Here is a 55,945-nt window from a genome sequence, read left to right on the forward strand (position 1 = left end):
CCCTTGGCCAGGCTCATCACATCGGGCTGGATGCCGGCCCACTGGTGGGCAAACCACTTGCCGGTACGGCCCAGGCCGCACTGGATCTCGTCGAGCATCAGCAGCCAGTCGCGTTCGTCGCACAGGGCGCGCAACTGCTGCAGGAAGTCGGCGTGGTATTCGTGGATGCCGCCTTCGCCCTGGATCGGCTCGAGCAGCACGGCGGTGATGTTGGGGTTGCCGTCGGTGGCGCGGCGCAGCGCCTCCATGTCATTGCGCGGCACGCGGATGAAGCCGGGCACCAGCGGCTCGAAGCCGGCGTGGATCTTGGGGTTGCCGGTGGCACTCAGGGTAGCGATGGAGCGGCCGTGGAAGGCGTTCTCGAACACCACCACTTCGGCCTTGGCGATGCCCTTGTCATGGCCGAACTTGCGCGCGATCTTGAGCGCGGCCTCGTTGGCTTCCAGACCGGAGTTGCAGAAGAACACGTTCTGCATGCCGGTGATCTCGACCAGCTTGGCAGCCAGCACTTCCTGGCCGGGCACGTGGTAGTAGTTGGAGCAGTGGATCATCTGGCCCACCTGTTCCTGCAGGGCGGCGACCAGCTTGGGGTGCGCGTGGCCCAGGGTGTTGACGGCAATGCCGCCCAGACCGTCCAGGTACTCCTTGCCGTTCACGTCCCACACGCGGCTGCCTCGGCCATGCGACATCGCGATCGGCAGGCGGCCGTAAGTGTTCATGACGTGGGGGGATGCGGCGGCAATCGGTGCAGACATGCTGGGCTCCAGAAACAGAAAGCCCTCCGCACCCGCGTGCAGAAGGCAGGAAGCAGGGCGGCTACCGCGCCGCCCCAAAAAAACATTGTAGAACAGCCAGAACGCCGTGCATGCGAAATTCCCTATTTGCTGCAGCACAACATGGCCGCGTGTCCTGCGCTCCATGCGACGCCGTTGACCGTGGCCGCTTGGGGTTAATCACACTGTGGAAAAAGACCCCATGGGGTAAAATCGCACTTTTGACAATTTCGTGACAACAGGGCGATCCCCTGCTGTGTGCGGTACCTGCTTTCACTTGCCATGGCATCCACCAATTCGCAAGAAGTGTTCATCATCGGCCAGACCTCGGAAGGGCGCCGTTTTCGTCCGAGCGACTGGGCCGAGCGCCTGGCCGGCGTGATGAGCCAGTTCCGGCCGGATGGCGATCCGCCGCGCCTGGGTGGACACCTGCGTTACTCGCCCTGGTGCACGCCCAACAACGTGGCCGGCGTCAAATGCGTGATCGTGCACCGCGACATGCAGGAAGCCGAACCGCAGGCCTGGGATTTCGTGATGAACTTTGCCCGCGACAACGACCTTCAGATTGTCGATGCCTGCCTGATGCCAGACGCCAAGCCGCTTTCCTGAGCGGTTTTTTAACGCCCATGAAAAAACCGCCCGAAGGCGGTTCTTTTTTGCTTGCTGACAGCGCACCCAGACAAACGGCGGAGCAGCGGGGGCCGCTCCGTGCTTGCTGCTGTTTCTTAGGCGGCAGCGGCCAGGGCCTTGACCTTGGCGGACAGGCGGCTCTTGTCGCGAGCAGCCTTGTTCTTGTGGAAGATGCCCTTGTCGGCAACGGTATCCACCACGGATTGCATCTTGGCGAACAGGTCCTTGGCCTTCTCGGTATCACCGGCGAGGACAGCCTTCTCGACGTTCTTCACCGCGGTGCGGTACTTGGAACGCAGGGACGTGTTGGCAGCGTTGATCTTGACGTTTTGACGTGCGCGCTTGCGGCCGGAGGCCAGGCGCGGGTTCTTTTTCTTGGGTTTTCCAGAAGCCATTTTCAGTATTCCTTGTGTTGAAGGATGTTGTCAGCAAAACGCGAAATTATAGCGATGTGTGACAGAGCTGTCACGAACCCCCGCTTTTTATTGCACTGCAACAGGTGCCGGACTGCCCAATGCGTGTGCAGGGCGCTACACTTCAGGTTCCTCTTGCAAGCGGTGGTGGCTCAAGGCTTTCACCGCATGATCGCGCCCGTGGGGCGCTTTTTTGTGGCGATGATCCTCCCATCGCTGCGCCGCACCTGCCCGTTCCATCGTGAGCCTGTTCAAGTCTGCCTCCACCGTCTCGTTGCTGACGCTGGCCTCCCGCATCACCGGCCTGATCCGCGAACTGCTGATCGCCTCGGCCTTTGGTGCCAGCGCCTTCACCGATGCCTTCAACGTGGCATTCCGCATTCCCAACCTGTTCCGCCGGCTGTTTGCCGAGGGTGCGTTCAGCCAGGCCTTCGTGCCGGTGCTGGCCGCCGCGCGCGAGCAGGAGGGGGACGCTGCCACCCACTGCATGATCGACCGTGTGGCCACGGTGCTGTTCTGGGTGCTGGTGGTGTTCTGCGTGCTGGGCGTGCTGTTTGCGCCGCTGCTGGTGTGGCTGATGGCCAGCGGCCTGCAGAAGAACCCGGAAGGTTTCGAGGCCGCCGTGGTGATGACGCGCTGGATCTTCCCCTATATCGGCTTCATGTCGCTGGTGGCGCTGGCTGCCGGAGTGCTGAATACCTGGAAGCGTTACGCGGTGCCGGCGGCGACGCCGGTGCTGCTCAACATTGCGATGATCGCCGCAGCCTGGCTGGGCGGACCCTGGTTCGGCCGCATGGGCATCCATCCCGTCTACGCACTGTGCATGGGCGTGATGGTGGGTGGCGTGCTGCAGCTGGGCACGCAGCTGTGGGCGCTGCACCGGCTGGGCATGTTCCCGCGCATCGGCATGAGTGTGTCTGCCATGCGTGAGGCGCTGGCCGATCCGCATACGCGCCGCATTGCCAAGCTGATGCTGCCGGCCATTCTGGGCGTGAGCGTGGCGCAGATCTCGCTGCTGATCAACACGCAGATCGCCTCGCACCTGGCGGCGGGTAGCGTGAGCTGGCTGAGCTATGCGGATCGCCTGATGGAGTTTCCGACCGCCATGCTGGGTGTGGCGCTGGGGGTGGTGCTGATGCCGCAACTGGCGCGTGCCAAGGCCTCGGGCGATGCGCAGGCGTATTCGTCGATGCTGGACTGGGGGCTGCGCTTGGTGGTGTTGCTGGCCGTGCCGTGTGCGGTGGCGCTGCTGGCGTTTTCCAAGCCGCTGGTGAGCGTGCTGTACCACTATGGTGCGTTCCGCAGTGCGGATGTGGAGCAGACCACGCTGGCGCTGATGGGCTACGGCGCCGGTCTGGTGGGGCTGGTGGCGATCAAGGTGCTGGCGCCGGCCTACTATGCACGTCAGGACATCAAGACGCCGGTGAAGATTGCCATTGGCGTGCTGATCGCCACGCAGCTGATGAACCTGGTGTTTGTGCCGCGACTGGCGGTGGGCGGCCTGTCGCTGTCGATCGCGCTGGCGGCCATGGTGAATGCCGGCATGCTGCTGGCGGGACTGCTGCGCCGGGGCAGCTACCGTCCGGAGCCGGGTTGGGCGAAGTTTGCCCTGCAGGTGCTGGCAGCCACGCTGCTGATGTTTGCCTTCCTGCTGTGGGCGGATGGGCTGGAGTGGGTGGAAGTGTCCAGCAAGCTGTGGCGCATCGGGCAGTTTGTGGCGGTGGTGGCCGGGGCTGGCGTGCTGTACTTCGGTGCGCTGGCGCTCGGTGGATTCAAGCTGCGGCAGTTGCTGCGGCGATGAATGGCTGCGGCAGTCTCAACTGCCAGCCGCCGAGGTCACCCGAGGAGGATGACCCAGGGAAAACGGGCTGCCATGTGACTGGCAGCCCGTTCTTTTTTCTCTCCTCGCACGATGGCAAGGCTGGCTCAACCAGCGGGCAATGAACCGGCATTGCCCGCCAGTCTTGGGCGTTACGGCATCTTGAAGAACTGCGTGCTGTACAGCTCCAGCGGCAGCTTGCGGATCACCGAGCGGCCGTTGGCATCCTTTTCCGGAATGCGGTCGATCCAGGTCTGGAACACGTCCGCATCCAGCACGCCGATGTCCAGACGGCGCTCCTTGGGAATGCTGGCCAGGGTGGTGTAGCCGTCACCGCCAGTGGCGTTGAAGCTCAGCACGAACAGCTTGTAGGTCTTGTTCGCGTCCAGCGGTCCCCATGCCTTGCTGGCCTGGTCGAACACCTGCAGATTGCTGGCGCGGTTGCCCTTGCTGGCGAACTGGTCGACGTCAAAGCGCAGACCGGCCGTGTAGGGGTAGGGGCCGGTGGAGCCACCTGCCTTGAAGGTGGCATCCAGACCGTCCTCGATCATGGCCTTGGCTTCAGCGCCGGTGATCTCCAGGCGCCACAGCATGTTGCCGAAGGGCAGTACCTCGATCACGTTGGCAGCCGTCACATCGCCCTTGAGCGGGATGCGCACGCCGCCGCCGCTTTGCAGCGTCATGTCGGCGCCGCCGTAGTCCTGGTTGGCCACATCCAGATAGGACTGGGCCACCAGCTGCTGGATGTCGCCACCATGCAGGCTGACATCGCCGATGGCGTTGCATTCGGCGCTGGAGCGGGAGTAGTCTGCGCTGTCCACGCCGCCGGGCACGCGGCGGGAGCAGATTTCCTGCGGGGCCGTGGCCACGATCTGGGCCTTGAAGGTATCGACCTTGTCCTTGAAGGGCTGCAGCACCTGCAGTGCCTGCGCATCCGGCTCGATCTGGCGCAGGAAGCCGGCCGCTGTCAGGTCCTGGTTGAAGCTGGCGATGTCCTCGGCGGTGGCGGTGCGCCAGGTCTTGTTGTTCTTGCCATCGAGCACCGGCTTGCCCGCGTCGTCCACGACCAGCACGCGCTTGTAGTTGGGGGAAACGGTCACGTGCGGCGTGCCGGAGCAGGCAGTCACGTCGCCCGCTGCGTCAAAGCTGACCTTGAGTTCGCCCACCACCTTGGTGTATTCGTTGGCCTGGACCAGACAGGCGTTCTTGCCGTCCTTGTTCGGCAGCAGCACGGGGTAGTCGCCAGCGGGCGTGCCGGCCTTGTAGGTTGTCATGCTGGCCGGGCCAGTGAGGGTGTGCGAATCGCCGCCTACCACCACGTCCACGCCGCTCAGCTGGGCGATCAGCGCCTTGTCGGCTTCGTAGCCGATGTGCGAGAGCACCACGATCTTGTTCACGCCCTTCTGCTTGAGTTCGTCAATGGCGCGCTGGGCGGCCACGGCTTCGTTCTCGAAGGTGGTCTCGGGATCGGGGTTGGAGGATTCCTTGGTCTTGCCGGCAACGGTCAGGCCGACCACGCCAATCTTGTGGCCGCCGCGATTGAGGATGGTGGAGGGCAGGACATAGTTCCTGGTGCCGGGTTGCGCGAGGGCAGAGCTGGCGCCGAACTTCACGTTGGCCGAGAGCACGGGTGTCTTGCACTGGCCGGCATGGAGCAGGTCGATGAAGGTCTTGAGGCCGCTGTCGCCCTTGTCGAACTCGTGGTTGCCGAGGGTGAAGGCATCAAAGCAGACCGTGTTCATCAGGGCAGCATCGGCTTCACCAGGGCTGCCTGCGCGGTTGAAGTACAGCGTGCCGGTGAGGGCATCGCCGGCGTGCAGGGCGATCACGTTGTCATTGCTGGCACGGATGGCCTTGATGGCGGCAGTGACGCGCGGGAAGCCGCCGGCATCGACTTCGACATCGGTGCGCACCCCGTTGGGCTGCAACAGCGACAGCGTGCGCGTGCTGCTGTCGAGGTTGGAGTGGCTGTCGTTGATGTGGGCGATGGTCAGGTCCATCGGCTGCGGGCGCGCAGCGGGGGCAGGGCCGGGGCCGCTGTCACCGCCACAGCCGGCCAGGGCCAGCGCGCACAGCGCCGCGCCGCCCAGCAGGCGCATCGGGGGAAGGGTAGCGTACATGGAAATGATCTCCGTGAAAGGCAACAAGGGGGCTGATCAGCCGATCACCGGCGTGGTGCTGCCGGCGGCGAGGGTGATACGCGTGGTTTGCAGCAGCGGACTGGCCGGTGCCTGGCCGCCTTCCAGCGAGCGCACCTTGTGGAAGTGCACCTGCATCTGGCTGGCGGTGATGGTAGCGGTGGCATAGCCCTGGGCGTGGTGGTCGCCGTACAGCATGTCGGGGTTGTTGCCCGGGGCGCCCTGCGGGAAGGTGGGGTGGACGCCAGCCGGAATGCCATGCCACATGAAGGCTTCGAAGGTGGGCTGGTCGGCCACCAGCGGCTGCAGTGCCGGCATGGCTTGTGCTGCGCTTTGCAGGTAGCTGAAGAAGGAGTTGCTACTGATGCCGGCTGCCACGAAGTCGACCATGGCGGGCTGGCCGGCTGGTGGGTTCACCGGGGCGTCGGGCTGGCGCGGGTCATAACCGATCTGGTCGCGCACGATGCCGCACTGGAAGGCGTGCAGGTCACCGGTGATGGCCACCACGTTGCGGATGTTGTTCTGCGTCAGGTGCTGCATCAGCTCGGTGCGGTGGGCCGGATAGCCGTCCCAGCAGTCGGCGTTGATGGCGAACACCTGCTTCAGTTCGGGCGTGGTGACGGCAGGGTGGTTGCGCAGGTCGGCCCACATGCGCGACAGGGACAGTTCGTTGCCCCACACCTTCCAGGTGGATGTGCTCTGGCGCATGGTGTCCTTCCACCACTGGGTTTGCGTCTTGCCCAGGATGGAGGGGGCGGACGTGCGCGGCTGCTGGGTCATCAGGTTGACGGACTGGCCCAGCAGCAGCATGGGCAGCGGCGTGAAGTAGCGGGCGCCGACGGCGGTATCCATCTGCATGGCCTGCTCCAGCGTTGCGCCCTGCGCCATCGGCACCAGTGCTTCGGGGATGGCGTGGTCGTCGCGGTACAGGCGCTGGTCGGTCATGACCAGGTGCATCAGCGGGCCGAACTGGAAGTCGCGGTAGATGCGGATGTTGTCGTAGCGCTGGTCGTTCAGGTCGAAGGAGACATCACCCATGTCCACCGGGATGTACTCGAACCAGGCCTGGTTGGCGGCACGGCGGCGGCCGGTCTGCTGCTGGTTGGCGTTGTTGTAGGTCTGGTGGTCCTGCCAGCAGTCGTCGCTGAACTCGTGGTCGTCCCAGATGGCGATGAAGGGGAACTTGCGATGCACTTCCTGCAGGCGCTTGTCGCTGCGGTAGGTGCGGTACAGGGTGCGGTAGTCGTCCAGCGTGAGGGCGGCAACCGAGCCATCAGCCAGCGGCATGCCGTTCGGCAGCTTGATCGGCGCGTGCGCCGGTTCCACCTGGCCGGCCTGGAAGGCGGCGCCCACGGTTTCGTAGATGTAGTCGCCCACGTGCACGGTGAAGTCGAGATCGTCTTCGGCCGCCAGCAGATCGAGCGCACCCCAGTGGTTGACGCTCCAGTCCTGGCAGGTGAACCACGCAAAGCGCAGCTGTTCGCGCGTGGAACTGGCAGCGGGAGCGGTCTTGGTGAGGCCGATGGCGCTGATGTCCCGGCCGGCGACAAAGCGGTAGTGGTAGCGCGTGTCGGGCTGCAGGCCGGTGATCTTGGCGCGCACCGTGTGGTCATAGACCTGGGTGGCGACCAGGTTCTGGTTGACCAGCAGGGTGTCGAAATCGGCACTGGTGGAGACTTGCAGGCGCAGCGGAATGTCGCCGTTGTTGCCGGGGTTGCTGCGTTCCACGCGCGTCCACAGGACGACGCTGTCGGCGCGCGGATCACCGCTGGCAACGCCGAGACTGAAGACATGCGTGCCCAGTGGCGGGCCGCTGTCGCCGGAGCCGGGAGGCTGCGGAACGTTGCCGTTGCCGCCACCACAGGCGGTGATCAGCGGACCAGCCGCGATGACACTGAAAAACGCTGCGCCACGGCGCAGCAACTGTCTTCTTTGCATGGGAAACTCCCTGGGTGGTCTGTGCAGACCGCATGACACCGGTGACGAAAGGTGTCTGGGAGTTTAGGAAGGCAACATGACAGAAATGTTGCCCGTGCATGTTGCATGCAAAAGAGCGCCGAAGCGCCCCTTGTGCTTATACGATAGGTGGCGTCAGGCCACGGTGACCGGTGCGTTGCCGTCTGCGGCTGCGATCTGGCCGATGACGTACACGGTCTCGCCTTCCACGCGCAGGGTTTCGGCCACGCAGTCGGCGTCAGCCGCATCCACCACCACGACCATGCCGATGCCGTTGTTGAAGGTGCGGTTCATCTCGATGTCGTCAATGCCGGCCGTCTGCTGCAGCCAGGCGAACAGCTCGCTTTGCGGCCAGCTGCCCTTGGTGAGGCGTGCGGTGGTGCCTTCGGGCAGCACGCGCGGGATGTTCTCGAGCAGGCCGCCGCCGGTGATGTGGGCCAGCGCCTTGACCGGGTACTTGGCCAGCGTGGCCAGCACCGGCTTCACGTACAGGCGGGTGGGGCGCATGATGGCTTCCCTGAACGGCATGCCGTCCAGCGTGGCGGGCAGGTTGCCGGCTGCGCGGTCGATGCACTTGCGCACCAGCGAGAAGCCGTTGCTGTGCACGCCGTGGCTGGCCAGGCCCAGCACTACGTCGCCGGGTTTGACGTTCTGGCCCGTGAGGATCTTGCTCTTTTCGACCACGCCGACGGCAAAGCCGGCCAGGTCGTATTCGCCATCGGGGTACATGCCGGGCATTTCGGCGGTTTCGCCGCCGATCAGCGCGCAGCCGCTTTGTTCGCAACCGGCTGCAATGCCGCCGACCACCGCTGCGGCGGTGTCCACGTCGAGCTTGCCGCAGGCGAAGTAGTCGAGGAAGAACAGCGGCTCGGCGCCTTGCACCAGCACGTCGTTCACGCTCATGGCGACCAGGTCGATGCCGACGGTGTCATGCATGTTCCACTCGAAGGCCAGCTTGAGCTTGGTACCCACGCCGTCGGTGCCGCTGACTAGCACGGGCTCCCGATAGTTCTTGGGCACTTCGAACAAGGCGCCGAAGCCGCCGATGCTGGCCATCACGCCTTCGCGCATGGTTTTCTTGGCCAGGGGCTTGATGCGTTCGACCAGCGCGTCGCCAGCATCGATGTCCACGCCGGCGTCTTTGTAGGAAATGGGAGTTTGCATGTGCGAAAAGAATACAAATGGTGAGCGCGTGCGTGCGCGGGCATGCGTAGCGTAGACTACAGACGACGCGGTGCTGACACTGCGTCTGGGCGTCTGCCGGTCTGGCAATGCCCTCTATTGTAATAACCTTGCTCTCCTGCGCACGCCCATGGAATTTACCGCCTACCAGAAACGCACCGCGGCATGGACCGGCATTGCCGTACTGACGGGCATCTTCGTGTGGCTGCTGGCCCCGGTGCTGACGCCATTCCTGGTGGCCGCCGTGCTGGCCTATGCGCTCAACCCGCTGGTCAACCGGGTGCATGCCTGGTTCCGCGGCAAGACGCCGCGCTGGCTGGCGGTGACGCTGGTGATGATCATCTTCATGCTCACGGTGACCGGGGTGGTGATGCTCATCGTGCCGGTGGTGGTGAAGGAAATGCCGGTGCTGCAGAGCCAGATTCCGGTGCTGCTGGACCGTGGCAGCCACTGGCTGCAGGGCATCTTCGACCGTTTCGGCATTCCCCTGCAGGTGAACGTGGGCACGCTCAAGGAACTGCTGCGCGACTATTTCAGCAGCAAGCCGGACGGAGGCGGGCCATCCGGGATCGAATCGGTGCTGTCCTCGCTGAAGATCGGCGGCAGTGTGGCCTTTGCCGTACTGGGCAACCTGATGCTGATTCCCATGGTGCTGTTCTACCTGCTGGTGGACTGGGAACGCATCATTGCCAACCTGTTCCGTCTGGTGCCGCGCCGCATGCGCGAGGCCGTGCACAGCTTTGCCACCGAGGCGGACGAGGTGCTGGGCCAGTATCTGCGCGGGCAGCTGACGGTGATGCTGATTCTGGCGGTGTACTACAGCGTGGCGCTGTCGCTGTTCGGATTCGATCTGGCGCTGCCGATCGGCATCTTCACCGGTCTGGCGATTTTCGTGCCGTATCTGGGCTATGGCGTGGGGCTGGTGCTGGCGGCGCTGTTTGGCATCCTGCAATTGGGGGTGGTGAAGGCGCTGGTCATGGTGGGTGTGGTGTACGGCATTGCGCAGGTGGTGGAGAGTTTCTACCTGACGCCGCGCCTGGTGGGTGAGCGCATGGGTCTGCATCCGCTGGTGGTGATCTTTGCCTTGCTGGCGTTTGGCCAGCTGTTCGGTTTTGTCGGGGTGCTGCTGGCGCTGCCGATCAGCGCGGTGCTGCTGGTGGCGGGGCGGCGCTTGCGGGCGCAGTATCTGCAGAGCGATCTGTACAACGCCTGAGGAGGCTGTTCACGGACCGGATCGCTGTGGCCGGCGGACGGGGAGGCTCGTTCGGCATCGAGGGGGGCTGTACAAGGGTTCGCAGCGGTGAAAATGCGCGATCGCCGCGACGATGGCCCCCTGTTGCTGCGCTGCACATAAAATAGCAGACTGTGCCTGCCTTCATGAAACAGATCCCGCTCGATATCGGCCTGACTCCGCGCCCGCGCCTGCATACGCTGGTGGAGGGGGAGAATGGCCGCCTGCTCACCCATGTGCGCGAGGCGCTGCAACAGCGCCAGCCGCAGACCGTACCCACCTACGTGTGGGGACCGGGTGGCAGCGGCAAGACGCATCTGCTGCAGGCGGTGATGCAGGAACTGCACGAGCAGGGCCTGTCTGCCGGCTGGCTGGATGCGTCCACGCCATGCGGCGGCTACCCGCGCGAATTCGATCCGCGCTGGAGTGCGGTGCTGCTGGATGAGGTGGAGCTGTATTCGCCCGAACAGCAGCACACGGCCTTCAACTGGTTCATCAATGCCATGACACCGCAGCAGGGCGAGCCGCGCTGGGTGCTGGCTGCAGGCAGCCTGCCGGTGGCCGATTTGCCGCTGCGCGAGGACCTGCGCACGCGCCTGGGCTGGGGCCAGGTCCACGCACTGCAGCCACTGGGCGACGAGGATGTGCGCAAGGCGCTGCAGCAGGGCGCGGCCGAGCGCGGCCTGGAACTTGGTGACGAGGTGGTCAACTACATGCTCAGCCGCTTCTCGCGCGACCTGGGCAGTCTCAACGAATTACTGGGCATGCTCGATGGCTATGCCCTTGAACAGCGGCGCGCGCTGACCGTGCCGCTGCTCAAACAGATGCTGAACGAAACATGAATATTGCGCTTTTTGACCTGGACCACACGCTGCTGCCGATCGATTCGGACTTCACCTGGGCCCTGTTCACCAACAGCATCGGCTGGACCGATGCCGACGAATCGCTGAAGCAGAACGACATCTTCTACCAGCAGTATGTGGACGGCGTGCTGGACATGAACGAATACGTGCGCTTCGTGACCCGCGCCATCCGCGCGCATACGCCGGAGGAGGCCAGGGCCGCGCACAACCGCTATCTGGCCGAGTTCATCGAGCCGCAGGTGCGGGCCGAGGCGCTGGATCTGCTGCGCAGCCACCAGCAGGCGGGTGACACACTGGTGCTGATCACGGCCACCAACCGCTTCATTGCAGGCCCCATCGGCGAGCGCCTGGGCTTTGCCGACGAGAACATCATCGCCACCGAACTGGAATTGGATGACACGGGCTGGATCACCGGCAACATCGACGGCGTGGCCAACCTGCGCGAGGGCAAGGTGCACAATCTGCAGCAGTGGCTGGCGGCGCGCGGGCTGGATTGGGAGAAAGTGCACATCACTTTCTACTCCGACTCCTACAATGATGTACCGCTGATGGAAAAATCGGCGGTGCCGGTGGCCACCAACCCGGACGAACGCCTGCGCGCGCTAGCGCAAGAGCGCGGCTGGCGCATTCTCGACCTGTTTCCGACGGAATGACATGATCAAGCGCTTCATCAACAAACTGCTGGGCAAGCCTGCAGCAGGCGTGCGTCCGTCGTTCGGCAAACGCGTCGAGGTGCCGGCCTCGGTGCACAAGATCAATCCCAAGCTGGTGGACGAACGCGCCGTCAACGTGGTGCTCACGCTGAAGAAGGCGGGCTTCGAGGCCTATATTGTCGGCGGCGCGGTGCGCGACCTGATTCTGGGACTCAAGCCCAAAGATTTCGACGTGGCCACCACCGCCACGCCCGAGCAGGTGAAGAGCCTGTTCCGTCGCGCCTTCATCATCGGGCGCCGTTTCCGCATTGTGCATGTGGTGTACGGGCGCGGGCGCGAGCACGAGGTGATCGAGGTGTCGACCTTCCGTGCCTATCTGGATGCTTCGGCAGCCGAGCAGGTGAACGGCAACGAAAAGACCAGCCGCCGCGCGCTCGAGGGCGTGCAGCATGCGGTGGATGCCAGCGGGCGCGTATTGCGCGACAACGTCTGGGGCCCGCAGGAAGAGGATGCGGCGCGGCGCGATTTCACGCTCAACGCCATGTATTACGACCCTGAACGCGAGATCGTGGTCGACTACCACAAGGGCATGCAGGATGCGCAGAAGCGCACCATCCGCATGATTGGCGATGCGGCTGCGCGCTACCGCGAGGATCCGGTGCGCATCATCCGCGCCGTGCGTTTTGCGGCCAAGCTGAACAAGCTCGAATTCAAGCTCGACAAGGCGACGGCCAGCCCGCTGCAGGAATGTCTGCCGCTACTGGCCGATGTGCCGCAGAGCCGCCTGTTCGACGAAATGCTCAAGCTGCTGCAGACGGGGCACGCCGTGGCCACCATCGACCAGTTGCGTGCGCTGGGGCTGAACAAGGGCATCTACCCGCTGCTGACGCTCGCGGTGGAGCGCGCGGACGATCCCTTTGTGCGCAGTTCGCTGCAGGATACCGACCGCCGCGTGGGCGAGGGCAAGCCGGTGGCGCCGAGCTTTCTGCTGGCCTCGCTGCTGTGGCAGGACGTGCGCGATACCTGGGCGCGCAAGACGGCCAAGGGCAAGCCGCCGTTCGTGGGGCTGCAGGAATCCATCGACGAGGTGTTCGAGGCGCGCATTGGCGATGTGTCCGGCCGCGGCAAGCTGGCGGCGGACATGCGCGAGATCTGGATGATGCAGCCGCGTTTCGAGAAGCGCACCGGCAACAGCCCGTTCAGCCTGATTGCGCAGCTGCGTTTCCGCGCCGGTTTCGATTTTCTGCGTCTGCGCGCGGCCAATGGGGAGATCGACGAGGCACTGGCCGAGTGGTGGCAGGCCTTCAGTACCGCGCCGGATTACGAGCGTGATGACCTGATTGCCCAGGCCAGGGAACAGCAGCGCGAGGCGCAGCGTGCGCAGCAGCGCAAGGGTGCGCCCACCAAGCCGACGGGGCGCGTGCATCGTGTGCCGTCTGCGGCTTCGCAGGTGGCCGAGGCCGATGAGGCCTTGGTGGATGAGGTGTCTGCGGCCGAGGGCGGAGCAGCACCGGCCAAGAAGCGCCGTCGTCGTCGCAAGCCCAAGAGCGCGGGGGCGGGTGAGGCAGCCCTGTTGACGGGTGCGCAGGACGGCGCGCTCGTGGGTGACGGTGAGATCGAGTCCGCCAGTCCGGTTCGTGCGCGCAAGGCCGGTTCTTCCGTGAATGAGCATGCTGACTCCACGCAGAGTGGGGCCGAGTCGGCTGATGAGGGCGAGGCTCCTGCCAAGCGCCGCCGTCCGCGTCGCCGCAAGCCGGCTGGCGAAGCTGCTTCCGATACCGGCGCTGCCGACGAGTGAGTTCTTCCGTGGCAGTCGTCGTGGGTGCCTATGTCGCCCTGGGCGCCAATCTGGGCGACGCCCAGGGGACAGTGCGCGCGGCCATGGATCAGGTCGCACGGCTGCCGCAGACGCAGCTGGTGGCCGCTTCGTCGCTGTATCGCACGGCACCGGTGGATTCCAGCGGGCCTGATTACATCAATGCCGTCGTGGCAGTGGATACCGGCCTGACGGCCACAGAGTTGCTGCAGGCCATGCAGCAGATCGAACTACAGGCGGGGCGCGAGCGCCCGTACCGCAATGCCCCGCGTACGCTGGATCTCGACCTGCTGATGTACGGCGAGCTGGTGCAGGAAGATGCAGCGCTGACGCTGCCGCATCCGCGCATGTTTCAGCGTGCCTTTGTGCTGGTGCCCCTGCATGAGATTGCGCCGGAGCGGGTCACTGCCGAGCAGCTCGAGGCTGTGGCCGATCAGGGCATTGTGCGTATCGACGAGGCGCGGTAATCCTTCTGGAGGGCAAGACCATGACCACGGTACAGTCCCTCGCTTCCCATTTCTCGATTCAGGATCAGCGCCGCACCTGCCATGTGGGGCAATTGCGTGTCGCTGGTCCATCCTTGTTTCCTCATGGCATATCCGCAGGAGTTGCGGTGTGCCCCACCTTGCCGAGGTGAAGCTGCATGGAAATCCTGCACAAGACCCGCAAACTGGGCGACCGGCTGGGTGCCGGGCTGATCACCGGAGCGGCTGACGACGACCCCAGCGGCATCGCCACCTATTCGCAGGGGGGCGCGCAATTTGGCGGTGGCCTGTTGTGGACGCTGGTTCTGACCACGCCGCTGATGATCGGTATCCAGATGGTCAGCGCGCGTCTGGGCTGGATCACCGGCAAAGGGCTGGCAGCGAACATCCAGCAGGTGATGCCGCGCTGGGTTGGGATTGTGCTGGTCGCCTTGCTGGTGTTTGCCAACACGCTGAACATCGCTGCCGACATTGCCGCCATGGGCGAGGCCCTGCAGCTGATCGTGGGCGGCGGCGAGCATGGCCATGCCCTGGTCTTCGGCGTGATTTGCGCCGTGCTGCCGCTGTGGCTGAACTTCGATGCCATGGTGCGCGTGCTCAAGTGGCTGACGCTGGCGCTGTTTGCGTATGTGGCGGTGGCGCTGATGATGCAGGTGGACTGGCACACGGTGGGTGTCGAATCGGTGTCTGCCCTGCGCACCGGGGGAGGGGATTACTGGATGATGGTGGTGGCGGTGCTGGGAACCACCATCAGTCCGTATTTGTTCTTCTGGCAGGCGGCGCAGGAAGCGGAAATGCGCCAGAGAAATGCCGATTCCGAAGAGGTGGTGAACAGTCCGCTGTTCACGCGGGAGCACCTGTTCCGGATCAAGCTGGATACCGTGATCGGCATGGGGTTTTCGAATGTGATTGCGTTCTGCATCATGCTGGCTGCAGCCATGGCGTTTCACCAGCATGGCATTACCGATATCCAGACCAGCAGGCAGGCAGCGCTGGCGCTGGAGCCGATTGCCGGGCATTTTGCCTTTCTGTTGTTTGCACTGGGCGTGATCGGGACCGGCATGCTGGCGGTGCCGGTGCTGGCAGGTTCTGCAGCCTATGCCGTGGCGGAGGTGCTGAACTGGAAGGCCGGACTGGACCATCACTACACCGAGGCCAAAGGCTTTTATTCGGTGCTGGTGGCTGCCACCGTGATCGGCACGCTGATGGATTTCACCAACCTCGATCCGATCAGGGCGCTGGTGTGGAGTGCGGTGGTCAACGGCGTGATCGCGGTGCCCATCATGGTGGTGATGATGCTGCTGGGATCGAACCGTGCGGTGCTGGGCGATGCCGTGTTGACGCCACGTCACCGCTTGCTGGGTTGGGCAGCGGTGGGGGTGATGGCGGTGGCTGTTGTGGCCATGGTGCTGGGATGAGCGCTGTCGTTTGAGGCTACTGCAGGACGTCGCAGACTGGTTCTGGTGCGCCGACCATGACCATGCATCGGGTAGCAGCGGCCTGGCGGGTTTCTAGGCTGAGCCGCAGTCTGATTCTGAGCGATCGCGGCGCATGTGCTGCACGGCCAGCGTGGCAGCGGCACCTGCCAGTGCACCTCCTACCCAAGGCAGCGTGGTGGAGAGCGTGTCGTCTTTGCAGTCACGCGCCAGGGCTTCCCATTCCTCTTCTGTCAGATCGCCTCTGTCCTTGCGCAATGCCTTGCGGCGGGCGGACAGCTTGTGGGCCACGGTGGGCTGCTCGGAGGGGAGCTTGCCTTCCACGATATCTTCGCTGGCCGGGGCGATGGGCGTGTGTTGCACGTTGATGGCGTCGTCACGCGCTTCAACGGCATCCAGCCGGGCCTCGCGCTCGCGCTGCTTCTGCTTGTGGGCTTCGACATAGGCCGGTGAACCGGGTAGCTCGCCCTTGGGCGTGATGTGCAGCACCCAGGCAAATTCCGCACCCATGAGCAGGATCTGCGAGGAGTAGAACACCCACGCCATCAGGGCGACCAGCGATCCGGCCGCGCCATAGACCGAGGTGGTGGAGGTGGAGCCGATGTAGATGCCGATCAGGCTCTTGCCCACGGTGAACAGCAGCGAGGACAGGATGGCGCCCGGCAGCACCTGGCGCCAGCCCAGCCGCTGCGAAGGCAGGCCCATCAGCAGGATGGTGAAGAAAAAGGTGAGGATGGCGAAGGAGAGCAGGGGGTTCAGGATCTTCGCCAGCACCAGCATGCCGGATGTGTGCGAGGTGACCCATTCGTCCAGCGCGGCCAGATAGGCGGAGACGATCAGCGACATGATCATCAGGAAGCCGATGGCGAACAGGATGCCGAAGGTGAGCAGGCGCGTGCGGATCAGACGCCAGACGGTGAGGATGAAGCGCTCGTTCTTCGGGATGGCGGGCTTGGCCTGCCAGATGTTGTCCAGCGCTTCGCGCAATTCCACCAGCACCCCGGTGGCACCGACGATCAGGATGGCGGCGGCAATCAGGGAAGCAAACCCGCCTTCGCCGGGCTTGTTGGCGGCCTGCAGCAGCGAGTCGATCAGCTGGCCGGCGCGGGCACCTGCGAGCTGGGTGACTTCCTGCACCAGCTGCTGGTGCGCCACTCCTTCGCCGTAGAACAGGCCGACCAGTCCGACCAGGATCACCAGCAGTGGGGCCAGGCTGAAGACGGTGTAGTAGGAGAGCGATGCGCCGTAGCGCGGGCAGTCGTCGTTGATCCATTCGTTGGCGCTGGTCCAGACCAGATACCAGACGTAGAGGAAGGGGTGGGTCAGGCGCTTGGCGAGGGAACGCGGTTGTGCTGCGGCGGCAGTCTGCGCGGCTTTGGCGCTGGTGTCGGCTTCGGCAAGGGCTGCTTGCTGGGGCTGCGCGGAATGGCTGGCCGCTTCTGTGGTGGGTTCAGGGGGACGGTTGACGCCGGGCGGAGGGGTGGAGAGGGTGGTGTCCATGGCGAACGCTGCGAAGTTCGTACGGCAACCACTCTAGGACGCCGGGCAGGCGCTGGATGTCAGAGTGCGCCGCGACTTTGCGCCCGCTGCAGACGTTTTGCGGTGGTTGGCGCAGCGAAAAGCTGATTCCAGGAAGGGGGATGGCAAGGCCACCGCATCCCAGGAGGCAGACAGACGCAGCCTGGTTCCAGAACGGGGGGATGGCAACGGTACCGTCTTGCAATGCGTGGGAATCACGCCTGGTCCCAGCGGACGGGCGTGGATTCAAGCACCAGATCACTGCAGGCGCTGGCCACGCAGGGCAGGATCCAGCCTTCACGTTTCTCGTCCGGGCTCAGGCCGGGCCAGTCGATGCGCCAGCGGATGTCTCCCTGCACCAGCCGGCACAGGCAGGTGCGGCAGCTGCCATTGCGGCAGGAGCTGGGCAGGGCGATGCCCGCCTGCTCGGCCGCCAGCAGCAGCGGTACATCGGCATCGGCCTGGAATTGCTCGCCCGAGGGCAGCAAGGTAACGCGGTGGGACATGGGGAACAAAGGTGGTAGATTGGGAACAAGGGGCGGCTATGTGCGGCCGCCTGCCTTGCCTCTTGCCGGGTCCGGGTATTGTCGATGAAACCTGTTGCCACTCCGCCATTGCAGAACGCCGAGGTGATTTTCCGTGCCCGCCAGCTGGGCAAGGTGTATCACATGGGCGATGTGGACGTGCACGCGCTGCGCGGCGTTGATCTGGAACTGTATCGCGGCGAGTTCGTGGTGATGCTGGGGCCGTCAGGCAGCGGCAAATCGACCCTGCTCAACATTCTGGGCGGGCTGGACGTGCCGAGCAGCGGCGAAGTCTGGTACCACGGTGAGGATCTGACCCATGCAGGCGACGCGCGGCTGACGCAGTTCCGGCGCGAGCATGTGGGCTTTGTGTTCCAGTTCTACAACCTGATTCCCAGCCTGACGGCACGCGAGAACGTGGCCATCGTGACCGAGATTGCGCCGGATCCGATGCAGCCGGAGGACGCGCTGGCACTGGTGGGGCTGGGTGAGCGGCTGGATCATTTCCCGGCGCAACTTTCGGGCGGCGAACAGCAGCGCGTGGCGATTGCGCGCGCCATCGCCAAGCGGCCGGTGGTGATGCTGTGCGACGAGCCGACCGGTGCGCTGGATTCAGCCACCGGCGTGCGTGTGCTGGAAGCGCTGGAGCAGGTGAATGCCGACATGGGCACGACCACGGTGGTGATTACCCACAACGCCGATATTGCGCGCATGGCGCATCGTGTGCTGACCATGGCGGATGGCCGCATCGTGGGTGAGCAGGTGAATGCGCAGCGTCTGCCCGCGCGGGAGTTGCGTTGGTGATCCGGCTACCCGCCATCCACCGCAAGGCCTTGCGCGACTTGTGGCACATGCGCTGGCAGGCGATCGCGATTGCGCTGGTGATTGCTTCTGGCATTGCCATGCTGGTGATGTCGCGCGCCACGCTGGATTCCCTGCAGGACACGCGCACGCGGCTGTATCAGGATTACCGCTTTTCCGATGTGTGGGCGCAGGTGCGGCGGGCGCCGGAGAGCGTGGCGGCGCGCGTGGCCGAGCTGCCGGGCGTGAACGAGGTGGAAACGCGCGTGATTGCCGGCGGCAAGCTGGCCCTGCCGGGCTTTGACAAGCCGATCGAGGCGCTGCTGCTGTCGCTTCCAGACCAGGGCGAGCCGCAGCAGAACCGGCTGTATCTGCGCGCCGGGCGCATGCTGGCGCCGTTTGCGCAGGGTGAGGTGCTGGTGAGCGATGCCTTTGCCGAGGCGCACAGGCTGAAGCCGGGCGATACGTTGCGGGCCACGGTGTACGGGCGCTCGCAGCAATTCACCGTGGTGGGGATTGCGGTGTCTCCGGAGTATCTGTACCAGATCAAGCCGGGGGCGCTGTTTCCGGATTACGAGCGCTACGCCATTCTCTGGACGCACCGGCGCGCGCTGGGTGCGGCGATGAACATGGAAGGCGCCTTCAACCAGATCACGGTGAAGCTGGCGCCGGGCACCAGCGAGGCGGAGACGCTGTCGGCCATGGACCGCATCCTGGCGCGCTATGGCAGCCGCGGTGCCATCGGGCGCATGGACCAGCTCTCGTACCGCTATCTGCACGAGGAGTTTCGCGGGCTGGCTACCATGGCCTGGATGTTTCCGCTGATCTTTCTGGGCGTGGCGGCGTTTCTGCTGAACGTGGTGTTCAAGCGGCTGATCGGCACGCAGCGCGACCAGGTGGCGATTCTCAAGGCCTTTGGCTACAGCACGCTGGATGTGGCGCTGCATTACGGACTGATCGTGACGCTGATCGGGGTGCTGGGTTCGGTGCTGGGCGTGGCGCTGGGGGTGTGGCTGGGCAGTGCGCTGGCAGGGCTGTATCAGCTGAATTTCCGCTTTCCGTTTCTGGATTTCACGCTCAGCCCGCAGGTGGCCCTGGCGGGCGCTGGCGTGAGCCTGCTGGCGGCGTTGAGCGGCACCGGCTGGGCCGTGTTTGCTGCCGCGCGCGAGCCGGTGGCGCAAGCCATGCGGCCACCGTCGCCCGAGCGTTTTCGCCGTACGCTTGTGGAGCGTCTGGGCCTGACGCGCTGGCTGTCGCAGCCCACGCGCATGATTCTGCGGCAACTGGAGCGGCGGCCGCTGAAGGCGCTGATGAGCATCGTCGGGCTGGCGCTGGCGGGTGCGATCGTGATGATGGCGCGCTTCCAGACCGGCTCCATCGACTACATGGTCGACATCCAGTACCGGCTGTCGCAGCAGCACGATATCAGCACCAGCTTCATCGAGATGGCACCGCGCAAGGCGCTGGATGAGCTGCGCGCCCTGCCTGGCGTGCGGCAGGTGGACGGGGTGCGCAATGTGGCCGTGCGTCTGCGCAACGAGAACCGCATGGTGCTGACCAGCATCCAGGGGCTGCCGGCCGCCGGGACGCTCAGCCGCCCGGTGGATACGCGCCTGCGCCGGATCGAACTGCCGCCGGACGGGCTGGTGCTGAATGATTACGTGGCGCGCAAGCTCGGCGTGCAGCCGGGGGATTATCTGCAGGTGGAAGCCATGGAAGGGCGGCAGACCCAGCTGCGGCTGCCCGTGGTGCGGCTGGTGCAGGAGTATGTGGGCACCATGGCCTACATGGATCTGGATGCGCTCAACCGCGCCATGCGCGATGGCGATGTGGTCAGCGGCGCCTTGCTGACGGTGGATGACGATGCCGAGGATGCGGTTTTCCGTGAGCTGGACCGGCGCCCCGGCGTGGTGGGAGCCGAGTCGCGGCTGGCGGCGATTCGTGCGCTGTACCGCACCATCGAGGAAACCAGCGGGCTGTTCACCTGGGTGGCGGTGCTGATGGGGCTGGTGATCAACTTCGGTGTGGTCTACAACTCGGCGCGCATTGCGTTGGCGGAGCGTGGGCGCGAGCTGGCCAGCCTGCGCGTGCTCGGTTTCACGCAGGGCGAGGTCAGCTACATCCTGCTGGGCGAGCTGGCGCTGCTGGTGCTGCTCTCGATTCCGCTGAGCTATGTGGCAGGCTACGGGCTAATCCAGTTCATGGTGCAGGGCATGGCGTCTGATCTGTACCGGGTGCCGGTGCGCCTGGAGCCTGCTTCCTACGCCTTTGTGGCGCTGGTGACGGTGGCGTCGGCGATTGCTTCGGCGCTGGCGGTGTACTGGCGCATCCGCAAGCTGGACCTGATCGGCGTGCTCAAGACCCGCGAATGACGCGGCCGCGCTACCATCGGATATGAATATGAAGACACCTTCCCGCAAGACCCTGAGTTTCCTGCTGCTCGGCACGCTGGCCGTGTTGCTGCTGGTGTGGCTGGTGCTGCGCGAGCCGCAGCAGATGGCGACGCTGGCTAAGGTGCAGCGCGGGCTGATCGAAGTGAGCTTTGTCGAGGAAGGCAAGACGCGGCTGCAGCAGCGCTACGTGGTGACGGCTCCCGTGGCGGGCATGGTGCGGCGTATCGTGCTGCAACCGGGGGATCCAGTGAAGGCGGGGCAGGCGGTGGCCGAGATCGATCCTGCAGCCAGCGGCTTGCTGGATGCACGCTCGCGCAGCCAGGCTCAGGCCGAGTTGCGCGGGGCGGAAGCGGCATTGGCGGCAGCGCGTCAGCGCATCACGGCGGCACAGGCCGCGCAGGCGCTGGCCCAGCGCAACCTGCAGCGGGCGCGTGAAGTGGCACCCACCGGCGGCATTGCGCAGGCCGAGCTGGACCTGATGCGCAGCCGCGCGGTAACCGCTGGCGCGGATGTGGCGTCGGCGCGTGCGGATGAGCGGGTGGCCAGCGAGCGTCTGTCTGCGGCCCGCGCGGTGCTGGCCGAGGAAGGGCGGGCCTCCAGCAGCAAGACGCAGGAGGTAGCGGCGCCAGTCGATGGCGTGGTGCTGCGGCGCATGGTGGAAAGCGCCGCGCCGGTGCCGGTGGGGCAGCCGCTGATGGAAGTGGGTGATGCGGCGGCGCTGGAAATCGAATCGGATGTGCTGTCTACCGACGCAGTGCGGCTGGCACCGGGCATGGGTGCGCGTATTCTTCGCTGGGGTGGGGAAGGAGTCTTGCAGGCGACGGTGAAGCGCGTCGAACCGGGCGGTTTCACCAAGGTATCGGCGCTGGGGGTGGAAGAACAGCGCACGCGGGTGGTGCTGGATTTTGCCTCGCCGCATGCGCAGTGGGAGCGGCTGGGCGATGGCTATCGGGTGGAGGTGCAGTTTCTGGTGCAGCGCAAGGACAATCTGCTGCAGGTGCCGGCCAGCGCGCTGTTCAGTGCCGGCGAGGGCTGGGCCGTCTACCGCATCGGGCAGGGCAAGGCTCGGCGTACGCTGGTGAAGCTGGGCCTGCGTTCGGCCACGGTGGCGGAGGTGCTGGAAGGGCTGAAGGAAGGCGATCAGGTGATCGTGCAGCCGGATGACCGGATCAGGGAGGGGACGCGGATTCGGGAAGGGGCGCCTTCCACGCAATGATTGCGGGTTTGTGGGGGGCTTTTGCCGAGTTAGCCTGTTCGCGACCGCAGACCGCAGACCGCAGACCGCAGACCGCAGACCGCAGACCGCAGACCGCAGACCGCAGACGTCTACGGCGTGTCAGTCCTTGTCGTCATCCCCATCCGGCGTGACCAGATCAATGCCGGCCCCCACCGCCTTCACGCCGGTGGACACCACAGCGCCCGTCACGGAAATGGCCGCTCCAGCGGCGGCGCCAACCACGGTCGTGACGCCGCAGCCGGCAAGCAGCAGGGCCAGCAGGCTGGCGGTGGCAAGACGAAGTGTAGAAAAGCGGTGCGGCATGCGGGCCATTGTAGAGGCCCACAGGCCCATCTTTCCCGCTGCAATGTAACGCTTTGGCGGTGCCTCAGCGCAGGCTGGTCAGTGATGCGGCGATTGCGCGCTTGAACGGTGTGAAGCGTTGTCCGATCTGCACGGCAGCTTCGCGGACCACCTTGGCCGCGGGGTGCTCGGTAGTGTAAAGCCGGGCCAGTCCCAGCGTGATGAGGTACAGCGGCCGGGTGGCGATGCGGTGCTCGCGCTGGTAGCGCTGCAGCAGCGCGGGGCTGGCAATGTCCTGCCCGGCAGCATGGGCCTGCACAATGGCCTTGCCCAGATTTGCCACGCCCAGCAGGCCGAAATTGAAGCCATGGGCCGTGATCGGATGCATGCCGACGGCCGTATCACCCACGCAGGCGAAACGGCGCGACACGATGCTGCGCGGATACACGCCCACCAGCGGGTAGACATGGCGCGTGCTGACCAGCGTCATGCTCCCCAGGCGCTGGGCAAAGCGGCGGGCGATTTCGGCGTTGAATGCCGGTTCCGCCATGCCGGCAACCGGATCCATGGCGTGGCTGGGCAGCGTGAGCACTACCGAGGAGCGGTGCATGCCGGTGGCTGGATCATCGTTCATGGGCAGCAGCGCCAGCGTCTGGCCATAGTCGAACCACTGCCAGGCCACGTGGTTGTGCGGTTTCTGGTGCAGCATGCAGCACACCAGCATGCTGTGGCCGAAGTCGTACATGTCGGCAGCCAGCCCCATGGCGCGGCGCGTGCCGGAAAAGCGGCTGTCAGCGGCCACCAGCAGGCGCGAGTGGAGAGTGCGGCCGTCTTCCAGCGTCACATGTGCAGCGTGGTCGTCACTCCACACACGCCCGGTTTTCTGGCCGGTGAGCAGGGTGATGTCCTGATGCGTGGCGATGCTGTCCTGCACGCAGTCCCACGCGGCTTGGCGGATCAGGTGGTTGGAGACGAACCAGCCCAGTTCGCTGCGCGGCGACAGCGCGTGGCTGATGACCAGACCGAGCGGATTGGGGCCGTTCAGCACCTGTGCGTCGCGCAGCTGGGAGAAGGCCGTCGGCTCGATCTGCTCGATCCGCTCCCACAGGCCGAGCTCGCGCAGGGTGTGTGCAGACCGCTGCGAAAGGGCGATTTCGCGTCCGTCGAAGGCAGGATGCGCGAGGGCTTCCTCGGGTTGCTGGTCCAGCACGCCGATGCGCAAGCCCTTGCCCGACAGCGCCCGTGCCAGACACAATCCGGCCGGGCCGGCACCCACAATCAGAATGTCGTAATCCATGGCGAGGCAGTGTAGCCAGCCGGGTGCGACGGAGGGTTGATGCTTGTCAATGGAAGGGCGTTGGACGCGCGGCTCAGGCCGAACGGCCGGGCTCGGGCACACTGGCAGTGCCTGCATCCGCAGCCGGCCCGCGGCTCGGCCGCACCTGCCGTCCCCGAAAAATCAGCACCACGCCCAGCAGGATGATGCCCGAGGCCAGCCATTCGCCACGCGTCACCACCTCGCCGCCCAGCCACACACCCAGCAGCAGCGCGATGACCGGGTTGACGAAGGCGTAGCTGGTGGCCAGCGCGGGGGAGGCGTGGGCCAGCAGGTAGAGGTAGGCGCTGAAGGCGATGAGCGAACCGAACACCACCAGGTAGATCCAGGCGATGGCTGCAGCCGCGGTTGGCGGCCAGTGCGGCGCCGGTTCGCCGGCCAGCACCGACAGCAGCATCAGCACCACGCCGCCGCACAGCATTTCGCTGGCAAAGCCGGAGGGGCCTGCAGCCAGCGGCATGCGGGTGGTGGACAGCACCGAACCCAGCGACCACAGCAGCGTGGCCCCGACGATGAACAGGATGCCCAGCGGCTCGCCGCTGAAACTGGCACCGCGCATCAGCAACAGCACGCCGGCCAGTCCGACCAGCATGCCTGCCAGTTCGAGGCGGTTGGGGCGCTGGCCGAACAGCAGGCCCAGCGCGCTCACCATCATGGGTACCACGGCGATGAAGGTGGCGATCAGGCCGGAGCCGACATAGACTTCGGCATTGGCGGTCAGCCCCATGCCGCCACCCAGCATCATGGCGCCGATCACCAGCGCATGCAGCCACTGGCGTGGCGTGGGCAGGGCGGCGCGGCCCTCGCGCCACAGCATCCAGCCCATCAGCAGGCCGCCAGCCACCAGAAAGCGCGTGCCCATGCCCCAGAAGGGAGGAAAACTCTCCAGTGCGAAGCGGATGGCGAGGTAGGTCGAACCCCAGATCAGGTAGCAGGCGATCAGCGAGGCGATCAGCAGGCGGGGCAGCGGGGCGGATTTCGGCATAGCCGGCTATGGTAACGCGGCGGCCGGCGTGAAGCAGGGGCTGTCAGCCGCGTGCCTGCACCGCCAGATCCAGCGCACGCAGGCGCAGATCCGGATCATGCACATCGCACACCAGCATCAGTTCATCCGCTTCGGTGGCGTTCAGCAGTTGCTGCAGGCCGCTGCGCACTGTCTCCGGGCTGCCGATCACGGCGCAGGAGAGAAATTGCTGCAGTCCCGCCATCTCCTGTTGCGAGAGCGACTGCAGATAGCCTTCCTTTGGCGGCGGCAGCAGTCCGCGCTGGCCGGTGAGGATGCCGATCACGCGCTGGAACAGGCTGCTGGCGAGGAAGTGCGCCTCCTCGTCGGTGGGGGCAGCCACCAGCGGCACGCCGATGATGGTGTAGGGCTTGTCCAGCTGGGCCGAGGGGCGGAAGTTGCGGCGGTACAGGTCGAGCGCCTGCAGCAGCATCTGCGGGGCAAAGTGCGAGGCAAAGGCATAGGGCAGGCCGCGCTCTGCCGCCAGTTGCGCGCTGAACAGGCTGGAGCCGAGCAGCCAGATCGGCACCTGGGTATTGGCGCCAGGGTTGGCAATCACCCTCTGGCCCGGCTGGGGGGCACCCAGGTATTGCTGCAGTTCGGCCACTTCGCGCGGGAAGTCGTCGGCGGTTTCGGTGCGGTCGCGGCGCAGCGCACGCATGGTAACGGGATCCGTGCCGGGCGCGCGGCCCAGCCCCAGGTCGATGCGGCCGGGATAGAGCTCGGCCAGCGTGCCGAAGGCTTCGGCCACTACCAAAGGGGCATGGTTGGGCAGCATCACGCCGCCCGAGCCGACGCGTATGCGTTGCGTGCCACCAGCGATATGGCCCACCAGCACGGCCGTGGCAGAACTGGCGATACCGGGCATGTTGTGGTGCTCGGCCAGCCAGTAGCGCGTGAAGCCGAGCTGCTCGACATGCTGCGCGGTGCGCAGGGCGATGGCCAGCGCATCGGCCACCGTGCCGCCTTCGCGCACGGCGACCAGATCGAGCATGGACAGGGGGGTGTTGGCAAGTGTCTGCATGCCAGTATTGTGCGTGGGCGGCAATTCCCTTGACAAGGGCGGGAATCTGGAGGGTTCAGGGGTGGGCTGCAGGCTCCGGCGCCGGGCTGCCTGGCAGGTCACCCAGTGCGGCTTGCAGCATGTCGATGAAGACGCGCGTCTTGGCCGGCATCAGCTTGCGTCCGGGAAACACCGCCCATGCCGTGTGGCTGGGCAGGCACCATTCCGGCAGCACGCGGCGCAGCGTGCCGCGGCGCACGTCGGGCAGGGCAAAGTAGTCGGGCGCGGCCGTGATGCCGGCGCCGGCACGCGCCATGCCGAGCAACAGGATGGGAGAGTTGGCCGTGAGGCGGCCCGGCGGCACGCCTTGCCAGGTGTCCTCGTTGCGGCGCAGTAGCCAGCGCGCCGCTTCACCACCGCTCTCCAGCCCGCGCAGGGCGTGGTGCTGCTGCAGATCGTCCGGCGTGTGGGGTTCGCCATGCTCGGCCAGATAGTCGGGGCTGGCATACAGGCCCTGCGAAAACACGCCCAGCCGCCGGGCAGCCAGCAAGGCGTCATCGGGCAGGGCGCCCATGCGCAGGGCCAGATCGAAACCTTCGCCCAGCAGATCGACCCGGCGCGGCGACAGATCCAGCTCCAGCGAAATGGCGGGATGCAGCGCGCCAAAGGCAGCGAGCATGTCCGACAGCAGGGTGGCGACTTCCATCGGCATGGAAACGCGCAAGCGGCCGCTGGGCTGCGCCTGGCGGTGCGCACTGAGGGCACTGGCTGCTTCCACCTCGGCCGCCAGTTGCCGCGCATGTTCCAGCAACTGCGAACCGAACTCGGTCAGCGCCTGGCGCCGCGTGGTGCGCAGCAGCAGGCGTTCGCCCACCTGCTGTTCGAGGGCCGACAGGCGGCGCGATACCGTGGACTTGGGCAGCCCCAGCCGTTCCGCCGCAGCAGTGAAACTGCCCAGCTCCGCCACATGGGCGAACAGCATCAGGTCGTCGGGAGAAAGCAGCGGGGTTGATTGTTCCATTGATGGATCAATGATATCAATTCAAGGGAATTAATCGCGGCATTGTTTCCCGATAAAGTACATCCATGGCAACACGAAACCGTTGCAGGGTCTGGACGCGGCATCTGTCGAAAGCCAGGTCAGACACGGTTTCTGCCAAGTTGTTGTTAGCGCGAAGGATGCCACCCCGGTCGGCGTGCATGCCTTTCTTCCACCGGGCGCGGTGCCTGCGCCACAGCCGACCTGCAAGGAGATATCCATGTCGCAAACCCAGAACCTTCCCGTTGCCGAGCCTGTGCAGCAATCCCGGGGCGTGGATCGCCTGGTCACGGGCGTAGCCACTTCCGATGGCGCTGGCGTAAGGCTGACCCGCGTGCTCACGCAGGATCTGCAGCGTCGGCTCGATCCCTTCCTGATGCTTGATGCCTTTGGCAGCGACAAGCCGGATGACTATATTGCTGGCTTCCCCGACCATCCGCATCGCGGATTCGAAACCATCACCTACATGCTCGCCGGTCGCATGCTGCACCGTGACAGCGCGGGGCACGAAGGCCTGCTGGAAAGCGGTGGCGTGCAGTGGATGACGGCCGGTCGTGGCGTGATCCATTCCGAGATTCCGCAAGAGGAAGAGGGCCGCATGGAGGGCTTCCAGCTCTGGCTGAACCTGCCTGCCAAGGACAAGATGAGCACCCCGTGGTATCGCGATTTCAAGGCTGATGAACTGCCGCGCGTGCGTACTGCAGAAGGAGCCGATGTGACGGTGATCGCAGGAGTCAGCCATGGCGTGGCCGGTGCGGTCACGCGGGATGACACGGCGCCGGTGTACCTCGACATCCACCTGCCGGCCGGTGCCAGCTTTGCGCAGGCGCTGCCTTCCGGGCACAACGCCTTCGTTTATGTGTACGAGGGCAGTGTGCAACTGGGCGACACCGCGGTGCCGAAGCAGCGCATGGCCATTCTGGACAATGCTGCCGGCGCCGATGGCGTACGCTTGCAGGCCAACGAAGCGGCGCGCCTGCTGCTGGTTGCCGGCCAGCCGCTGCGCGAACCCATCGCGCAGTACGGCCCCTTCGTGATGAACACGCAGGAAGAGATCTACCAGGCGCTGCGCGACTTCCGCGACGGCACGCTGGCCTGAGGGTCGCCGCGTTAGGACAGGGGGACGGCACGGTAGCGGCCGGCCCCCGCCTCACGGCCGCAGCTTGCGCCCCACGATGCGCCGCAGGAAGCGCAGCTTCTGCCCCAGCGGGAAGCTGCGGAAGTTGGTCTTGGTCGTGCCCTGCGTGAAGGTGGTCTGCCGGCTGTAGTCGATGGCCACATCCACGATCACTGGCCGCCCCTGTGCGGCCAGTTTTCTGGCCTCCGCGATGGTGCTGTCGATGCAGTGGTTGTCGGGCATGGGCACATAGGCTGCGCCAGTCGCCTGCGCCACGCCCTGCAGCCCGATGCGGTGCGGCAGCGTGGTGCAGGTCAGGCGCTGGTAGGGCAGTTGCTGGGCCTGCGCGATCTGCGCCAGCGCACCATCGTTGAACACGCAGAAGATCACGCCCAGGCCATTGGCCGTGGCGGTCATGATCTCCATGCAGCTCATGGCGAAACCGCCGTCGCCCACGATGGCCACCACCTCGCGCTGCGGTTGCGCCAGCCGTGCGCCGATGGCGGCGGGCACAGCATAGCCCATGGCGTTGAAGTCGCTGGGCGTCAGCAGGGCGCTTCCCCGGGGATACGAATACAGTTCCGCCGCCAGAAAGGTGTGATTGCCGTCATCCAACACCGTGATGCTGTCGGCCGGCATCTGCCGGCGCAGGCTGGTAAAGAAGGCCGCCGGGTTGACGTGCGTCTGGTCACCGTGCTTGAGCCAGCTGTCCAGATAGGCTGCCTTGTCGCTGGCGATCTGGTGTTGCAGGCGGGAGTTGACCTCGCGTCTGGCCTGGCGATTGCGCAGTTCTTCCAGCAGCGCGCGCAGCACCGGCTGCGCATCACCCACCAGCGCCACCTGGGCCGGATAGTTGGCGCCAGGCACCTCCGGGTCGATATCCACATGCACCAGCGCCTGCGGCACGCGGGCGCCGAAACTGCCGGTGGGAATTTCGGCAAAGCGGGCACCCACGGCGAGCAAGGCATCGCACTGGCGGAAGGCATTCTGTGCGGCCGGTACGGCCGAACGGCTGAAACCGAAACCGGCGTGCAGCGGATGGTCTCCCGGAAACACGGCCAGCCCCTGCAAGGTGGTGCTGACCGGCATCTGCAGCAGCTCTGCCAACGCCACCAGCTCCGCCTGCGCATGCCGCGCCCCCCAGCCCACGAACAGGCCCGGCTGGCGCGCATGCTGCAGCACATCGGCAGCCTGCCGGATCAGCGCCGCATCGGGCAGGGGAGGCGCTTCAGCAGCCTGCCATTCAGGCACCGCACCCGCATCGCCGCTGAAGATCTGCAGGTTCACCGGCAGCTCCACCAGCACCGGCCCCGGCACGCCGGAGGTGGCAATGCGGTAGGCCTCGAACAGCGTCGGCACCACCTGTGCATGTCCCGTCACCCGAAAGGCGGCCTTGGTGAACCCCCGCGCCATCTCCAGCTGGTCGATGCCGTGCAACTGGTAGCGCCGGCCGCTGTCGGTGCGCGTGCCGCCCGTCAGCACCAGCATCGGGATGCCGGCCAGATACGCCTCGCCAATACCGCTGGCCGCATGCGTGAGCCCGGCTGCAGGCACGATGGCCAGGGTGCCAATGGCGCGTGCCGCACCGTCTGCACCGATGCCGCCCCAGTTCAGCCGGCTGAAGGCATCGGCCATGAAGGCGCCGCCGCCCTCGTGCGTGACCAGCAGGGGCGTGATCTGCCGGCTCTGCGCCAGTGCGTCGTAGAGCTCGGTGTTGTGCACCCCCGGAATGCCGAAGGTGTGCGTGATGCCGAGCTGCTCCAGGGCATGCACGGCCAGTTGTGCTGCGGTTTTCTTCATGGCTGGGCCTGCGTCTGCTTGGTGGAACACCACATCCTACCTGCCTCCTTGCGACAGTGCGCGGGCAAGACGTTGCGCACTGTAAATGCAGCCGCCCAGAAAGGTGCCTTCCAGCGCCCGCAGTCCGTTCATGCCACCGCCACCAAAGCCGGCGGCCTCGCCAATCGCATACAGGCCGGGCACGGCGCTGCCATCCGCGCGCAAGGCCTCGCACGCGAGATTGGTGTGGATGCCGCCCAAACTCTTGCGGCTGATGATGTGTTCGCGGATGGCGATCAGCGGCAGTGCCTTGCCATCCAGAATCGGCTGGGCCTTGCAGATGCGCAAGCGATCGCCTTTCCAGCGGCGCAGTTCGGCAATGCGCTGGCGTTGCGGGTCGGTGCTGGCTTCGCCCTGGGCCACTTCCTGATCGTACCGCACCACCATGTCGCGCAGGGCCTTGGCGTCCACCGCCTGGTCGCCCTGCAGCGCGTTCATGCGCTCCGCCAATTCCTCCAGAGATTGCCCCGTCACCACATCCGTGCTGTGCGCCAGCACTTCATCCACCAGTCGCCGGTTGCCCAGCAGCAGGTCGCGCAATATGCCCAGCCTGCTGTGGTTGCGGATCGACGGATTGAATTCGGCACCCGAAATCGCCAGCTCCTTCAGCGCAATGCGGTGGTTGAGCAGCTGCCAGGAACAGGCCTTGTCCTGCGCGCAGATCTGCGTGACCAGATCGCGCGTGTCGTAGCCGCTCACCAGCGGAGGCCAGATGCGCTCGCCGCGCCAGTTCAGCCACAGCGCCGAGCGCGGCGGCACCAGCGACAGGCCATGCTCCGGCTTGCGTGGCCCCCAGTGGCGGATGCCGGCGGCATAGTTCCACTGCCGGTCCAGATGCGTGAGTTCGGCGCCCGCCTGCTGCGCTGCCTGATGCAGCCGGCCATCGGCATACGGATGCGCGCCGTTGAGCAGGGTTTCCGGCGGACGGTTCCAGTCGGCATGCCAGTGCTGCCGGACCAGATCCAGATTGCCGTTGATGCCGCCGGCAGCCACGATCACCACCGGCGCTTCGGCTTCAAATGCCTCGCCACTGGCTTCTCGCACGCCCGCGCAGCCGCTCACGGCACCGGCAGTGGTCTGCAGGCTTTCCACCCGGTGTTGGCAGAGCAGGGTGAGCCGATCCCGCTGCGGATGCAGCAGCAGGCGCTGCACCAGCGTCTGCATCAGCCCGTGCCCGGTGCCCCACACCACATGCCAGCGCGGTACGGAGTTGCCGCCGCCCCCGGGCGTCATGCCGCGCTCCACCCAGAGCGGCAAGGGCAAAAAGGACACACCTTGCCCGCGCAGCCAGTGATATACATCCTGCAGGCAGTCATGCACATAGTGCTCGGCCCAGCGGCGTGGCCAGTGGTCGACGGCACTGTCGCGGGAAAAATCGCCAAAGCGCAGCCAGTCCTGCAGCGCCTGTTCGGGCGTGTCCTGGATGCGCTGGCGTCTCTGCTCCGGCGTGTCCACCAGCAGGATGCCGCCAAAGCTTTCCTTCGCCAGGCCGCCCAGGTTCTGTTCGGTATCGCGGTCCAGCAGCAGCACGCGCCGCCCCTGGTCCAGCAGGCGCAGGGCGCACACAATGCCTGCCAGTCCGGCTCCGATGATCAGGATGTCGCCCGCATGTCGCTCCACGTTGTCTCCCGAAAAAATAGCACGGTCGTATCGTAGAAAGCGGCCCGGTATCGGGCTACTGAGGTTTTCCAGTAGGGCAGCGGCATCGTTGCGCTACCATGCCGGCATGACTTCTCCCGGCGACCCGTCCATTTTCGAGCCCGTCCGCTACCCCCAATGGCAGCGTGCGCTAGGCAGCCGCTGGTGGAAGCCGTGGCTGGCCTTGCTGATTTTCGGACTGATCTATGGCGGCTCACTGCTGCTGTTGCGCGCCGGAGTCAACGCCCTCGGCCCGGGCGTCCGTGCAGACGAAGTGCCCTGGTTCCTGCTCCTGCTCAACCTGTCCCTGATCGGGCTGATACCGGCCAGCATGCTGGCTGTCCGGCTGGGCTACTGGCATCCGGCCGGATCGCTGTTGTCGCTCTGGCAGCGCATGCGCTGGGGCTGGCTGCTGCGTGCCTGGGCGGTGAGCTGGCTGGCCATGGGGCCGCTGTTGCTGCTGGACCTGTTTCTTGTCGCGCCGCATCCGATCGACCTGCGTGGACAGATGCTCTGGCCCGTGGTGATGCTGCTGTTCCTCACGCCCCTGCAATGCGCAGGCGAGGAGCTGGCCTTTCGCGGCCTGGCGGCGCAGGTCGTGGGCAGCTTTTTCCGCCAGCGCGTGGTATCCATTGCGCTTTCGCTGCTGATTCCCTCCCTGCTGTTTGCCATGATGCATGGGCCCCAGGATGGCCCGCTGTTCCTGGCCCGTTTTGGCCTGGGCCTGCTGTTCGGCTGGCTCACCCTGCGCACCGGCGGGCTGGAGGCGGCGATTGCGCTGCACACGCTCAACAACCAGACCGCGTTTCTGGATGCGATTTTCACCAACCAACTGCAGGAAGCGCTGTTCATGACCAAGGTGGACTGGATCACGGCGGTGGTGCAACTGCTGCTGGTCGGCCTGGCCGCATGGATCATATGGCGCGCCTACCAGAACCGCGAAGCCGCACGCTGGACGCTACCGCACTGGCCGGCGCAAAAGCCTGTGGCTACCGCTGAGGCCAACGAGAGCAGGGCGGCGCAGGGCTGAAGGGATGCCCGTGCCGCTTTCTGCCGCATGGGTTACAATCGCAACCTTGTTGCAGTAGTGTGTCAGCGCTGGCCTGACCACTGCCATTCCCTCTCAACCCCCGGAACCCTCCATGAAATCCCTGCTGCTCGATGGCATGCTCTGGCGCCTGCTCTGGGTGGCCGTGCTGCTGGCCGTGATCTGGCTGGTCTACTTTGCGGTGATCTGAATGCCCCTGGTGCTCGACAACATCACCGTGAGTTACCGCAGCGTGCCCGCCGTGCACCATGTGTACGCGCGCTTCGAGGAGGGCAGTTCCTGGGCCATCTTCGGCCCCAACGGCGCCGGCAAGAGCACGCTGCTCAAGGCCATGATGCGCCTGCTGCCGATCGACACCGGCAGCGTGCAATGGCAGGGCGTGGAGCGCCGCGATCTCGCCTACCTGCCCCAGCTGGCCGAAATCGACCGCACCCTGCCCATGAGCGTGTTCGAGCTCACGGCGCTGGGCCTGTGGCATGAAATGGGCAGCTTCGGTGGCCTGCGCCCGCAGCAGCGCCAGCGTGTCCATCAGGCGCTGGAGCGCGTGGGCATGGACGCCCAGGCGCAGCGCCCGATTGCGGCACTCTCCAGCGGCCAGTTCCAGCGTGTGCTGTTCGCGCGCATGCTGGTGCAGGAAGCACGCTTTCTGCTGCTCGATGAACCCTTCAACGCCATGGACGCCCATACCACCCACGCACTGCTGCACGTGCTGCGCGACTGCGTGGCGGCAGGCAAGGGCGTGATCGCCGTGGTGCACGACCGCGAACAGGCTCGCACCCAGTTCGACAACACGCTGCTGCTGGCCCGCGAAGTGGTGGCCAGCGGGCCATCCATGCAGGTGCTCACGCAGGCCAACCTGCACCAGGCCGACGGTTTCCGCCAGGAAGTGCGTGCCGACGAATGGTGCGATGTGCAACCCGACCAGCTCCAGCCCCCGCAGCACCTCCATCATCACCACCATGATTGACGCCAGCCTGCTGCACGATCTGCTGATCGGCCCCTTTGTCGAATTCGATTTCATGCGCCGCGCGCTTGCCGGCGTGCTGTTCCTGTCGCTCAGCGCCGCCCCTATCGGTGTGCTGCTGATGCTGCGCCGCATGAGCCTGATGGGCGATGCCATCAGCCATGCCGTGCTGCCGGGGGTGGCAGCCGGCTACATGCTGGCCGGCTTCAACATCACCGCCATGGGCCTGGGCGGCCTGATCGCCGGCCTGGTGGTGGCGCTCGGCGTGGGTCTGGCCAGCCGCTATTCCAGCCTGAAGGAAGACGCCAACTTCGCTGCCTTCTACCTCACCTGCCTCGCCATCGGGGTGCTCATGGTCAGCCGCCAGGGCAGCCAGGTCGATTTGCTGCACCTGCTGTTCGGCTCGGTGCTGGCGGTGGATGTACCCACGCTCACCCTGGTGGCCGGCGTGGCCAGCATCACGCTGGTGGTGCTGGCGCTGATCTACCGGCCGCTGCTGGTGCAGATCGTCGATCCCGTTTTTCTGCAGGCCGTGGGCGCGCGCGGCACGCTTTGGCATGTGCTGTTCCTGATGCTGGTGGTGCTGAATCTGGTGGCCGGTTTCCAGGCGCTCGGCACGCTGATGGCAGTAGGCCTGATGATGCTGCCCGCCATCACCGCACGCCTCTGGCGCGACCGCATGGGCGCCATCATGCTGCTGGCCGTGCTGATCGCGCTGGTGTGCGGCTACGGTGGCCTGCTGCTGTCCTTCCATGTAGACCTGCCGTCCGGCCCCGCCATCATCCTGCTGTGTGGTGGCGTGTACCTGTTTTCGCTGCTTTTCGCCAGCCAGGGCGGCATGATCCCGCGCTGGCTCTCGCACCGGCACCACCAGCGTGCCGGCTTCACTCCCGACCGAAAGGATGCCTCATGACCCGTTTCTTCAAGGCGCTGCTCGCCACCTGCACCCTGGCTGCCAGCCAGTCCTTCGCCGCCGCACCGGTGCCGGTGGTTGCCAGTTTCAGCATTCTGGGCGATGTGGCGCGCGCAATTGGGGGCGAGCGCGTCAAGGTGGAAACGCTGGTCGGCCCCAATCAGGATGCACACGTCTATCAGGCCAAGCCGGCCGATATCCAGAAGATCCGCGCTGCCAAGGTGGTGCTGGTGAACGGCCTTGGCTTTGAAGGCGCCAGCATCCAGCGCGCCGTGCGCGACAGCAAGGTCTACAGTCTGGCGGCCAGCAAGGGCATTCCCACCATCAAGGTGGAGGAGGACGACCACGACCACAAGGGCCATGACCATGGCCACGACCACGGTGACGTCGATCCCCACGTCTGGACCAACCCCGCAGTCATGCAGCGCTATGCCCAGAACGTGGCCGGTGCCCTGATCATTGCCGACCCCGAAGGCCGCCTCTACTACGGCCAGCGCCTGCTCGACTACCAGCAGACCCTGCGTGAGCTGGATACCTGGGCAGCGCAACAGTTCGACAGCGTGCCCAAGGCCGAGCGCAAGGTGCTGACCGGCCATGACGCCTTCGCCTACCTCGGCAAGCGCTACGACGTGCAGTTCCTGTCCCCGCAGGGCACCAGCACCGAGAGCGAAGCCTCTGCCCGCACTGTCGCCAAGCTGATCCAGCAGGTGAAGCAGGAAAAGGTCAAGGCCGTGTTCGTCGAGAACATCAAGGATCCGCGCCTGGTGCAGCAGCTGGCCAAGGAGGCCGGCGTGACCGTGCAGACAGCACCGCTCTACGCCGATGCCCTGAGCCCCGCCGGCGGCCCGGCCACCAGCTACGTGAACATGATGCGCCACAACGTGACGCAGATGGTCAAGGCGATGAAGTAAGCACAGTCACAACGGGAGCCACAGCGCTCCCGTTGTTTTGAGAGGGGCCGATTGCGGGGCAATCAGGAGTTTTTATTCCAGAAACAGGCCAGGATCGACCGACGCTTGGTTCAGCAGTACCGACCAGTGCAAATGCGGCCCCGTCACGCGGCCGGTGGCGCCCACGGCACCCACCGTGTCGCCACGTTTCACCTTCTGTCCCGGCTGCACATCGATGCGGCTCAGATGGCACAGCATGCTGAGCAGGCCCTGGCCATGGTCGATCCAGACCGTGTTGCCATTGAAGAAATAGTCACCAGTATCGATCACCGTGCCGTCTGCAGGCGACATCACGGCCTGCCCGGTTGGTGCGGGAATGTCGGCCCCGCTGTGCGGCGCCCGCGGCTGCCCGTTGAACACGCGCCGCTTGCCAAAGCTGTTGCTCAGCCTGCCGGCCGTAGGCTGCTGCAGCCGCAGCGAAAACGCCGTCTCCGGGCTGAAGCGCTGCTTGACCTTGGCCTGATGCGCTGCCTCGCGCTGGTAGCGCGCCGTGTCTTCGGGCGAGAGATCCACCACCTTGGGTGACACCTTCAGATGCTGTTCGGCATAGGTCTTGGGTGCGATCGCGTAGGCAATGGTGCGCGTCCCGTTGCCGTCGCGCAGCGTCAGCCGGGCCTCGCCGGGTTGGGCCGACAGTGGAATGCCGACGACCGCCACCATGCCGCGCGCATCGGTGCTGAGCAGCACCGGTGTGCCGTTTTCCGTGGTCACCCGGGGATCGCCCTGGATGGCTCCGAGCGGCACGATGGCCACGCCGCCCGGCACCGCTTCGGAGCGGGGCAGTTGGGGCAGTGGCGGCATCGCCATGCCGGCCGGTGCGCTGGCGAGGGCACCGGTGGCCAGCAGCGCCTGCAGCAGCACGCGGCGCGGTAGCAGCGGCATGCTGTCGGCCTGTTCGGCAGCAGGGGCGATGGTGCGCGAATAGGGGCTGGTGGATGCGAACGTCATGGCAACTCCTCGATACCTGCTTGCCATGCTAGGGCCAAAATCGCCGGCCAGGCACCCGCCGGGGCAAAAAAGCGTGATATCCGCAATAACGGCATGGCTGCGAGGGCCTTGCCTCGTCATCCCGCCGGGTGCAGACCACAATGGTGGCATGTCCACTCTGTCAGGAGACTGCGATGTACCACCTGCAACGTGCCTATGATTACGACGCGCAGTCAGGCCAGCATGCGGTCTTGCTGGATCGCCTGTGGCCGCGCGGCCTGAGCAAGCAGAAGCTCGCGGGCGTGGTCTGGGAAAAGGACGCCACGCCGTCCACCGAACTGCGGCACTGGCTGCACGAAGACCACGAAGGGCGTTTCGACAGCTTCAGCACGCGCTTCACCCAGGAGTTGACCGATAGCGAAGCGGCACAGCAAGCGCTGCAACGCATCCGCTCGCTGCACCGCGAGCACGGCGCGGTGACCCTGCTGACTGCCGCGCGCGATCCGGAACACAGCCACCTCAGCGTGCTGGCCAAGGTGCTGAAGCAGCGGGGCAAGACAGCGCACTGACCGCGCTGTCTGGTGTCAGCGGCGATCCTGCTGCCAGCCGTGCGCCAGTGCACCCAGCGCAATGCCCGCCACGGCCCACAGCAGCGTCCAGTTGCCCGCACCCAGGCCGGCAATTGCCGGGCCGGGGCAGACGCCTGTCAAACCCCAGCCAATGCCGAAAATGGCCGAGCCGGTCAGGGTCTCGCGGTTCCATTCGCTGGGATGCTTGCCGAACTCGCCGCCGAATAGTGGGTGGCGCAGCATCAGCGGAATCAGCTTGTAGGCCAGCAGCGTGACCACCACGCCGCCGCCCATCACCAGTGCCAGCCCCCAGTCGCGGAATTGCAGAAAGCTCAGCACCACCTCGGGACGGATCATGGTGGACAGCGCCAGCCCGAAGCCGAACAGCGCGCCGGCTGCCACGGTTGCGATTGTCTTGCCTATGCTCATGCCAGCCACCTCGTTACCAGATTCGCCGTCAGGAAGGCGGTGCCCATGAAGGTCAGCACGGCCAGCAGGGAAGGGCGCTGCAGCGAACCCAGACCACAAATGCCGTGGCCGGAGGTGCAGCCGTTGGCACGGCGGGCACCGTAACCGGTGAGAAAGCCGCCGGCCAGCAGCAGCCACCAGGGCATTTGCGTGGTTTCGCGGGCGCCATCGCCCAGCCACAGCCACCACACCAGCGCGCCCAAGATCAGGCCCAGCGCATATTCCAGACGCCAGCGGCGCGTATCGGTGAACTTGGCCTGCTGAAAGAACGGGCGCTGCACCACGTAGCTCCAGCTGCTGCTGAACACCGAGCTCATGCCGCCGATGCGGCCCGTCAACAGAAACAGCAGCGCCACGCCGCCGCCAATGCACAGGCCGCCCAGCAGATAGTGCTGCCAGCCCAGAGGGAAGAGGGAAAAAGTCGTCATCCCGGCATTATCCGGTGGGTGGCCACCGGTTCTGGCGCTGTGCTTTGGAGTAAGCAGCTGTAACGCCGGTCGCTGCACAAAAAGCGAGCAGGCTGTGGCATGACGGCATCGTTCATGGGGTTTTCCCGTGTGTGCAGTGCGTCACGGTTCCGGTATTCGATGTCAGGTTTTTGTCATGAAAATGTCGTTTCTCGGTTACCAAAACAACATTTGCAAACGTATATAGGACTGGTCCTACAGGGTTGCGGGCTGGCGGGTTTTTAAGGTTCGCCCTGTCGTCGCTTCCGCGTCGGTCTGTGTTCAACAACCGCAAGGATCCCGTTTTGAAGAACAAACTCCTCACCGCTCTGCTGACTTCCGTTTCCCTGATGGCCGGTTCCGTGGCCATGGCCCAGCCTGCCGACATGGCTCCGGCTACGCCTTCTCCTGCTGCCGAGGCGGCCCCGTCCAAGGCGATGCCGTCTCCCGCCTCCATGGGTGACAAGGCTGCCGACTCCATGGCCGCCACTCCTTCTGCCAACGCGGCTGAAGCACGCACCGAGCCGGGCGCCCTGGCTGCCACGCCGGCTACCCCCTCCAACCGCATGGAAGCCGAGCGTGTCGGCACCACCGAGCCGGGCGCTGAAGAGATCGCCAGCGAGCAGAACCGCACTGCCAAGAAGCCGGTGAAGAAGGCCAGCACCAAGAAGGCCACCACCAAGAAAAAGGCCAAGTCCACCAAGGTGAGCAAGACCACCAAGGCCGTGAAGGATGTGGACGGCGCCAGCACTGCCGTGCAGCCTGGCGTGCCGACCAACCTGGCACAGTAAGCGGCCCAAGCCGTCCGTAACGCACCCTGCCGTCACAGGGCGCGGCGGACGCCAACCCTCACACTTGCCTGTGTGAAAGAGAACACCCCTGGGACCTGTCCCCGGGGTGTTCCACTTTGGGCGGAAGGGCGGAAGGGCGGAAGGGCGGAAGGGCGGAAGGGCGGAAGGGTAAAAGGGCGGGAACGAAGCAGCACCTTGCCCAGGCTGCCCTGTCAGACTTCCGGCTGGGCCAAGGTCTATCCGCGTGTAAACACAAAAGCCCCCAGCAGCACCACAAGCGCACCCGTCAGGCGTAGCGGGGTGATCTCGCGTATCGGCAAACCAATCAGCCCGAAATGGTCCAGCACCAGCGCCATGGCCAGCTGCCCGGCGATCAGGGCGACCACGACAGTGGCCACCCCCACGCGCGGCGCGGCCACGATGCCCATCATCACGAAGAAGGCGCCCAGCACGCCGCCGATCCACATCCACCAGCTGGTGCGCAGCAGCATGGCCCCGTCTGGCACGGCGCCGCGCAGAAAGCCGAAGTACACCAGCGCCAGTGCAATGGTGCCCACCGCAAACGACACCAGGCTGGCCAGCACCGGGCTCTGGAACAGCGCGACGCGCAACTGGCTGTTGATGGCCGTCTGCACCGGAATCAGGGCGCCGGCCAGCAGGGTCGCGGCAATGATGAACACACGCATCGGGATCCTCCAGAAAGTCAGCTCTCATTGTGCAATGCGGACCGTATCCCTGTGCCGGCGCGTGCATTGAGGCAGGCGCGTCCCAATGTCCCTCGTTTTTGCTCCGGCATTGTCCACCGCTAAACTTGCTCACCGGCCTGCGCATGCCGTCCCTGATGCCGCAGACCGCCTCCATGCCATTGTTCCCCGCCCCCCAAACCGCCGACACCCTGCGCGCCCAGCACGGCGAGCGCTACCCCTGGCTGGTACTGCTCGTCATGGCGCTGGGCATCATCTCGGCGGTGTTGTGTACCACCAGTTTTGCCGTGGCAATTCCGGCCATGATGCAGCGCTACGGCATCGGACAGGAACAGGCGCAGTGGACCATGACCGGCTTCATGGCGGCGATGGCCGTGGGCATGCTGCCGGCACCGTGGCTGCTGGAACGCATCGGTTTTCGCAAGCTGTTTCTGGGCTCTTCGGCGCTGCTGCTGGCCAGTTCGCTGGCCGGTGCGCTGGGCGCTTCCTGGATGGGCTTTTCGGGCATCGTGGTCGTCCGCATCCTGCAGGGCGTTGCTGCAGGGGTGATGCAGCCGCTGGGCACGCTGGCGGTGATGCGCTTGTTCCAGCCGCATGAGCAGGGCCGTGCTTCCGGCATCCTGGGTTTCGGCATCGTGCTGGCGCCGGCCGTTGCGCCCAGTCTGGGCGGCATGTTGCTGGACATGTTTTCCTGGTCCGCCATTTTCTGGCTGGGCGTGCCGACCGGAGTGGCGGCCCTGTGGCTGGCCGCGCGCTGGCTGCCGCTGCCGCGCGAGATCACGCGCCGCAGTTTCGACTGGATCGGCGTGCTGCTGCTCACCGGCGCCACGCTGGCCATGATCGAGGGCATTTCCAGCCTGCAGCACAGTGGTTTGCTCGCACCCGGCACGCTGCTGCTCTCTGCCGCCGCGGTCATTCTGCTAGGCCTGTTCGTGCTGCACGCGCGCCGGATTGAGCACCCCATCATCCGGCTGGAACTGTTCCAGCAGGCACGCTTCAGCATGTCGGTGGTGGTGTTCTTTGCCTATGGCTTCGGCATCTACGCCTCGTCCTACCTGATTCCGGTGTTCATGCTGCAGGCGCTGCACTATTCGGCAACCGCTGCCGGTACGGCGCTGGTACCTTCCGGCATCGTGCTGGCGCTGGTGATTCCGGTGGCGGGCCGCATGGCCGACAAGTATTCGCCGCTGCTGGTCACCGCCATCGGGCTCGCGCTGTTCTTTGCGTCTTCCGTGATGCTGGCCGTGTTCGCCACCTACATCAGCTACAGCGAAATCGTGGTTGCCACCATCGTGGGCCGTTTCGGCCTCGGCATGATTCTGCCGGCACTGAGCGTGGCTGCACTGCGCACGCTGCAGCCGGCACAGATGAGTCAGGCCTCGGTAGTGACCAGCTATGCACGCCAGCTGGGTGGTGTGCTCGGCATCGCCATGGCCGCCGTGTTCGTTGCCTGGCGCGAAATGGCCTACCAGGGCCAGCCGGATGGCGTGGCCCATGCCTATGGCGACGGCTTCCTGCTGGTGGCCGGCATGTATCTGGTGGCCTTGCTAGCTGCGTGGTTCATGCGGGGCGGCCGCAAGCCCGCGTGCTAGCATCCTCCAGCCGATTCTGTTGTTTCTTCCAGCCCATGTTCCTGCCTCCCCGCAACCCGACGATCTTCCACATCCTGTTTTCATTGCGGGGTTCCATTGCGTCCAAGATCTGGCGACGGGTGGCCTACACCATGCTGCTGTCGGTGCTGGTCAATTTCACCCACGGCGAGGTGTATGACCACAAGGTCACGCTCACGCCCACCGCCTTCACCATCATGGGCCTGACGCTGGCCATCTTCCTGGGCTTCCGCAACACGGCCAGCTACGACCGTTTCTGGGAAGGGCGCAAGCTCTGGGGCGAGATGCTGATCACCTGCCGCAACCTGGCGCGCCAGTTCATCACGCTGCCCAGGTCACCGCGCGGCGAGGCCACGCGCCAGCGCGTCTATCTGGCCATCGCCTTTGCCTACGCGCTCAAGAACCAGTTGCGCGGCAAGGATCCGACCGCCGACCTCACACCGCTGCTGCCGCCCGAGCTGCTGCAAAAAGTGCTGGCAGCGCCCCACCGTCCTACGGCCATCCTGATGGAACTCGGCCATGCCAGCCGCGAACTGGGCGAGGAGGGGCTGGATCCGCAGCTGGTGGCGCGCGTGGACCATGAAGTCGGTGCGCTCTCGCACGTGCTGGGCGGCTGCGAGCGCATCCAGTCCACCCCGATTCCCTACACCTACGTGCTGCTGCTGCACCGCACGGTGCACATCTACTGCTTCCTGCTGCCGTTCGCACTGATCGACACCATCGGCTACCTCACGCCAGTGATCGTGGGCGTGGTGTCGTACACCTTCTTCGGGCTGGATGCGCTGGGCGACGAGATCGCCGATCCCTTCGACGAGGAACCGAACGACCTGCCGCTGGACGCCATCAGCCGCACCATCGACATCAACCTGCGGGCGCAGCTGGGGGAGACGGATCTGCCGGAGCCGGTGCAGCCGAAGGACGGGGTGCTGCTCTGAGCCGGAAGACTTACTTGCCCCAGGAATCCTTCAGCCCGGACACGCGGTTGAGCACCACCTTGCCATTGCCGTGATCCACGCGATCCGTCGCAAAGTAACCCAGACGCTCGAACTGGAAATGGCTCTCCGCCCCGGCCTGCGCCACAGACGGCTCCACCCAGCCCTGCACCACCTTCAGGCTATCCGGATTCAGCACCGTCAGGAAGTCGCGGCCACCGGCATCCGGCTGTGCCTCGGTGAACAGGCGGTCATACAGGCGGACTTCGGCCTGCACGCCATCCTCGGCGCCGACCCAGCCGATCACGCCTTTCACCTTCACGCTGTCGGCGCCGGGGGTGCCGCTCTTGGTGTCAGGGATCAGTGAGACGAACACTTCCGTCACCTTGCCATCGGCATCCTTCTCGTAGCCGGTGCATTCCACCACATGGCCGTACTTCAGGCGCACCTTGTTGCCGTCCTTGTGCTGGCCGGGCGGATTGCTGGTAGGGCTGGCGTGCGGCGGGAACAGGCGGAAGTAGCCCTTGCTCGGCACTTCCATGAAATCCTCGCGCTCCACCCATACGTGCTTGCCCATGCGCATGGTGCGCTGGCCCATGTCGGGGTGGTGCGGGTGTACCGGCGCCTTGCATTCGTCCAGGAAGCCGGCGCCCATCACCTCGTCCCAGTTGGTGATGGTGACCTTGAGCGGATCCAGCACGGCCATGGCGCGCGGTGCCACCGGGTCGAGCGCATCGCGCAGCGCGCCTTCCAGCGTGCCGTAGTCGATCCAGCTGTCGGCCTTGGTCACGCCGATACGTTCGCAGAACAGACGGATGGCGGCCGGCGTGTAGCCACGGCGGCGCAGGCCGGCCAGCGTGGGCATGCGCGGGTCGTCCCAGCCGCTCACGTGGTTGTCGTCCACCAGCTGCTTGAGCTTGCGCTTGCTGGTGACCACATAGGTCAGGTTGAGGCGGGCAAATTCATGCTGGTGCGGCGGCGGGGTGTTGACGATGCCGCCCGCCGTCAGGTGCTCCATCAGCCAGTCGTAGAACGGACGCTGGTCTTCGAACTCCAGCGTGCAGATGCTGTGCGTGATGTTTTCCAGCGCGTCCTCGATCGGGTGCGCAAAGGTGTACATCGGGTAGATGCACCAGGCGTCGCCCGTGTTGTGGTGGTGCGCACGGCGGATGCGGTAGATGGCCGGATCGCGCATGTTGATGTTGGGGTGCGCCATGTCGATCTTGGCGCGCAGCACGGCCGCGCCGTCCGCCAGCTTGCCTTCGCGCATTTCGGTGAAGCGCGCCAGGTTTTCGGCCACGCTGCGGCTGCGGAAGGGACTATTCAAGCCCGGCGTGCCGAAGTCGCCACGGTTCTTGCGCATGTCCTCGGGGCTTTGCTCGTCCACATAGGCCAGGCCCTGTTCGATCAGGTACACGGCTGCCGCATACATGTCCTCGAAGTAGTTGCTGGCGAAGTAGAGGTGGGTTTCCTCCTTGCCGCCAAAGCTGCTCCTGTAGTCGAAGCCCAGCCAGTGCACCGCCTCCATGATGGCGTCCACGTATTCCTGGCTTTCCTTCTCGGGGTTGGTGTCGTCGAAGCGCAGGTGGCACACGCCGTCATAGTCCTGCGCCAGGCCGAAGTTCAGGCAGATGCTCTTGGCATGGCCCACGTGCAGGTAGCCGTTCGGCTCGGGAGGAAAGCGCGTGCGGATTTTCGCCGGGTCGGGCAGGCCGGCCTGCTGGTGCGCGGCATTGCCGGGCGCGCCGTTCCACTTGCGGCTGGCGTAGCTGCCTTTTTCCAGGTCGGATTCGATGATCTGACGCAGGAAGTTGCTGGGCTTGACGGATTCTTCTGCTGCGCTGGCAGGGGTGTTGTTGCTTGGGGTAGTCATGGACAGGATTTTAGGCGCTCACAGCCCCGCCCGCAGGTGGCAGTGGCGCATTCACCTGCCTTGCGCTCCGGGCCGCGCCATTGACGCCGGCCCCTTCGTGCCGGAACGCCACAAAACCCGTTCAGGCTTGCCCCAGTTCCTTCAGCTTGATGAAGGCCAGCGCCGCCATCACCGCATCGTTCAGCGCATCGTGCGCATCACGTGTCGGCAGGGCAAGATCCTCCATCAGTGTGTTGAATCGCAGGTCGATATCGGCATTGTCCTGCTGTTGGTAGGGCGGCAGCTGCCTGAACTTGTAGTCATAGTACAGGGCAGACACCTCGATCTGCTTCTGCGGCAGCCTGATGCCGAGCAGGGGCTTCATGGCGCGGTTGATCATCGCCACGTCGAACTCGAGGTAGTAGCCCACCAGCGGGCGGCTGCCGATGAAATGGATCAGCTGCCGCATGGCTTCTTCCACCGGCAGACCGTCGGCCACATCCATCTCGCGCAGGCGGTGCACGCGGATGCTTTCGGCCGAGACGTTGCCCTGCGGCTGCACCAGCAGTTCCAGCCGCTCGCTGCTCATGATGCGGTTGCCCTTGATGCGCACGGCGCCGATCGAGATGATGTCGTCGCTGCGCACATTCAGGCCGGTGGTCTCGCAATCGAGCGAGACGTATTCGTCCTCGGGCGGATCATCAAAGACGAAACCGAACTCGGGCTTGATCTGCCCCTTCTGCCAGCGCTGGCGCGCGCCATCCAGCCAGGCGCGCGGGGTGAAACCGGAAAGTGCCATGGATCCGCTCCGCGCTTACATCACGTCCAGGCGGAAACGCTGGTGCAACGTGGCCTTGAAGCGCTTGACAATGCCCAGGCTGTCCTTGAGCAGGTCGCGCTCCAGGCTGCTGATCTCGCTCACGTCCACATGGCCGCTCACCGGCTTGCCGGCTTCCAGCTCCTGCAGTCCCACCTTCAGACGCATGCCCATGAAGATGTGCAGGCTGTTGATCAGGTTGTCGCCCCAACTCTGCTTGAGCTTGCCCATCTGCACCAGTGCGTGGATGCGCTCCACCGTGCTGGTGGCCTTGATGCGGTTGGCCAGCGCCAGGCTGCGGATGCCGTGCACGATCGGGAAAATACCCAGCTTCTTCATGTGCAGCAGCTCGCCGCTGTCACCCAGCGCAAAGACCCGGCTGAGCCAGTTGCTGCCGCTGCCGAAGGCGTCGATGGCACTGGCGAAGCGGCTGAGAGTGGCTTCGTTGTCGGTGGCGAGTTCCCACAGGCGGTCGCGCACGCGATCGAGCAGGCGCTCGTCGCCGGTGACGGCATGGGCGTCCAGGAAGATGGCCAGGTTCATCAGGTTTTCCGGGCTGCCCTGGATCATCCAGGTGCGCGTGCGTTCGCTCCACTCGCTCACCGTGCCGCGCCAGTCCGGGTTGTTCAGCATGATCTTGCCGGCGCACTCGGGATAGCCGAAGCGCTCCAGTTCGGCCGAGAAGCGGTCGCAGATGTCCTGCAGGTTGGCAGGCGGCGTGTAGTCGTCGCGCAGGATCAGGCCGTTGTCCTGGTCGGTCTTGAGCAGCTGCTCGCCGCGGCCCTCGCTGCCCATCACGATCAGGCAGCTGTTCTTGACCAGTTCGGTCGGAGCGATCATCTCCCAGGTGCGCTCGAACAGGCGCGCGTTCACTTCCTGCACCAGATCGCCGATCAGGCCCACGTTGGTGCCGCTGCGGTAGAGCTGTTGCACCATGCGGGTCGTCTGGCCGGCCGCGCCTTCCAGTGCCTCCAGGCTGTCGGCCTGGTCGATGCGCGTCAGGATCAGGTGCGAGTGGTTGGACAGGAAGCTGAACACGTCCAGCGATTCCACCACGCCATGCACGGTGTCGCCCTCGGCCACCACGATGCGGTGGATGCGGTGGCGCAGCATCTTGGCCAGCGCATCGCCCATCAGCGCGTTGGGGGGCAGGGTGATCAGGTTGTAGGTGGCCAGATCGCCCACCGGCAGGTCGTCCAGCGGGCGGCCGTCGATGATGGCCTTGGGCAGCGCCGTGCTGGAGAAGATGCCCAGGCGCGGCAGCGTGCCGCTGGTATCACGCACCAGCACGTGCGAGATGCGTTCCTTGTCGAACATGCGCGCGATGGCGGCGATGTCTGTGTCGGCATCCACGTAATGCGGGGCATGCAGCAGCGCCTCTTCCAGCCGCGAGAGCGTGAGCGACTGCATTTCCTGCTGGTCCTGGCGCTGCGACAGGGCGGTGAGCTTGTCGCCAAGCTTGGAGAACAGCAGGGCACTGAAGGTAGCGTTGCTGGCGATCAGCGACAGCACCGTCTCTTCGGCCAGCTCGTAGGCCACCACTTCTTCCTGCGCCTGGAAACGGTGGCTGGCCTTGCCGGCCACCAGACCGCGGCCGTCGAAGGTGTCGTCCGGACCGTACACGTGCAGCATGTCTTCACCATCGAGCTGTACCACGCGGCCCTTGATGATCACGTACAGGTGGCGCGGCTTGTCGCCCACATCCAGAATCACCTCGCCGCGACGGAAATAGGCAATGTCCACGTTGTCGCGCACCTCGTTCTGTTCGGCCTTGCTCAGGCTGTCGAAGGGAGAGGCGGAAAAATTGAAGGCGTTGGGCATGGTGGCAGGGGAGAGAAGGGAAGGGCGACACAGTCGCCGGGGCGCGAAAGTAGCCCCGCACGGCACCACCCCGACCGGCTGCACTGCCCGGCCAGGAATGCTGGAACCGCGGTCAGTCTAATGGGGGGACTGTTACGCCAAGCTTACAGGTTTTGCGGCCTTTCCATATCCGAACGGCCGTCCGCAAGCGCGCTGTGCTGTTACCTTACGTTTACGTAAACGTCGATGAATGCAGGGCTTTCCTGAGTGGAAAGGGATACAAATCCACTTTTGTCACGGGACTGACATTCGTTTGAGGGATACAACAGTCTGCGACTCAAACTAGGGTTTACACCATGGTGGCGAACCCTAGTCCTGCACCTGATGCTGACAGTTTGTAAGTTAACAGCATGTTTCGGGTGCCACGATTCGCCCATCGTTCACATCTAGGAGGAGACGACCATGAGTGACCCCATCGTGGAGAAGATCAACAACAACCCGAAATACCAGGAACTGAAAGCCAAACGCAACCGTTTCGGCTGGACCCTGACCATCATCATGCTGATTGTCTATTACGGCTATATCGCCCTGATTGCCTTCAACAAGGCGTTCCTGGCGCAGCCCATCGGCAGCGGCGTGACCACACTGGGCATTCCGCTCGGCATGGGCGTGATCATTTTCACCATCATCATCACTGTCATTTACGTGCGCCGTGCCAACACCGAGTACGACGCTCTCACCGAAGAAATCCTGAAGGACGCCAGCAAATGAAAAAAACCGCTTTTGCACTGGGTTCCCTGCTGGCTGCCGGCGCCGCAATGGCGGCAGGCGGTGATGTAGGCGAAACCGCCAAGCAGTCCACCAACTGGACTGCCATCATCATGTTCGGCGTCTTCGTGCTGGCCACGCTGTGGATCACGAAGTGGGCCGCCTCCAAGACCAAGTCGGCTGCCGACTTCTACACCGCCGGCGGCGGCATCACGGGTTTCCAGAACGGTCTGGCCATTGCCGGCGACTACATGTCGGCAGCGTCCTTCCTGGGCATTTCCGCGGCCGTGATGGCCAACGGCTATGACGGCCTGATCTACTCCATCGGCTTCCTGGTGGGCTGGCCCGTCATCACCTTCCTGATGGCCGAGCGCCTGCGCAACCTGGGCAAGTTCACCTTTGCCGACGTGGCTGGCTATCGCTTCAAGCAGGGGCCGATCCGTGCGTTTGCCGCCTGCGGCACGCTGGTGGTGGTGGCCTTCTACCTGATCGCCCAGATGGTTGGTGCCGGCCAGCTGATCAAGCTGCTGTTCGGTCTTGACTACATCTTCGCCGTGATCATCGTTGGCGTGCTGATGATGGTGTACGTGCTGTTCGGCGGCATGACCGCAACGACCTGGGTGCAGATCATCAAGGCCTGCCTGCTGCTGTCCGGCGTGACCTTCATGGCCTTCATGGTGCTGCTGAAGTACGGCTTCAGCCCCGAAGCCCTGTTCCGCCACGCAGTGGAAGTCAAGTCGCAGATCGCCGTCAACGGTGGCGCCACTGCTGACGCTGCTGCCAAGACAGGCCTGGCCATCATGGGCCCGGGCGGCTTCATCAAGGATCCGATCTCTGCCATCAGCTTCGGCATGGCCCTGATGTTCGGTACCGCCGGTCTGCCGCACGTGCTGATGCGCTTCTTCACCGTGCCGAACGCCAAGGAAGCACGCAAGTCCGTGGCCTGGGCCACTACCTGGATCGGTTACTTCTACGTGCTGATCTTCATCATCGGTTTCGGTGCCATCACCCTGGTGCTGACGGATCCGGTTCTGGCTGACACCACCAAGGGCGTCATCAAGGGCGGTGCCGGTACGGCCAACATGGCTGCCGTGCTGGTGGCAGAAGTGGTCGGCGGTGACGTGTTCTTCGGCTTCATTTCTGCCGTGGCTTTCGCAACCATCCTGGCCGTGGTGGCTGGTCTGACGCTGTCCGGCGCCTCCGCCGTGTCGCACGACCTGTACGCTACCGTGTTCAAGAACGGCAATGCCGACAGCGCTTCCGAACTGAAGGTGTCCCGTATCACCACGCTGGCACTGGGTGTGATCGCCGTGCTGCTGGGTATCATGTTCGAGAAGCAGAACATCGCCTTCATGGTGTCGCTGGCCTTCGCCATCGCTGCGTCCGCCAACTTCCCGGTGCTGTTCCTGTCCATCATGTGGAAGAACATGACGACCAAGGGTGCTGTGATCGGTGGCTTCCTGGGCCTGATCTCCTCCGTGCTGCTGACCATCGTGTCGCCCTCGGTGTGGGAAGCCGTGCTGGGCAACCCCAAGGGTTCCGCGCTGTTCCCCTACACGTCGCCGGCCCTGTTCTCCATGACCATCGGTTTCGTAGGCATCTGGCTGTTCTCCATCCTGGACAACAGCAAGCAGGCAGCCATCGAGCGCGCGGCCTTCCCGGCCCAGCAGATCCGTTCCGAAACCGGTCTGGGTGCTGCCAAGGCATCCGACCACTAAGCCAACCAGGCAACCTGTGCCAGTGCCGCAAGGCACTGGATTTGAAACCGGGCTTCATGCCCGGTTTTTTTTGTGCCTGTTGCGCGGCCTGGCAGCCTGCATGGGCCGTGCGGATGGCAGGCGCGGATCGAGGCGGAAGTGACAGATGACACGGACCGTCCCGGCACAAGCGCGGCGGGGCAGGAAAGCTTTGCGATAATCAGCGGTTGCACTGGCGTGGCGCAAGCACGTGCGCCAGCCTGTCAATCACTGACCACCGGGAGTAGCGTGGATACCTTATTGCTGATCAAGGCTGCCATCATGGGCATTGTGGAAGGCCTGACCGAATTCCTGCCCATTTCCTCCACCGGCCACCTGATTCTTGCCAGCTCGCTGCTCGACTTCTCTGCGCCGCCCTTCACGCCGGAAAAGGCCAAGGCTTTCGACATCGCCATCCAGACCGGCGCCATCTTTGCCGTGATCCTGGTCTACTGGCAGAAAATTCGCGACACCGTGGTGCAGCTGCCCAGCTCGGGGCAGGCGCGCCGTTTTGCCATGAACGTGATCATCGGTTTCCTGCCGGCCGTGGTGCTGGGCCTGCTGTTCGGCAAGGCGATCAAGGCCAACCTGTTCACCCCGCAGGTGGTGGCAACCACTTTCATCCTGGGTGCCTTCGTCATCCTGTGGGCGGAAAAACGCCAGAACACCGCCCGTATCCACAGCGTGGACGACATGACGCCCTGGGACGCCCTCAAGGTCGGTCTGGTGCAGTGCTTTGCCATGATTCCGGGCACCAGCCGCAGTGGCGCGACCATCATCGGCGGCATGCTGCTGGGGCTGGACCGCAAGGCAGCTACCGATTTTTCCTTCTTCCTGGCCATTCCCACGCTGATCGGCGCCGGCGTCTACAGCCTGTACAAGGCACGTGACGTGCTGACCATGGCCGAGCTGCCGGTGTTTCTGGTGGGCCTGGTGTTTGCCTTCATCAGCGCCTGGCTGTGCGTGCGCTGGCTGCTGAAGTTCATTTCCAGCAACAGCTTCGTGCCGTTTGCCTGGTACCGCATCGTGTTCGGCGTGATCGTGCTGGCCACCTGGTGGACCGGTCTGGTGGTGTGGGCTGACTGAGCCTGCATGACTGCCGGCACGCCGCCGGCAACGCCGACAGCACCCCGCAGTGACATTCGCTTGCTGCGGGGTGAACTTTTTCCTGTCCAAGGGCGTCCAATCTCCTGTACAACTGGCATATCGTCCAGACTTCCAGCAGGAGCCGCCATGACCCAGATTTCCACTCCTTCCCGGCCACGTCGCGGATTGCGCACGCTGGCATCCGCCTTGCTGGTGGCCGGTGTGACGGCGCTGGCCGGCTGTGCCAGCACGTTCACCACCAAGGTCAGCAACTTCAACCAGTGGCCGGCCAATGCAGCGGGTGCCAGCTTTGCCGTGCAACCCGCAACGGGCGAGGGCGTGGCGCTGGGTGAACTGGAGCGCAAGACCTACGAGGGCTATCTGGCACAGAACCTGCAGAAGCAAGGCATGGTGCAGGCGGCAACGCCTGCGCAGGCGCGCATGCAGGCGGACATGGCCGTCAACGTCAAGCGTGAACTGCGCCAGTTCAGCGTGCCGGTGTACCGCCATATCCCCTGGGGCGGTTTCGGCACCTGGCCGTATTATCCGGGCGCGGCCTGGAACGGTCCGTGGAATCCGGGTGACTATTACGAGGATGGCGCCTTCGGCATGGGCGGCATGATGCCCATGTACCTCGGCGAACAGATCGTGACGCGGCCGGTGCACTATTACCAGTTGCGGGTGCGCATTGCCGACCGGGCGCAGGCACTGAAAGGCCAGCCGGCTCCCAGGGTGTTCGAGTCCACGGCCGAGTACGTGGGCAATCCGGTGGAGCTGCCTTCCGTCATGCCGTATCTGATGGAGTCGGTGTTTGATCGCTTCCCGGGCACCAACGGACAGGTGCGCACGGTCGAGTTCGATAGCGATACTGGCGCCAAGGTGGTGCCCAAGCCCTGACATCCTGTCGGCTCAGGGCTCAGGGCTCAGGGCTCAGGGCTCAGGGCTCAGGGCTCAGGGCTCAGGGCTCAGGGCTCAGGGCTCAGGGCTCAGGGCTCAGGGCTCACCGGGGGGCCGGCGAAGCTCCCGCGCCTTGCCACTGGAAATAAGCGGCCCGCACATGCTTGTGCGGGCCTTTTGCTTTCGGACAGGAGGAATCAGGACTGTCCGGATTCAGACGGCCGGATATCCTTCAGCGCCTGCTCGATCAGCTCGGCCGTCTGTTCCGGCTGCTCGAGCGGGAACAGGTGACTGCCGCCGTCCAGCATGTACACGCGGCCCTGTGTCACCCGCTTGGTGGCGCCGAGGCCCACCTGTTTCATCTCGCGCGAGTTGGTGCCACCAATCAGGGCGGCGGGCACCTGCAGCGGATGGCGGCGCAGCCAGGGGCCGATGTTGTCGGGCAGGGTGTTGTAGATGGCGGTTTCCACTTCGCGGTCAAAGGCCAGGCGGCGACGTTCGGGCAGTTCTTCGCTGGGTGCCGCTTCGGTGCCATGGCGGATGTAATCGGCCAGCGCCTGCGGATGCCAGGCGGCAAACACCGGCTTGGTGGCGAAGTGCTGCTGTGCGGCATCGGCATCCGGCCATTCCTGCCGGCGGCGGTGGCTGGTGGCGCCAGGGGAAAAGCGGTGCACCAGCGGCGTCTGCTTGCCCAGCCGCACCAGGCCGGCGCGCCAGCCGCCCAGCACGGGCGAATCCAGCATCACCACGCCCTTGGCCAGTTCCGGTGCCTGCGCCGCAGCCATCAGGCTGAGGATGCCACCCATGGAATGGCCGAGCAGGTAGCGTGGCTTGTCCTCGGGTTGCGGCAGCGTGTCGCAGAAATCGATCAGTTGCTCCACCATGTGGTGCCAGTTGTTGCTGACCGGGTAGCGGGGATCGTGCCCGTACTTGTCCAGCGCATGCACCTCGTGGCCTTGCTGTTCGAGCTGGTCGAGCAGCACGCGGTAGGTGCCGGCGGGAAAGCTGTTGCCGTGCGAAAAAACGATCTGGGCGGGAGGGGTACGCGGTGTTTCCATCAAATCACCCTGTCTTCCGGCGACTGGATCTTGGTCATGGGGGGATAGGTACCATCCTGAGACACCAGCGGCGTATCGGTCGTGCCGCCGTTCCAGACCGGATCGGGCAGGCTGTCGAACACCTCGCGCAGCTTGATGCCCCACTGTTCGTGCATCATGCGGAAATAGGCGTTGGTATGGTCGATGCACACCATCTTGTCGCCACGAAACGAGTTGGCGTCATACACCACCAGGTCGAGTGGCAGGCCGACCGACAGGTTGGACTTGAGCGTGGAATCCATGGACACCAGCGCACACTTGGCGGCTTCGTCCAGCGGGATGTCGGGATGAACGACGCGGTCGAGCACCGGCTTGCCGTACTTGGACTCGCCGATCTGGAAGAAGGGCGTTTCGTCCGTGGCCTCGATGAAGTTGCCGGCCGAATAGACCAGGAACAGGCGCATGCCTTCGCCCTTGATCTGGCCGCCGAAGATGAGCGAGACGTTGAAATCGACGTTGGCCGCGCGCAGGGCGGCGCCGTCGCGCTTGTGGATGTGGCGCACCGCGCAGCCGAGCACGCGGGCGGCATCGAACATGCTGGTGGCGTTCCAGATGGTCAGGCCGCTGCTGCTACCGTCGTGCGGGGCCTCGTCGCGCAGCACCTGCGTCTGCAGGATCTCGCGCACGGACTGGGCAATGCTCAGGTTGCCGGCCGAGAGCAGCACCATGAAACGGTCGTCGGTCTTTTCATAGACCATCATCTTGCGGAAGGTGCTGATCTGGTCGACGCCGGCATTGGTGCGCGAGTCGGAAAGAAACACCAGTCCGGCCTTGAGCTTGATGGCAACGCAGTAAGTCATGGGCAAATCCGCCTGCAATGGGAAAGAATCGTATTGTCGTGCGATTTTGCGTTTCCTGCCGGCAATGTGTGGGGCAGCGTCCACGCAGGGGGTGCGCAAAAAACGCGATCCTCGTAGAATAGCCGGATTGCCAAGGCGCCGCATCGACGGCGCTTCCTGTTGCCGTTCTTACCCACAATTCACATGTCTTCCAACCTGCATCCCATGCTCAACGTGGCCATCAAGGCTGCCCGCGCCGCTGGCGCCATCATCAACCGCGCCTCGCTCGACGTCGAATCGGTGCGCGTTTCGCAAAAGCAGGCGAACGACTTTGTGACTGAAGTGGACCAGGCCTCCGAGGCCGCCATCATCGAAACCCTGCTGAGTGCCTATCCCCAGCATGGCATCTACGCCGAAGAATCCGGCCAACGCCACGGCAACAAGAACAGCGATTTCATCTGGTACATCGACCCGCTCGATGGCACCACCAACTTCATCCACGGCTTTCCGGTGTATTGCGTGAGCATTGCCCTGGCCGTGCGCGGCAAGGTCGAGCAGGCGGTGATCTACGATCCCAACCGCAACGACCTGTTCACCGCCACGCGCGGCCGCGGCGCCTACATGAACGAGCGCCGCATCCGCGTGGGCAAGCGCATCCGCCTGGCGGACTGCCTGATCACCACGGGCTTCCCGTTCCGTCCGGGCCAGGACTATGGGCAGTTCATGCAGATGTTTACCGACATGATGAAGAAGACCACGGCTATCCGCCGCCCCGGCGCGGCTGCGCTGGATCTGGCTTATGTGGCCGCCGGCATGAGCGACGGCTTCTTCGAGACCGGCCTGAGCCCCTGGGACGTGGCTGCCGGCAGCCTGCTGGTGCAGGAGGCGGGCGGCCTGATCGGCAACTTCACCGGCGAAGCGGACGATCTGCTGTTTGCCGAGGAATGCATTGCCGGCAACCCGAAGATCTATGGCCTGATGGTCAGCATGATGAGCAAGTACAGCCGCTATACCGAAGAGGCCAAGGAGGCGCGCCGTGCGGAGCGCGAGGCCCAGGCGGCGCAGGAAGCGCAGGCTGAAGCGGCCGAGGACGGTAACGAGGAGTAAGTGCAGGGTGGCGCGCGGCCGTGTGCTGTGCCCTACGTGCTGATGATGACTCGGGAGATGTTCTAGTATCTCTGGCACCCCAATTCGGCTCAAGGGCAAGGTGGCCTACCTATTGCCTATCAACGAAAACACCCCGGCAGTTTGATCCTGTTCGGGGTGTTTTTTTGCAGCGGACTTCTACGTGATTGATTCAGTCTGTTGCCTACTCGGCATCAGGCTGAACAGCCGGCGCTGCCTGCTGGAATGCAGGCAGTTCCGCACAGGCCGCGTCGATGCGCAGTAAGGTCGGGTAGTCATCCATCGGGCAGTTGAAGCGGCGTGCATTGAACAGTTGCGGCACCAGGCAGCAATCGGCCAGCGTGGGCGTGTCGCCATGGCAGAAGCGGCCGGTGCTCGGGTGGCTGGCGAGCATCGCCTCCAGACCCTGCAGGCCGGTGGCGATCCAGTGGCCGTACCAGGCGTCCTTCTGTTCCTGCGTGGCGCCGAGTTCCTTGCCCAGGTATTGCAGCACGCGCAGGTTGTTGATCGGGTGGATGTCGCAGGCAATGCCTTGCGCGATGGCACGCACGCGGGCGCGGCCTTCCGCGTCTGCCGGGAGCAGGACGGGACCGGGCTGGGTTTCATCCAGGTATTCGATGATGGCGAGCGACTGCGTCAGCACCGTGCCGTCATTGAGTTCCAGCGCGGGCACCAGGCCTTGCGGGTTCTTGGCGCGGTAGGCGGCAGAGTGCTGCTCGCCCCCGTTGCGCGCCAGATGGACCGGCACGGCCTCGTGGGCCACGCCTTTCAGCGCCAGCGCGATGCGGACGCGGTAGGCAGCGGAGCTGCGGAAATAGGTATAGAGCTGGGGCATGATGCTGGACTGCTGGACTGCTGGACTGCTGGACTGCTGGACTGCTGGACTGCTGGACTGCTGGACTGCTGGATGGGGGCGAGCCACGCTGTGCGCACCGGCGTTCAGTGCGCATCAGCGATAGCTTCCAGAGCTGTGACTCAGCGAGCGGAGGCGGTGTCGACCGTGTTTTCAATCGTCCCGAAAATGCTCTGCCCCCCGGCATCAAACATCTCGATCCGCACCACATCGCCGTGGTCCATGAATGGCGTGGCCGGCTTGCCCTGCTCGATGGTCTCGTAGGTGCGCACTTCGGCGAGGCAGCAATAGCCCACGCCGCCGTTGTCCACGGTGGAGCCCCACAGGCTGTCCTGCTTGTTCGACACGGTGCCGGAGCCGATGATGCTGCCGGCGCACAGCGTGCGTGTCTTGGCCACATGGGCCACCAGCTGGCCGAAGCTGAAGGTCATGTCCATGCCGGCGTTGGGCTTGCCGAACAGCTTGCCGTTCAGGTGCACCATCAGCGGCAGATGCACCTTGGCGTCCTTCCAGGCGTCGCCCAGTTCGTCCGGCGTCACCGCCACCGGGCTGAAAGCGCTGGCCGGCTTGCTCTGGAAGAAGCCGAAACCCTTGGCCAGTTCGTTCGGAATCAGGTTGCGCAGCGACACATCGTTCACCAGCATGATCAGGCGGATGGCGCTGGCGGCTTCTTCGGGCGTGGCGCCCTGGGCTACATCGCCCGTCACCACCGTGACTTCGGCCTCGAAATCGATGCCCCATTCAGGCTTGGCCACCACCGTGTCGCGCGGGCCGACAAAGCCGTCGGAGCCGCCCTGGTACATCAGCGGATCGCTGTAGAAGGACTGCGGCACCTCGGCATTGCGCGCCTTGCGCACCAGCTCTACATGGTTGATGTAGGCGGAGCCGTCGGCCCACTGGAAGGCGCGTGGCAGCGGCGAATGGCAGGCGGCTTGGTCGAACGGCTCGCCTTCGATGGCGCCGCTGTTCAGGGCTTCGTAGGTCTGGCGCAGTTGCGGCTCGGTGCCGGCCCAGTCGTCCAGCGCGGCCTGCAGGGTGCGGGCGATGGCAGGGACGGCGCGGCAGCGCGTCAGGTCGCGGCTGACGACGACGAGCGTGCCGTCACGGCCGCCTTGCTTGAGGGTGGCGAGTTTCATGCTTGGGTCCTTTTGTCGTAGGCGTAGCTGCCATCATGCATCCAGCGGGCGTGCTGCGGGGCGCGTCTGGTTTCTGCCCATTCGTTCAGCATCTCCCACTTCACGGCGTCGAGCTTTGCGTTCATCTCGGCCGTGGCGGTATTGGCCGCCAGTTCCAGGCGGTGGCCGTTGGGGTCGAAGAAGTAGATCGACTGGAACAGGGTGTGGTCGGTCGGGCCCACCACCTCGATGCCGGCGGCTTCGAGCTCGGCCTTGGTCTGCAGCATGGTCTCGACGGAATCGACTTCGAGCGCCAGGTGCTGCGTCCAGGTCGGGGTGTTCTCGTCGCGGCCCATGGGGGCGCAGGTGGGCAATTCGAAAAAGGCCAGGATGTTGCCGTTGCCGGCATCCAGGAACACATGCATGTACGGGTCGGCCGCCTTGGTGGACGGCACTTCGTCTTCGGCAATGGCGAGCACGAAGTCCATCTTCAGGTGCTTGACATACCACTCGACGGTCTCTTTGGCATCCTTGCAGCGGTAGGCCACATGGTGGATTTTGCGGATCAGGCTC

51 protein-coding genes (2 of these 51 cut by a window edge) are annotated in these 55,945 nt (G+C 65.1%); 25 read left to right on the plus strand and 26 right to left on the minus strand.

The genetic code is table 11. From position 1 onward, the window contains the following. Positions 1–755, minus strand: the 5' portion of a protein-coding gene (locus tag BMW28_RS03340; protein WP_091813816.1) for an aspartate aminotransferase family protein. Its footprint begins 442 nt before the window's first position; only the first 755 of its 1,197 coding nucleotides appear in the window; its start codon is at positions 753–755; its stop codon lies beyond the left edge, outside the window. A 300-nt stretch (positions 756–1,055) separates the two neighbouring features. Between BMW28_RS03340 and BMW28_RS03345 the strand changes: the two genes are divergently transcribed. Next, positions 1,056–1,382: a DUF3579 domain-containing protein gene (locus BMW28_RS03345; RefSeq protein WP_091813819.1), complete on the plus strand. Its 327-nt coding sequence runs from the start codon at positions 1,056–1,058 to the stop codon at positions 1,380–1,382. A gap of 116 nt (positions 1,383–1,498) precedes the next feature. Here the strand turns inward: BMW28_RS03345 and rpsT are convergent, their stop codons facing one another. After that, complete coding sequence (rpsT, locus tag BMW28_RS03350) at positions 1,499–1,798, minus strand: 30S ribosomal protein S20 (RefSeq protein WP_091813821.1); 300 nt, start codon at positions 1,796–1,798, stop codon at positions 1,499–1,501. A gap of 259 nt (positions 1,799–2,057) precedes the next feature. On the opposite strand from rpsT, the gene murJ reads away from it, so the two are divergent. After that, positions 2,058–3,617 (plus strand): murein biosynthesis integral membrane protein MurJ, encoded by a 1,560-nt coding sequence (gene murJ / locus BMW28_RS03355; protein ID WP_091813824.1) that lies wholly within the window; start codon positions 2,058–2,060, stop codon positions 3,615–3,617. A 170-nt stretch (positions 3,618–3,787) separates the two neighbouring features. Here the strand turns inward: murJ and BMW28_RS03360 are convergent, their stop codons facing one another. From BMW28_RS03360 to purM, 3 genes are all read right to left on the minus strand, one after another. Further along, positions 3,788–5,755: a bifunctional metallophosphatase/5'-nucleotidase gene (locus tag BMW28_RS03360; protein WP_234969960.1), complete on the minus strand. Its 1,968-nt coding sequence runs from the start codon at positions 5,753–5,755 to the stop codon at positions 3,788–3,790. A 36-nt stretch (positions 5,756–5,791) separates the two neighbouring features. Further along, on the minus strand, positions 5,792–7,711 hold the full coding sequence (locus BMW28_RS03365) for an alkaline phosphatase D family protein (protein WP_091813830.1): 1,920 nt from the start codon (positions 7,709–7,711) through the stop codon (positions 5,792–5,794). 153 nt (positions 7,712–7,864) lie between these two features. Next, complete coding sequence (gene purM, locus BMW28_RS03370; RefSeq protein WP_091813832.1) at positions 7,865–8,893, minus strand: phosphoribosylformylglycinamidine cyclo-ligase; 1,029 nt, start codon at positions 8,891–8,893, stop codon at positions 7,865–7,867. A 148-nt stretch (positions 8,894–9,041) separates the two neighbouring features. On the opposite strand from purM, the gene BMW28_RS03375 reads away from it, so the two are divergent. The 6 genes from BMW28_RS03375 to BMW28_RS03400 all read left to right on the plus strand — a co-directional run bounded on the left by BMW28_RS03375 (position 9,042) and on the right by BMW28_RS03400 (position 15,377). After that, positions 9,042–10,124, plus strand: a complete 1,083-nt coding sequence (locus BMW28_RS03375) for an AI-2E family transporter (protein ID WP_091813835.1) — start codon at positions 9,042–9,044, stop codon at positions 10,122–10,124. Between the two features lie 164 nt (positions 10,125–10,288). Further along, complete coding sequence (hda, locus tag BMW28_RS03380; protein WP_091813838.1) at positions 10,289–10,984, plus strand: DnaA regulatory inactivator Hda; 696 nt, start codon at positions 10,289–10,291, stop codon at positions 10,982–10,984. Further along, complete coding sequence (locus BMW28_RS03385; RefSeq protein WP_091813839.1) at positions 10,981–11,658, plus strand: HAD family hydrolase; 678 nt, start codon at positions 10,981–10,983, stop codon at positions 11,656–11,658. The genes hda and BMW28_RS03385 overlap by 4 nt, the downstream gene beginning before the upstream one ends. Before the next feature lies 1 nt (position 11,659). After that, positions 11,660–13,456 carry a polynucleotide adenylyltransferase PcnB gene (gene pcnB / locus BMW28_RS03390; RefSeq protein WP_091813842.1) on the plus strand — a complete coding sequence of 599 codons (1,797 nt, stop codon included), beginning with the start codon at positions 11,660–11,662 and terminating at the stop codon, positions 13,454–13,456. Positions 13,457–13,464: 8 nt separating this feature from the next. After that, on the plus strand, positions 13,465–13,941 hold the full coding sequence (folK, locus tag BMW28_RS03395; RefSeq protein ID WP_234969961.1) for a 2-amino-4-hydroxy-6-hydroxymethyldihydropteridine diphosphokinase: 477 nt from the start codon (positions 13,465–13,467) through the stop codon (positions 13,939–13,941). 176 nt (positions 13,942–14,117) lie between these two features. Further along, positions 14,118–15,377, plus strand: a complete 1,260-nt coding sequence (locus tag BMW28_RS03400) for an NRAMP family divalent metal transporter (RefSeq protein ID WP_200785712.1) — start codon at positions 14,118–14,120, stop codon at positions 15,375–15,377. A 93-nt stretch (positions 15,378–15,470) separates the two neighbouring features. Here the strand turns inward: BMW28_RS03400 and BMW28_RS03405 are convergent, their stop codons facing one another. After that, positions 15,471–16,895: a YihY/virulence factor BrkB family protein gene (locus BMW28_RS03405; protein ID WP_091813846.1), complete on the minus strand. Its 1,425-nt coding sequence runs from the start codon at positions 16,893–16,895 to the stop codon at positions 15,471–15,473. 233 nt (positions 16,896–17,128) lie between these two features. Then, entirely contained in the window at positions 17,129–17,419 is a 291-nt protein-coding gene (locus BMW28_RS03410) for a 2Fe-2S iron-sulfur cluster-binding protein (RefSeq protein ID WP_091813849.1), read from the minus strand. A gap of 84 nt (positions 17,420–17,503) precedes the next feature. On the opposite strand from BMW28_RS03410, the gene BMW28_RS03415 reads away from it, so the two are divergent. Genes BMW28_RS03415 through BMW28_RS03425 form a run of 3 tightly spaced genes read left to right on the plus strand, consistent with a single transcriptional unit; the run spans position 17,504 to position 21,847 of the window. After that, positions 17,504–18,241 (plus strand): ABC transporter ATP-binding protein, encoded by a 738-nt coding sequence (locus tag BMW28_RS03415; RefSeq protein WP_091813850.1) that lies wholly within the window; start codon positions 17,504–17,506, stop codon positions 18,239–18,241. After that, positions 18,238–20,610: an ABC transporter permease gene (locus BMW28_RS03420; protein WP_200785713.1), complete on the plus strand. Its 2,373-nt coding sequence runs from the start codon at positions 18,238–18,240 to the stop codon at positions 20,608–20,610. Before BMW28_RS03415 ends, BMW28_RS03420 begins: the two co-directional genes overlap by 4 nt. Before the next feature lie 28 nt (positions 20,611–20,638). Beyond that, on the plus strand, positions 20,639–21,847 hold the full coding sequence (locus BMW28_RS03425; RefSeq protein ID WP_159430694.1) for an efflux RND transporter periplasmic adaptor subunit: 1,209 nt from the start codon (positions 20,639–20,641) through the stop codon (positions 21,845–21,847). Between the two features lie 120 nt (positions 21,848–21,967). Here the strand turns inward: BMW28_RS03425 and BMW28_RS12890 are convergent, their stop codons facing one another. From BMW28_RS12890 to BMW28_RS03450, 5 genes are all read right to left on the minus strand, one after another. Continuing rightward, on the minus strand, positions 21,968–22,171 hold the full coding sequence (locus tag BMW28_RS12890) for a hypothetical protein (protein WP_159430696.1): 204 nt from the start codon (positions 22,169–22,171) through the stop codon (positions 21,968–21,970). A gap of 64 nt (positions 22,172–22,235) precedes the next feature. Beyond that, on the minus strand, positions 22,236–23,447 hold the full coding sequence (ubiM, locus tag BMW28_RS03435) for a 5-demethoxyubiquinol-8 5-hydroxylase UbiM (protein ID WP_091813858.1): 1,212 nt from the start codon (positions 23,445–23,447) through the stop codon (positions 22,236–22,238). A 73-nt stretch (positions 23,448–23,520) separates the two neighbouring features. Continuing rightward, a complete protein-coding gene (yedA, locus tag BMW28_RS03440) occupies positions 23,521–24,471 on the minus strand; it encodes a drug/metabolite exporter YedA (RefSeq protein WP_091813861.1) in 951 nt (316 codons plus the stop codon). Positions 24,472–24,514: 43 nt separating this feature from the next. Then, a complete protein-coding gene (locus tag BMW28_RS03445) occupies positions 24,515–25,513 on the minus strand; it encodes an LLM class flavin-dependent oxidoreductase (RefSeq protein ID WP_091813863.1) in 999 nt (332 codons plus the stop codon). A 55-nt stretch (positions 25,514–25,568) separates the two neighbouring features. After that, a complete protein-coding gene (locus tag BMW28_RS03450; protein WP_091813866.1) occupies positions 25,569–26,513 on the minus strand; it encodes a LysR family transcriptional regulator in 945 nt (314 codons plus the stop codon). 238 nt (positions 26,514–26,751) lie between these two features. Between BMW28_RS03450 and BMW28_RS03455 the strand changes: the two genes are divergently transcribed. Further along, complete coding sequence (locus BMW28_RS03455; protein WP_091813869.1) at positions 26,752–27,630, plus strand: pirin family protein; 879 nt, start codon at positions 26,752–26,754, stop codon at positions 27,628–27,630. A gap of 51 nt (positions 27,631–27,681) precedes the next feature. On the opposite strand, the gene BMW28_RS03460 is transcribed toward BMW28_RS03455, so the two are convergent. Beyond that, positions 27,682–29,448: a thiamine pyrophosphate-binding protein gene (locus tag BMW28_RS03460; protein WP_091813872.1), complete on the minus strand. Its 1,767-nt coding sequence runs from the start codon at positions 29,446–29,448 to the stop codon at positions 27,682–27,684. Positions 29,449–29,484: 36 nt separating this feature from the next. Further along, on the minus strand, positions 29,485–31,107 hold the full coding sequence (locus BMW28_RS03465) for an FAD-binding dehydrogenase (protein WP_091813875.1): 1,623 nt from the start codon (positions 31,105–31,107) through the stop codon (positions 29,485–29,487). Between the two features lie 106 nt (positions 31,108–31,213). Between BMW28_RS03465 and BMW28_RS03470 the strand changes: the two genes are divergently transcribed. The 4 genes from BMW28_RS03470 to BMW28_RS03485 all read left to right on the plus strand — a co-directional run bounded on the left by BMW28_RS03470 (position 31,214) and on the right by BMW28_RS03485 (position 34,961). Then, positions 31,214–32,155, plus strand: coding sequence for a CPBP family intramembrane glutamic endopeptidase (locus tag BMW28_RS03470; RefSeq protein WP_159430698.1), 942 nt, complete (start codon positions 31,214–31,216; stop codon positions 32,153–32,155). A 208-nt stretch (positions 32,156–32,363) separates the two neighbouring features. Further along, the gene (locus BMW28_RS03475) at positions 32,364–33,140 is read left to right on the plus strand and encodes a metal ABC transporter ATP-binding protein (protein WP_091813878.1); all 777 of its coding nucleotides are present in this window, start codon (positions 32,364–32,366) and stop codon (positions 33,138–33,140) included. Beyond that, a complete protein-coding gene (locus BMW28_RS03480; RefSeq protein ID WP_091815442.1) occupies positions 33,133–34,050 on the plus strand; it encodes a metal ABC transporter permease in 918 nt (305 codons plus the stop codon). The genes BMW28_RS03475 and BMW28_RS03480 overlap by 8 nt, the downstream gene beginning before the upstream one ends. Further along, on the plus strand, positions 34,047–34,961 hold the full coding sequence (locus BMW28_RS03485; RefSeq protein WP_091813880.1) for a metal ABC transporter solute-binding protein, Zn/Mn family: 915 nt from the start codon (positions 34,047–34,049) through the stop codon (positions 34,959–34,961). Before BMW28_RS03480 ends, BMW28_RS03485 begins: the two co-directional genes overlap by 4 nt. A 72-nt stretch (positions 34,962–35,033) precedes the next feature. Here the strand turns inward: BMW28_RS03485 and BMW28_RS03490 are convergent, their stop codons facing one another. Beyond that, on the minus strand, positions 35,034–35,948 hold the full coding sequence (locus BMW28_RS03490; RefSeq protein ID WP_234969962.1) for a peptidoglycan DD-metalloendopeptidase family protein: 915 nt from the start codon (positions 35,946–35,948) through the stop codon (positions 35,034–35,036). Between the two features lie 173 nt (positions 35,949–36,121). On the opposite strand from BMW28_RS03490, the gene BMW28_RS03495 reads away from it, so the two are divergent. After that, entirely contained in the window at positions 36,122–36,496 is a 375-nt protein-coding gene (locus BMW28_RS03495) for a DUF488 domain-containing protein (RefSeq protein WP_159430700.1), read from the plus strand. Positions 36,497–36,511: 15 nt separating this feature from the next. Here the strand turns inward: BMW28_RS03495 and BMW28_RS03500 are convergent, their stop codons facing one another. Together BMW28_RS03500 and BMW28_RS03505 are read right to left on the minus strand one after the other, a co-directional pair. Beyond that, positions 36,512–36,925: a YeeE/YedE family protein gene (locus tag BMW28_RS03500; protein WP_091813886.1), complete on the minus strand. Its 414-nt coding sequence runs from the start codon at positions 36,923–36,925 to the stop codon at positions 36,512–36,514. Beyond that, positions 36,922–37,392: a YeeE/YedE family protein gene (locus BMW28_RS03505; protein WP_091813889.1), complete on the minus strand. Its 471-nt coding sequence runs from the start codon at positions 37,390–37,392 to the stop codon at positions 36,922–36,924. Before BMW28_RS03505 ends, BMW28_RS03500 begins: the two co-directional genes overlap by 4 nt. A 323-nt stretch (positions 37,393–37,715) precedes the next feature. On the opposite strand from BMW28_RS03505, the gene BMW28_RS03510 reads away from it, so the two are divergent. After that, a complete protein-coding gene (locus tag BMW28_RS03510) occupies positions 37,716–38,201 on the plus strand; it encodes a hypothetical protein (RefSeq protein WP_143280538.1) in 486 nt (161 codons plus the stop codon). A gap of 236 nt (positions 38,202–38,437) precedes the next feature. On the opposite strand, the gene BMW28_RS03515 is transcribed toward BMW28_RS03510, so the two are convergent. Next, positions 38,438–38,887 (minus strand): DMT family transporter, encoded by a 450-nt coding sequence (locus BMW28_RS03515; RefSeq protein ID WP_091813894.1) that lies wholly within the window; start codon positions 38,885–38,887, stop codon positions 38,438–38,440. Positions 38,888–39,060: 173 nt separating this feature from the next. Between BMW28_RS03515 and BMW28_RS03520 the strand changes: the two genes are divergently transcribed. Both BMW28_RS03520 and BMW28_RS03525 read left to right on the plus strand, forming a co-directional pair. Then, entirely contained in the window at positions 39,061–40,497 is a 1,437-nt protein-coding gene (locus BMW28_RS03520; protein WP_091815448.1) for a DHA2 family efflux MFS transporter permease subunit, read from the plus strand. Between the two features lie 35 nt (positions 40,498–40,532). Then, positions 40,533–41,450 carry a bestrophin family protein gene (locus BMW28_RS03525; RefSeq protein WP_091813897.1) on the plus strand — a complete coding sequence of 306 codons (918 nt, stop codon included), beginning with the start codon at positions 40,533–40,535 and terminating at the stop codon, positions 41,448–41,450. Positions 41,451–41,460: 10 nt separating this feature from the next. On the opposite strand, the gene BMW28_RS03530 is transcribed toward BMW28_RS03525, so the two are convergent. From BMW28_RS03530 to BMW28_RS03540, 3 genes are all read right to left on the minus strand, one after another. Beyond that, positions 41,461–43,320, minus strand: a complete 1,860-nt coding sequence (locus BMW28_RS03530; protein WP_091813900.1) for a glutamine--tRNA ligase/YqeY domain fusion protein — start codon at positions 43,318–43,320, stop codon at positions 41,461–41,463. 121 nt (positions 43,321–43,441) lie between these two features. Next, complete coding sequence (locus BMW28_RS03535) at positions 43,442–44,098, minus strand: 3'-5' exonuclease (protein ID WP_091813903.1); 657 nt, start codon at positions 44,096–44,098, stop codon at positions 43,442–43,444. A gap of 15 nt (positions 44,099–44,113) precedes the next feature. After that, the gene (locus BMW28_RS03540) at positions 44,114–45,937 is read right to left on the minus strand and encodes a DUF294 nucleotidyltransferase-like domain-containing protein (RefSeq protein WP_091813906.1); all 1,824 of its coding nucleotides are present in this window, start codon (positions 45,935–45,937) and stop codon (positions 44,114–44,116) included. 441 nt (positions 45,938–46,378) lie between these two features. Between BMW28_RS03540 and BMW28_RS03545 the strand changes: the two genes are divergently transcribed. The 4 genes from BMW28_RS03545 (at position 46,379) to BMW28_RS03560 (ending at position 50,403) form a co-directional block, all read left to right on the plus strand. Next, positions 46,379–46,687, plus strand: a complete 309-nt coding sequence (locus BMW28_RS03545) for a DUF485 domain-containing protein (RefSeq protein WP_091813909.1) — start codon at positions 46,379–46,381, stop codon at positions 46,685–46,687. Further along, positions 46,684–48,402: a cation acetate symporter gene (locus BMW28_RS03550; RefSeq protein WP_091813912.1), complete on the plus strand. Its 1,719-nt coding sequence runs from the start codon at positions 46,684–46,686 to the stop codon at positions 48,400–48,402. The genes BMW28_RS03545 and BMW28_RS03550 overlap by 4 nt, the downstream gene beginning before the upstream one ends. A gap of 267 nt (positions 48,403–48,669) precedes the next feature. Then, entirely contained in the window at positions 48,670–49,506 is an 837-nt protein-coding gene (locus BMW28_RS03555) for an undecaprenyl-diphosphate phosphatase (RefSeq protein ID WP_091813915.1), read from the plus strand. Between the two features lie 147 nt (positions 49,507–49,653). After that, positions 49,654–50,403, plus strand: a complete 750-nt coding sequence (locus BMW28_RS03560; protein WP_159430702.1) for a DUF4136 domain-containing protein — start codon at positions 49,654–49,656, stop codon at positions 50,401–50,403. Positions 50,404–50,600: 197 nt separating this feature from the next. On the opposite strand, the gene BMW28_RS03565 is transcribed toward BMW28_RS03560, so the two are convergent. Further along, positions 50,601–51,461 carry an alpha/beta hydrolase gene (locus tag BMW28_RS03565; protein WP_091813921.1) on the minus strand — a complete coding sequence of 287 codons (861 nt, stop codon included), beginning with the start codon at positions 51,459–51,461 and terminating at the stop codon, positions 50,601–50,603. Beyond that, on the minus strand, positions 51,461–52,300 hold the full coding sequence (locus tag BMW28_RS03570) for a proteasome-type protease (RefSeq protein ID WP_091813924.1): 840 nt from the start codon (positions 52,298–52,300) through the stop codon (positions 51,461–51,463). The genes BMW28_RS03565 and BMW28_RS03570 overlap by 1 nt, the downstream gene beginning before the upstream one ends. Positions 52,301–52,483: 183 nt before the next feature. Between BMW28_RS03570 and BMW28_RS03575 the strand changes: the two genes are divergently transcribed. Continuing rightward, positions 52,484–53,386, plus strand: a complete 903-nt coding sequence (locus BMW28_RS03575) for an inositol monophosphatase family protein (RefSeq protein WP_091813927.1) — start codon at positions 52,484–52,486, stop codon at positions 53,384–53,386. Between the two features lie 202 nt (positions 53,387–53,588). Here BMW28_RS03575 and maiA read toward each other — a convergent pair whose 3' ends face one another. The 3 genes from maiA to BMW28_RS03590 all read right to left on the minus strand — a co-directional run. Then, positions 53,589–54,239: a maleylacetoacetate isomerase gene (gene maiA / locus BMW28_RS03580; RefSeq protein ID WP_091813930.1), complete on the minus strand. Its 651-nt coding sequence runs from the start codon at positions 54,237–54,239 to the stop codon at positions 53,589–53,591. Positions 54,240–54,379: 140 nt separating this feature from the next. Beyond that, positions 54,380–55,393 (minus strand): fumarylacetoacetate hydrolase family protein, encoded by a 1,014-nt coding sequence (locus BMW28_RS03585; RefSeq protein WP_091813932.1) that lies wholly within the window; start codon positions 55,391–55,393, stop codon positions 54,380–54,382. After that, positions 55,390–55,945: the 3' portion of a VOC family protein gene (locus BMW28_RS03590; protein WP_091813935.1), read on the minus strand. It continues 2 nt past the right edge of the window; 556 of the gene's 558 nt are visible here — the last part of the coding sequence; the start codon is cut by the window's right edge — 1 of its three bases falls inside, at position 55,945; it ends in the stop codon at positions 55,390–55,392. The genes BMW28_RS03585 and BMW28_RS03590 overlap by 4 nt, the downstream gene beginning before the upstream one ends.

This window comes from Allobrachymonas denitrificans DSM 15123 (assembly GCF_900110225.1).
Lineage (GTDB): Bacteria > Pseudomonadota > Gammaproteobacteria > Burkholderiales > Burkholderiaceae_C > Brachymonas > Brachymonas denitrificans.

Bases quoted from the DNA above. Each gene is read 5' to 3' on its own strand.
- BMW28_RS03345 (WP_091813819.1), top strand. From the start codon at position 1,056: ATGGCATCCACCAATTCGCAAGAAGTGTTCATCATCGGCCAGACCTCG.
- rpsT (WP_091813821.1), bottom strand. From the start codon at position 1,798: ATGGCTTCTGGAAAACCCAAGAAAAAGAACCCGCGCCTGGCCTCCGGC.
- BMW28_RS03360 (WP_234969960.1), bottom strand. From the start codon at position 5,755: ATGTACGCTACCCTTCCCCCGATGCGCCTGCTGGGCGGCGCGGCGCTG.
- BMW28_RS03365 (WP_091813830.1), bottom strand. From the start codon at position 7,711: ATGCAAAGAAGACAGTTGCTGCGCCGTGGCGCAGCGTTTTTCAGTGTC.
- purM (WP_091813832.1), bottom strand. From the start codon at position 8,893: ATGCAAACTCCCATTTCCTACAAAGACGCCGGCGTGGACATCGATGCT.
- BMW28_RS03375 (WP_091813835.1), top strand. From the start codon at position 9,042: ATGGAATTTACCGCCTACCAGAAACGCACCGCGGCATGGACCGGCATT.
- hda (WP_091813838.1), top strand. From the start codon at position 10,289: ATGAAACAGATCCCGCTCGATATCGGCCTGACTCCGCGCCCGCGCCTG.
- BMW28_RS03385 (WP_091813839.1), top strand. From the start codon at position 10,981: ATGAATATTGCGCTTTTTGACCTGGACCACACGCTGCTGCCGATCGAT.
- pcnB (WP_091813842.1), top strand. From the start codon at position 11,660: ATGATCAAGCGCTTCATCAACAAACTGCTGGGCAAGCCTGCAGCAGGC.
- BMW28_RS03400 (WP_200785712.1), top strand. From the start codon at position 14,118: ATGGAAATCCTGCACAAGACCCGCAAACTGGGCGACCGGCTGGGTGCC.
- BMW28_RS03405 (WP_091813846.1), bottom strand. From the start codon at position 16,895: ATGGACACCACCCTCTCCACCCCTCCGCCCGGCGTCAACCGTCCCCCT.
- BMW28_RS03410 (WP_091813849.1), bottom strand. From the start codon at position 17,419: ATGTCCCACCGCGTTACCTTGCTGCCCTCGGGCGAGCAATTCCAGGCC.
- BMW28_RS03415 (WP_091813850.1), top strand. From the start codon at position 17,504: ATGAAACCTGTTGCCACTCCGCCATTGCAGAACGCCGAGGTGATTTTC.
- BMW28_RS03425 (WP_159430694.1), top strand. From the start codon at position 20,639: ATGAAGACACCTTCCCGCAAGACCCTGAGTTTCCTGCTGCTCGGCACG.
- BMW28_RS12890 (WP_159430696.1), bottom strand. From the start codon at position 22,171: ATGCCGCACCGCTTTTCTACACTTCGTCTTGCCACCGCCAGCCTGCTG.
- ubiM (WP_091813858.1), bottom strand. From the start codon at position 23,447: ATGGATTACGACATTCTGATTGTGGGTGCCGGCCCGGCCGGATTGTGT.
- yedA (WP_091813861.1), bottom strand. From the start codon at position 24,471: ATGCCGAAATCCGCCCCGCTGCCCCGCCTGCTGATCGCCTCGCTGATC.
- BMW28_RS03445 (WP_091813863.1), bottom strand. From the start codon at position 25,513: ATGCAGACACTTGCCAACACCCCCCTGTCCATGCTCGATCTGGTCGCC.
- BMW28_RS03450 (WP_091813866.1), bottom strand. From the start codon at position 26,513: ATGGAACAATCAACCCCGCTGCTTTCTCCCGACGACCTGATGCTGTTC.
- BMW28_RS03455 (WP_091813869.1), top strand. From the start codon at position 26,752: ATGTCGCAAACCCAGAACCTTCCCGTTGCCGAGCCTGTGCAGCAATCC.
- BMW28_RS03460 (WP_091813872.1), bottom strand. From the start codon at position 29,448: ATGAAGAAAACCGCAGCACAACTGGCCGTGCATGCCCTGGAGCAGCTC.
- BMW28_RS03470 (WP_159430698.1), top strand. From the start codon at position 31,214: ATGACTTCTCCCGGCGACCCGTCCATTTTCGAGCCCGTCCGCTACCCC.
- BMW28_RS03475 (WP_091813878.1), top strand. From the start codon at position 32,364: ATGCCCCTGGTGCTCGACAACATCACCGTGAGTTACCGCAGCGTGCCC.
- BMW28_RS03480 (WP_091815442.1), top strand. From the start codon at position 33,133: ATGATTGACGCCAGCCTGCTGCACGATCTGCTGATCGGCCCCTTTGTC.
- BMW28_RS03485 (WP_091813880.1), top strand. From the start codon at position 34,047: ATGACCCGTTTCTTCAAGGCGCTGCTCGCCACCTGCACCCTGGCTGCC.
- BMW28_RS03490 (WP_234969962.1), bottom strand. From the start codon at position 35,948: ATGACGTTCGCATCCACCAGCCCCTATTCGCGCACCATCGCCCCTGCT.
- BMW28_RS03495 (WP_159430700.1), top strand. From the start codon at position 36,122: ATGTACCACCTGCAACGTGCCTATGATTACGACGCGCAGTCAGGCCAG.
- BMW28_RS03500 (WP_091813886.1), bottom strand. From the start codon at position 36,925: ATGAGCATAGGCAAGACAATCGCAACCGTGGCAGCCGGCGCGCTGTTC.
- BMW28_RS03505 (WP_091813889.1), bottom strand. From the start codon at position 37,392: ATGACGACTTTTTCCCTCTTCCCTCTGGGCTGGCAGCACTATCTGCTG.
- BMW28_RS03515 (WP_091813894.1), bottom strand. From the start codon at position 38,887: ATGCGTGTGTTCATCATTGCCGCGACCCTGCTGGCCGGCGCCCTGATT.
- BMW28_RS03520 (WP_091815448.1), top strand. From the start codon at position 39,061: ATGCCATTGTTCCCCGCCCCCCAAACCGCCGACACCCTGCGCGCCCAG.
- BMW28_RS03525 (WP_091813897.1), top strand. From the start codon at position 40,533: ATGTTCCTGCCTCCCCGCAACCCGACGATCTTCCACATCCTGTTTTCA.
- BMW28_RS03530 (WP_091813900.1), bottom strand. From the start codon at position 43,320: ATGACTACCCCAAGCAACAACACCCCTGCCAGCGCAGCAGAAGAATCC.
- BMW28_RS03535 (WP_091813903.1), bottom strand. From the start codon at position 44,098: ATGGCACTTTCCGGTTTCACCCCGCGCGCCTGGCTGGATGGCGCGCGC.
- BMW28_RS03540 (WP_091813906.1), bottom strand. From the start codon at position 45,937: ATGCCCAACGCCTTCAATTTTTCCGCCTCTCCCTTCGACAGCCTGAGC.
- BMW28_RS03545 (WP_091813909.1), top strand. From the start codon at position 46,379: ATGAGTGACCCCATCGTGGAGAAGATCAACAACAACCCGAAATACCAG.
- BMW28_RS03550 (WP_091813912.1), top strand. From the start codon at position 46,684: ATGAAAAAAACCGCTTTTGCACTGGGTTCCCTGCTGGCTGCCGGCGCC.
- BMW28_RS03560 (WP_159430702.1), top strand. From the start codon at position 49,654: ATGACCCAGATTTCCACTCCTTCCCGGCCACGTCGCGGATTGCGCACG.
- BMW28_RS03565 (WP_091813921.1), bottom strand. From the start codon at position 51,461: ATGGAAACACCGCGTACCCCTCCCGCCCAGATCGTTTTTTCGCACGGC.
- BMW28_RS03570 (WP_091813924.1), bottom strand. From the start codon at position 52,300: ATGACTTACTGCGTTGCCATCAAGCTCAAGGCCGGACTGGTGTTTCTT.
- BMW28_RS03575 (WP_091813927.1), top strand. From the start codon at position 52,484: ATGTCTTCCAACCTGCATCCCATGCTCAACGTGGCCATCAAGGCTGCC.
- maiA (WP_091813930.1), bottom strand. From the start codon at position 54,239: ATGCCCCAGCTCTATACCTATTTCCGCAGCTCCGCTGCCTACCGCGTC.
- BMW28_RS03585 (WP_091813932.1), bottom strand. From the start codon at position 55,393: ATGAAACTCGCCACCCTCAAGCAAGGCGGCCGTGACGGCACGCTCGTC.